At 41.9% G+C, this 48,613-nt stretch carries 48 protein-coding genes; 42 read left to right on the top strand and 6 right to left on the bottom strand.

All coding sequences use genetic code 11. The annotated features are described in order from the left end of the window. From JXR81_04405 to JXR81_04345, 13 genes are all read left to right on the top strand, one after another. A partial coding sequence (locus JXR81_04405; protein MBN2754090.1) for an EscU/YscU/HrcU family type III secretion system export apparatus switch protein occupies positions 1–756 on the top strand: 756 nt, incomplete at its 5' end. Between the two features lie 2 nt (positions 757–758). After that, entirely contained in the window at positions 759–2,855 is a 2,097-nt protein-coding gene (flhA, locus tag JXR81_04400; GenBank protein MBN2754089.1) for a flagellar biosynthesis protein FlhA, read from the top strand. Continuing rightward, positions 2,852–4,141 (top strand): flagellar biosynthesis protein FlhF, encoded by a 1,290-nt coding sequence (gene flhF, locus JXR81_04395; GenBank protein ID MBN2754088.1) that lies wholly within the window; start codon positions 2,852–2,854, stop codon positions 4,139–4,141. Before flhA ends, flhF begins: the two co-directional genes overlap by 4 nt. Next, on the top strand, positions 4,111–5,055 hold the full coding sequence (locus tag JXR81_04390) for a MinD/ParA family protein (GenBank protein ID MBN2754087.1): 945 nt from the start codon (positions 4,111–4,113) through the stop codon (positions 5,053–5,055). Before flhF ends, JXR81_04390 begins: the two co-directional genes overlap by 31 nt. A 28-nt stretch (positions 5,056–5,083) precedes the next feature. Then, positions 5,084–5,476, top strand: a complete 393-nt coding sequence (locus tag JXR81_04385) for a PilZ domain-containing protein (GenBank protein ID MBN2754086.1) — start codon at positions 5,084–5,086, stop codon at positions 5,474–5,476. Next, the gene (locus JXR81_04380; protein MBN2754085.1) at positions 5,473–5,793 is read left to right on the top strand and encodes a hypothetical protein; all 321 of its coding nucleotides are present in this window, start codon (positions 5,473–5,475) and stop codon (positions 5,791–5,793) included. Before JXR81_04385 ends, JXR81_04380 begins: the two co-directional genes overlap by 4 nt. A gap of 10 nt (positions 5,794–5,803) precedes the next feature. Next, positions 5,804–6,559 carry a FliA/WhiG family RNA polymerase sigma factor gene (locus JXR81_04375; GenBank protein MBN2754084.1) on the top strand — a complete coding sequence of 252 codons (756 nt, stop codon included), beginning with the start codon at positions 5,804–5,806 and terminating at the stop codon, positions 6,557–6,559. Next, the gene (locus JXR81_04370; protein ID MBN2754083.1) at positions 6,559–8,226 is read left to right on the top strand and encodes a DUF342 domain-containing protein; all 1,668 of its coding nucleotides are present in this window, start codon (positions 6,559–6,561) and stop codon (positions 8,224–8,226) included. Before JXR81_04375 ends, JXR81_04370 begins: the two co-directional genes overlap by 1 nt. Positions 8,227–8,257: 31 nt before the next feature. Further along, complete coding sequence (locus JXR81_04365; protein MBN2754082.1) at positions 8,258–8,584, top strand: hypothetical protein; 327 nt, start codon at positions 8,258–8,260, stop codon at positions 8,582–8,584. 3 nt (positions 8,585–8,587) lie between these two features. Then, positions 8,588–9,169 (top strand): hypothetical protein, encoded by a 582-nt coding sequence (locus JXR81_04360; GenBank protein MBN2754081.1) that lies wholly within the window; start codon positions 8,588–8,590, stop codon positions 9,167–9,169. 71 nt (positions 9,170–9,240) lie between these two features. Continuing rightward, positions 9,241–11,781: a hypothetical protein gene (locus tag JXR81_04355; protein ID MBN2754080.1), complete on the top strand. Its 2,541-nt coding sequence runs from the start codon at positions 9,241–9,243 to the stop codon at positions 11,779–11,781. 13 nt (positions 11,782–11,794) lie between these two features. Next, positions 11,795–12,073, top strand: coding sequence for an EscU/YscU/HrcU family type III secretion system export apparatus switch protein (locus JXR81_04350; protein ID MBN2754079.1), 279 nt, complete (start codon positions 11,795–11,797; stop codon positions 12,071–12,073). A gap of 21 nt (positions 12,074–12,094) precedes the next feature. Then, positions 12,095–13,267, top strand: coding sequence for a hypothetical protein (locus JXR81_04345; GenBank protein MBN2754078.1), 1,173 nt, complete (start codon positions 12,095–12,097; stop codon positions 13,265–13,267). Between the two features lie 37 nt (positions 13,268–13,304). Here JXR81_04345 and JXR81_04340 read toward each other — a convergent pair whose 3' ends face one another. From JXR81_04340 to JXR81_04330, 3 genes are read right to left on the bottom strand one after another with little or no spacing between them, the layout of a single operon-like run. Further along, positions 13,305–13,703 carry a cell division protein ZapA gene (locus JXR81_04340; protein ID MBN2754077.1) on the bottom strand — a complete coding sequence of 133 codons (399 nt, stop codon included), beginning with the start codon at positions 13,701–13,703 and terminating at the stop codon, positions 13,305–13,307. Further along, a complete protein-coding gene (locus JXR81_04335) occupies positions 13,696–13,980 on the bottom strand; it encodes a hypothetical protein (GenBank protein ID MBN2754076.1) in 285 nt (94 codons plus the stop codon). Before JXR81_04335 ends, JXR81_04340 begins: the two co-directional genes overlap by 8 nt. Then, a complete protein-coding gene (locus tag JXR81_04330; GenBank protein MBN2754075.1) occupies positions 13,981–16,392 on the bottom strand; it encodes a phenylalanine--tRNA ligase subunit beta in 2,412 nt (803 codons plus the stop codon). 356 nt (positions 16,393–16,748) lie between these two features. On the opposite strand from JXR81_04330, the gene prfB reads away from it, so the two are divergent. The 3 genes from prfB to JXR81_04315 all read left to right on the top strand — a co-directional run bounded on the left by prfB (position 16,749) and on the right by JXR81_04315 (position 19,280). Next, positions 16,749–17,877, top strand: a protein-coding gene (gene prfB, locus JXR81_04325; protein ID MBN2754074.1) for a peptide chain release factor 2 whose coding sequence is annotated in 2 segments (ribosomal slippage) — positions 16,749–16,820 and positions 16,822–17,877 — 1,128 coding nt in all. Because the reading frame shifts where the segments join, the coding sequence is not laid out codon by codon here. Continuing rightward, the gene (locus tag JXR81_04320; GenBank protein ID MBN2754073.1) at positions 17,858–18,580 is read left to right on the top strand and encodes a hypothetical protein; all 723 of its coding nucleotides are present in this window, start codon (positions 17,858–17,860) and stop codon (positions 18,578–18,580) included. The genes prfB and JXR81_04320 overlap by 20 nt, the downstream gene beginning before the upstream one ends. A 253-nt stretch (positions 18,581–18,833) precedes the next feature. Further along, positions 18,834–19,280 carry a DUF3795 domain-containing protein gene (locus JXR81_04315; GenBank protein MBN2754072.1) on the top strand — a complete coding sequence of 149 codons (447 nt, stop codon included), beginning with the start codon at positions 18,834–18,836 and terminating at the stop codon, positions 19,278–19,280. Here the strand turns inward: JXR81_04315 and lepB are convergent. The 3 genes from lepB to JXR81_04300 are packed head-to-tail and all read right to left on the bottom strand — an operon-like array spanning position 19,270 to position 20,529. After that, entirely contained in the window at positions 19,270–19,938 is a 669-nt protein-coding gene (gene lepB / locus JXR81_04310; GenBank protein MBN2754071.1) for a signal peptidase I, read from the bottom strand. The two genes, JXR81_04315 and lepB, sit on opposite strands and share 11 nt — an antisense overlap. Further along, a complete protein-coding gene (locus JXR81_04305) occupies positions 19,935–20,138 on the bottom strand; it encodes a helix-turn-helix transcriptional regulator (protein MBN2754070.1) in 204 nt (67 codons plus the stop codon). Before JXR81_04305 ends, lepB begins: the two co-directional genes overlap by 4 nt. Before the next feature lies 1 nt (position 20,139). Next, positions 20,140–20,529: a DUF2178 domain-containing protein gene (locus tag JXR81_04300; GenBank protein MBN2754069.1), complete on the bottom strand. Its 390-nt coding sequence runs from the start codon at positions 20,527–20,529 to the stop codon at positions 20,140–20,142. A gap of 167 nt (positions 20,530–20,696) precedes the next feature. On the opposite strand from JXR81_04300, the gene JXR81_04295 reads away from it, so the two are divergent. The 26 genes from JXR81_04295 (at position 20,697) to JXR81_04170 (ending at position 48,560) form a co-directional block, all read left to right on the top strand. After that, positions 20,697–21,011, top strand: a complete 315-nt coding sequence (locus tag JXR81_04295; protein MBN2754068.1) for a YbjQ family protein — start codon at positions 20,697–20,699, stop codon at positions 21,009–21,011. 1 nt (position 21,012) lies between these two features. After that, complete coding sequence (locus tag JXR81_04290; protein MBN2754067.1) at positions 21,013–21,468, top strand: heavy metal-binding domain-containing protein; 456 nt, start codon at positions 21,013–21,015, stop codon at positions 21,466–21,468. Further along, positions 21,465–22,244 carry a M48 family metallopeptidase gene (locus JXR81_04285; GenBank protein MBN2754066.1) on the top strand — a complete coding sequence of 260 codons (780 nt, stop codon included), beginning with the start codon at positions 21,465–21,467 and terminating at the stop codon, positions 22,242–22,244. Before JXR81_04290 ends, JXR81_04285 begins: the two co-directional genes overlap by 4 nt. Before the next feature lie 436 nt (positions 22,245–22,680). After that, positions 22,681–23,934: a diaminopimelate decarboxylase gene (gene lysA, locus JXR81_04280; GenBank protein ID MBN2754065.1), complete on the top strand. Its 1,254-nt coding sequence runs from the start codon at positions 22,681–22,683 to the stop codon at positions 23,932–23,934. A gap of 6 nt (positions 23,935–23,940) precedes the next feature. Continuing rightward, entirely contained in the window at positions 23,941–24,774 is an 834-nt protein-coding gene (locus JXR81_04275; protein ID MBN2754064.1) for a diaminopimelate epimerase, read from the top strand. A gap of 24 nt (positions 24,775–24,798) precedes the next feature. Next, complete coding sequence (locus tag JXR81_04270) at positions 24,799–25,674, top strand: 4-hydroxy-tetrahydrodipicolinate synthase (GenBank protein ID MBN2754063.1); 876 nt, start codon at positions 24,799–24,801, stop codon at positions 25,672–25,674. Between the two features lie 16 nt (positions 25,675–25,690). Then, positions 25,691–26,467 (top strand): 4-hydroxy-tetrahydrodipicolinate reductase, encoded by a 777-nt coding sequence (locus tag JXR81_04265; GenBank protein MBN2754062.1) that lies wholly within the window; start codon positions 25,691–25,693, stop codon positions 26,465–26,467. A 38-nt stretch (positions 26,468–26,505) separates the two neighbouring features. After that, complete coding sequence (locus JXR81_04260) at positions 26,506–27,267, top strand: fumarylacetoacetate hydrolase family protein (GenBank protein MBN2754061.1); 762 nt, start codon at positions 26,506–26,508, stop codon at positions 27,265–27,267. 264 nt (positions 27,268–27,531) lie between these two features. Beyond that, the gene (locus JXR81_04255; GenBank protein ID MBN2754060.1) at positions 27,532–28,692 is read left to right on the top strand and encodes an LL-diaminopimelate aminotransferase; all 1,161 of its coding nucleotides are present in this window, start codon (positions 27,532–27,534) and stop codon (positions 28,690–28,692) included. A gap of 13 nt (positions 28,693–28,705) precedes the next feature. Continuing rightward, positions 28,706–29,203: a 2-amino-4-hydroxy-6-hydroxymethyldihydropteridine diphosphokinase gene (gene folK, locus JXR81_04250; GenBank protein MBN2754059.1), complete on the top strand. Its 498-nt coding sequence runs from the start codon at positions 28,706–28,708 to the stop codon at positions 29,201–29,203. Next, on the top strand, positions 29,196–29,843 hold the full coding sequence (locus tag JXR81_04245; protein ID MBN2754058.1) for a deoxynucleoside kinase: 648 nt from the start codon (positions 29,196–29,198) through the stop codon (positions 29,841–29,843). The genes folK and JXR81_04245 overlap by 8 nt, the downstream gene beginning before the upstream one ends. 1 nt (position 29,844) lies before the next feature. Continuing rightward, positions 29,845–30,633 carry a 3-methyl-2-oxobutanoate hydroxymethyltransferase gene (panB, locus tag JXR81_04240; GenBank protein ID MBN2754057.1) on the top strand — a complete coding sequence of 263 codons (789 nt, stop codon included), beginning with the start codon at positions 29,845–29,847 and terminating at the stop codon, positions 30,631–30,633. Positions 30,634–30,643: 10 nt separating this feature from the next. Continuing rightward, complete coding sequence (locus JXR81_04235) at positions 30,644–31,510, top strand: pantoate--beta-alanine ligase (protein ID MBN2754056.1); 867 nt, start codon at positions 30,644–30,646, stop codon at positions 31,508–31,510. Between the two features lie 30 nt (positions 31,511–31,540). Further along, the gene (locus JXR81_04230) at positions 31,541–31,906 is read left to right on the top strand and encodes an aspartate 1-decarboxylase (protein ID MBN2754055.1); all 366 of its coding nucleotides are present in this window, start codon (positions 31,541–31,543) and stop codon (positions 31,904–31,906) included. After that, positions 31,906–32,727: an aspartate dehydrogenase gene (locus JXR81_04225; protein ID MBN2754054.1), complete on the top strand. Its 822-nt coding sequence runs from the start codon at positions 31,906–31,908 to the stop codon at positions 32,725–32,727. The genes JXR81_04230 and JXR81_04225 overlap by 1 nt, the downstream gene beginning before the upstream one ends. A 22-nt stretch (positions 32,728–32,749) precedes the next feature. Further along, on the top strand, positions 32,750–35,578 hold the full coding sequence (locus JXR81_04220; GenBank protein ID MBN2754053.1) for a PAS domain S-box protein: 2,829 nt from the start codon (positions 32,750–32,752) through the stop codon (positions 35,576–35,578). 17 nt (positions 35,579–35,595) lie between these two features. Then, entirely contained in the window at positions 35,596–36,339 is a 744-nt protein-coding gene (locus JXR81_04215; protein ID MBN2754052.1) for an ABC transporter ATP-binding protein, read from the top strand. Then, positions 36,336–37,109: an ABC transporter permease subunit gene (locus tag JXR81_04210; protein ID MBN2754051.1), complete on the top strand. Its 774-nt coding sequence runs from the start codon at positions 36,336–36,338 to the stop codon at positions 37,107–37,109. The genes JXR81_04215 and JXR81_04210 overlap by 4 nt, the downstream gene beginning before the upstream one ends. Before the next feature lie 4 nt (positions 37,110–37,113). After that, positions 37,114–37,818, top strand: coding sequence for a hypothetical protein (locus JXR81_04205; GenBank protein MBN2754050.1), 705 nt, complete (start codon positions 37,114–37,116; stop codon positions 37,816–37,818). A 101-nt stretch (positions 37,819–37,919) separates the two neighbouring features. Then, positions 37,920–40,796: an excinuclease ABC subunit UvrA gene (gene uvrA, locus JXR81_04200; GenBank protein MBN2754049.1), complete on the top strand. Its 2,877-nt coding sequence runs from the start codon at positions 37,920–37,922 to the stop codon at positions 40,794–40,796. Positions 40,797–40,940: 144 nt separating this feature from the next. Continuing rightward, entirely contained in the window at positions 40,941–41,318 is a 378-nt protein-coding gene (locus JXR81_04195) for a PilZ domain-containing protein (protein ID MBN2754048.1), read from the top strand. 278 nt (positions 41,319–41,596) lie between these two features. After that, complete coding sequence (locus JXR81_04190; GenBank protein ID MBN2754047.1) at positions 41,597–42,775, top strand: HEAT repeat domain-containing protein; 1,179 nt, start codon at positions 41,597–41,599, stop codon at positions 42,773–42,775. An 11-nt stretch (positions 42,776–42,786) separates the two neighbouring features. Continuing rightward, positions 42,787–44,715 carry a hypothetical protein gene (locus tag JXR81_04185; protein ID MBN2754046.1) on the top strand — a complete coding sequence of 643 codons (1,929 nt, stop codon included), beginning with the start codon at positions 42,787–42,789 and terminating at the stop codon, positions 44,713–44,715. 11 nt (positions 44,716–44,726) lie between these two features. Then, on the top strand, positions 44,727–46,178 hold the full coding sequence (locus JXR81_04180; GenBank protein ID MBN2754045.1) for a hypothetical protein: 1,452 nt from the start codon (positions 44,727–44,729) through the stop codon (positions 46,176–46,178). 708 nt (positions 46,179–46,886) lie between these two features. After that, the gene (locus JXR81_04175; GenBank protein ID MBN2754044.1) at positions 46,887–47,981 is read left to right on the top strand and encodes a KamA family radical SAM protein; all 1,095 of its coding nucleotides are present in this window, start codon (positions 46,887–46,889) and stop codon (positions 47,979–47,981) included. Between the two features lie 405 nt (positions 47,982–48,386). Beyond that, positions 48,387–48,560 carry a hypothetical protein gene (locus JXR81_04170; protein MBN2754043.1) on the top strand — a complete coding sequence of 58 codons (174 nt, stop codon included), beginning with the start codon at positions 48,387–48,389 and terminating at the stop codon, positions 48,558–48,560. The last annotated feature ends 53 nt before the right edge of the window (positions 48,561–48,613 follow it).

The following is a 48,613-nucleotide window of genomic DNA, read 5'->3' as shown; positions in this document are numbered from 1 at the left end:
ATTAATCCGGTTCAGGGAATGAAAAGGATGTTTTCGCTTCGCTCGCTTGTGGAACTTATAAAATCCATTATAAAAATAGCCATAATCGGCTATATTTTCTGGTCCACTGTAAGAAAAGTAATGAATGATATTTTTATGACTCCGCTTATGGATATGGAAACATATTTTTCTTTTGCTGCAGGGACGGCTTTAAAGCTTGCCGCCAAGATTGTGGGCGCTTTTATTGTTTTTTCCCTTGTGGATTTTCTTTATCAGAAATGGCAGTATAATGACAATTTAAAGATGTCAAAACAGGAAGTTAAAGATGAATACAAACAGCTGGAAGGCGATCCGATGATAAAGTCCAGGATAAGAAGTATTCAAAGGGAAATGGCAAGAAAAAGGATGATAAGCGAAATACCGCAGGCAGACGTTGTAATTACCAATCCCACTCATGTTGCGGTAGCCCTTAAATATGATGAAACCGGCGAAAAAGCGCCGTTTATAGTGGCAAAAGGAATGAATTTTATGGCTGAAAAAATAAAGGAAATTGCCAGGAAAAACAGGGTGGTAATTGTGGAAAATCCCCCTTTGGCAAGGACACTTGTAAAGCTTGAACTTGGATGGGAAATACCGCCGGATATGTTTCAGGCAGTGGCTGAAATCCTGGCTTTTGTCTATCAAACAAAGGGCAAAATAAGACTTGATGAAAATGAAAAAAAAGTGGATAATAAGCCTTTAAGAGATGATATTATACCGTATATTGGAGGTAGTTAATAATGCCGGCTGCCAGCCCTGATACCGGATTTTCTGCTTCATTAAGAAGATCCACAGATTTTATAGTAGTATTCGCGATTGTCGCGGTTGTTTTAATGATCGTTGTTCCTTTACCGCCGTTTCTGTTGGATTTACTTCTTGTATTAAACCTGGCGCTGGCGCTTGTTGTGCTGATTGTTACCATGTATGCTAAAGAACCGCTGCAGTTTTCCACTTTTCCTACTTTGCTTTTAATTGTAACGGTTTTCAGGCTTGCGCTGAATATTTCCGCCACCAGGCTTATCTTAAGCCAGCCGCTGGATGTGGGTGAAGTAATCCCGACATTCGGAAATTTTGTTGTGGGCGCGCAGGACATGAGCGGACTTATAATCGGGCTTGTTATTTTCACCATAATCATACTTGTACAGTTTGTGGTAATCACTTCCGGCGCCCAGCGTGTGGCTGAAGTTGCGGCAAGGTTTACCCTTGACGCTATGCCGGGAAAACAGATGGCAATTGACGCTGATTTAAACGCCGGGCTTATCACTGATGAAGAAGCAAGGGGAAGAAGAAGGTCAATAGAAAGGGAAGCGGATTTCTATGGTTCAATGGACGGTGCCAGCAAGTTTGTAAGGGGTGATGCCATTGCCGCAATAGTAATTGTCCTTATAAATATCATTGCCGGATTTTTCATAGGCATAATTTTCCACGGTATGACTCTTGCGGACGCCGCGATGAGATACACGGTATTAACGATAGGCGAAGGCCTTGTCACACAGATTCCCGCGCTTTTATTATCTGTAGGCACGGGTATTATAGTCACAAGGGCGGCGTCAGACGCCAACCTTGGGCAGGATTTCGCGGGAGAGTTATTCGCGCAGCCAAGGGCAATTGCCCTGGTGGGTGTGGTGCTGTTCTTTATGGGTTTTGTTTTCCCTTCGTGGCTTGTAAAAATACCTTTCTTCATGATGGCGGTAATTGCGTGGACCGTTTCTTACATCATAGGCGTGGCTGATAAAAAGATTGCTCAGCAGACCGCGGTCACCAAAGAAAAAGAAGAACAGACAAAACGCGAACCGGAAAATGTAATGCCGTTAATTCAGGTTGATACAATGGAACTTGAAATTGGTTTCGCGCTTATACCGCTGGTGGATCCGTCACAGGGCGGCGATCTGCTTGACAGGGTAACGATACTTAGAAAACAGACTGCGTTAGAACTGGGGCTTGTGGTTCCCCCAATCAGAATACGCGATAATATGCAGCTTTCTTCCAATGAATATGTGGCGAAAATAAAGGGTGTTGAAGTTTCCAGGGGTAAAGTGGAAATAGGCTATTATCTTGCCATGAAACCGGGATCGCAGGCTATGGATATTGAAGGTATTCCCGCTAAAGATCCGGCGTTTAACCTGCCCGCGAAATGGATAAAAGAAAGCGAAAAGAGAAACGCGGAATTAAAAGGGTACACGGTTGTGGATGTGCCTTCGGTTATATCCACCCATTTATCTGAAATTATCAAAGCCCACGCTGACGAACTGCTTACAAGGCAGGAAGTACAGCAGCTTATTGACATGGTAAGAAAAACAAATGCCGCGGTTGTGGATGAACTTATACCCGGCGCGCTGTCAGTAGGGGAACTTCAGAAGGTATTGCAGAACCTTATAAGGGAAAAAGTTTCAATCAGGGATCTGGTTACAGTTTTTGAAACGCTTGCCGACCACGCCAAGTCTACAAAAGACACAGAAGTGCTGACGGAATTTGTAAGGCAGGCAATGGCAAGGTATTTTACGCACAAGTATTCCAAAGACGGCATAATTTTCGCGATAACAATTGATTCGGAACTTGAACAGCACATACTTGAATCTTTAAGGCAGGCGGATAAATATTCAAGTGCCGGCCTTGACCCCCATGTGATACAGGGTATATATAACAGCGTTATTAATGAATTCAAGAGAAATGCAGGAAAAGAATATGATCCTGTAGTGCTTTGTTCGCCGCTTATAAGGGGTTATTTCAGGAAAATAGTGGAAAAAATACTTCCCAATCTGGCCGTCCTTTCATACAATGAAGTTGTGCCAAAGGTTGAAGTGCGGTCTGTGGGTATGGTAAAAGTTCCCCTATGAGAATAAAGAAGTTTGACGCTGAAACATTACAGGGGGCGCTTGCCAAGGTAAAAAAAGATTTTGGCCCCGAAGCTGTCATTCTTCACACAAAGAAATACAAAAAAGGCGGAATATTCGGTCTGTTTGGAAGCGAACGCACGGAAGTCACAGCCGGAATAGACATCAATATAGAAAAACCAAGGGCCCCTCAATTTATGCCTGCTGCCCAGCAGCCTGTATCTTCTTATGGCAGAACACAGCAGGTAAATCAGCAGTATATTCCTCAGCCTGTGCAAAGGCAGGCAGCGCCTATACAGCAGCAGACTTCCCAGGTAAATATGGATATGATAGCCAATTACAGGCGAGTGGAAGATATATCGCTTAAGAATGAATCTTTTGCCAGAGAATTAAATGAAGGTAAAATATCCCTTGGCGGAAATATCAGGGGGATGAAAGAACCTTCAGCTGCCGGAGTGAACTTAAAGGACGGCATAGGCAGGATACAGAAACTGCTGCTTGATAACGGGGTGGAAGAGAATCTTGTTTTCAGGACGCTTCAGACAATTAATTCCCAGCTGTCAGACGCGCAGATAAATAATAAGCAGTACATAGACAACTATCTTCTGGACTATCTTTCCGGGATGATAAAAGTTTCCGGCCCTTTTAAGACGGCTGCGGGCACTCCTAAAATTATTTCATTTATCGGGCCTACCGGCGTGGGCAAGACCACTACGCTTGCCAAGTTAGCCGCAAAATACGCGCTGGTGGAAAATAAAAAAGTTGTGCTTGTAAGCGCGGATACTTACAGAATAGCCGCGGAAGCCCAGTTGAAAAAGTACGGGGAAATAATGGGGATTCCGGTGGAAATAGTGCTTACGCCCGCGGATTTCAAAAAGGTAATTAACAAACATATGGATAAGGATATTATATTTTTTGACACAGCCGGAAGAAGCCCGCGGAATAAAAAACAGCTTATGGAACTGAAGGAATTTATGGAAGTTTATTCGCCCATGGAAACGCACCTGGTGGTAAGCGCTGTTACAAAGTATTATGACGCTTTAAGTATAATCAATAATTTTGGCATGGTGCCAATTCACAGGATTCTGTTTACCAAACTTGACGAAACAAAGAATTACGGGATGCTTCTTAACTTAAGCGTGGGTTCGGGAGGAATTCCTGTTTCATATCTTACCGTTGGCCAGACCGTGCCAGATGACATTGAAGTGGCGGATTCCGGCGTTATGGCAAGACTAATATTAAAAGGAGACTTTGAAGCTTGGATCAAGCAGAGAAACTTAGAGAGTTAGTAACCGCTAAAAGGCAGAGCGAACCGGATGCCGCCAATAACGGCGATGAAAATCAGGACCCAAAGGGTAATGAGAATAAAATTCATCATTCCAAAAGCTCCACGAAGGTAATAGCCGTTTCAAGCGGTAAAGGCGGGGTGGGTAAAAGCAATTTTACCGTTAACCTTGCGATTGAACTTTCAAAGCTTGGCAACAGGGTTATGATATTTGACGCGGACCTTGGGCTGGCAAACGTTGATATAATTTTCGGAATAAATCCGCGTTATAATCTTACCCATGTTATAAGGGAAGAAAGAAGTATAAAAGATATTATTACAGAGACTGAATACGGTGTGAAACTTATTGCCAGCGGGTCGGGGGTAAAAGAGCTTGCTAATTTAAGCAATGTGCAGAGGGAAAAGTTTATAACCCAGCTTGCGGAAGTTGAAGACATGGTGGACATACTTCTTATTGATACGGGAGCCGGAATAAGCAAGAACACGCTTAGTTTCATCTATGCTTCCGACTATGGAATAGTAATAACAACGCCGGAGCCGACAGCCCTTATGGATGCCTACGGGCTTATTAAAGTGGTGTCTTTAAGCAAAGAAGCGGTGCCGTTGAAGCTTATTGTCAACATGGCAAATTCAAAAGAAGAGGCAAAAGAAATAGCTTCAAGGGTAATCCTTTTATCAAGGCGTTTTTTAAATACGTTTGTGGAATCTTACGGTTTTATTTACAGGGATAAAGCGGTATTAAACAGCGTTATGTCCCAGAAGCCGTTTTCGGTTCTGCATCCGGATTCCAGGGCGGCAAACTGCGTAAAAGAAATAGCGGAAAGAATATCTGACAGGTTTGTAAAAGAACGCGGCGGTGAAAAAAAGCCTAACAATATTACAGAAGCGTTTAAAAAAGTATTTGATATTTTCAGGTAATATAAACTGAATTTTACGGAGGGTAAAAATGGCACAAAGAAGGAATTTTGTTAGGCTCTCTAAAAAAATCAAGGTTGAATTCAGGCAGATTGTTGAAAGGTACGCGAATGCATCCGTTCCGCCGAACATATCATACACCACATCCATAAGCGGAAACGGCCTTACCATACTTTCGGGCAAAGACATAAAAAAGGGGACGAAATACGAAATTGATATTTTTGTCAAGGATGGTACGGATTCCCCCATAACGGCAGCGGGAGAAGTTTTGGGTTCGGAAGAAATTGAAAAAGGGCAGTTTGAACTTAAGTTAAAAATAACGGAGATTGATGAAGCGGACAGGGACAGGCTTGCAAGTTATATTATCAGGGAAGATTTAAAAGTAAAGAATGCCGCAAAGAAAACATCAAAGAAAACAAAATGAACAGGCGGCTTGCTGCGGAAATTTCGCTGCTTATAGGCAGCGCGGGGTTCTTTATAGGAGGCCTGGTAAGTATAAATAAAGAAATAAACGAGATACTGCTTTCCGCTGTGCTTATCGGGGTAACATCTTTTTTTATGGCATTTTTTGGAATTCACCTTATATTTCATGAAGAGATGGAAGCGCTTTCGAAAAAAATAAAAAAAACCGGATATAATACGGAAATTAAACACCCTGCTGCGCCGGTAAAAGAACCTGTAAAGGGCAAAAAGATAGATTTAACTGCTGGAAATAATAACATAGAAGACCTGTTCAGGTAAGGGGAGTTAATTGGAAACAAACGGGGATTTGTGGAAAAGCTACGCTAAAAACAGGGACGATAAAACAAGGGAACAGATTATTAAAGCGTATCTTCCGCTTGTAAAATATTTTACCGACAGGATATCATATCAGCTGCCGGCAGAAGTAAGAAAAAATGACAGGGAAGACCTGTACATAGAGGGTGTTATAGGCCTGATAGAAGCTGTGGAAAAATTTGATATCGCCAGAAATATCAAATTTGAAACCTTTGCATCCAAAAGGGTAAGAGGGGCAATAATAGATTCGTTAAGAAAAGAAGATTTACTGCCTAAAAATGTCAGGGAAACGGCAAAAAAGGTGGAAAATGCTTATATAGCAACGGAAAGCAGGCTTGGCAGGCCGGCTACGGATGAAGAAATGGCAGAAGAATTAGGGATGACAACGGAAGCTTTTTATGATATATTGGATAAAATTAAAGGAATTACCCTGCTTTCGCTTGACGGGGATATATTAAGCAGGAACGGGGAAAAATTCAGTTTTGAAGATATTTTGGGTGATGAACCGGCAGTCCTTATTGAATTTGAAAAAGATGAAGTTAGAGCCATGCTGGCGGGCTTCATAGACGCTCTTGATAAAGATGAAAGAACAGTCCTTGAATGTTATTACTGGCATGAAATGAATTTCAAGGAAATAGGCAAAGTGCTTGATGTTTCTGAATCAAGAGTGTGCCAGATACACACAAAAACGGTATTAAGATTAAGAAGCGGTTTTAAGAAAACCGCATAATGAGAGGTGAATTTATGGTGGATATGGACGGTTATTCAACAGTTACTACGGAAGATGACGGGGTTTATCTTACGGTATTTGCACCCAAAGGCAAAGGGCTTAAAGTTGAACTTGCCTCTATTCAGCAGGAACTTGCAAAACATCAGATAAAGGATCTGGATTTTAAAGCTGTTGAGCGTGCCGTAAGGGAAGCCACCGGCCAGCCTGTTTTAATTGTGCAGGAACGCATTGATGTTAAAGACGGACAGATATTTGTGAAAGTTGACCCGGAAGAAATGAGCGCCATGATTACAATTGTCCCCCCGCAGGGCGGCGGCAAAGAGATAGAAGAAGAAGATGTTATTAACGCGTTAAAAACAGAAGCGGTATCATTTGGAATTAAACATGATGTCATAAAGGCGCTTGTATCCAAGGCTAAAGAAGCAAAAAATGACCCTACTGTCCTGCTTGAAGCCATTGAAGATGTGGTTGCGGAAGGCCAGGGCGTTATTAACGGTGAAGACGCAAAGCTGGAACTTTTATTTGATAACGCTCTTAAGACAGAAGCATCCGCATCGGAAGGCGCTGAAGGCGCGGTTGATTATAAAAATGTGCAGAGCCTGCAGAACGTGAAAAAAGGACAGGCTCTTGCAAAAAAAGTCCCGCCGACAAACGGTGTTAACGGTATGACGGTTACGGGAAAAGAATTAACAGCCGCTAAAGGAAACGAAGTAAAGTTTCTTATGGGTAAAGGCGTGGAACAGGCAATGGGCAACGCCGAACTTTATGTGGCTTCCAATGACGGACAGGTGGTTTATAAAAACAATAAACTTGAAGTACTTGAAATATTTGAAGTTCAGGGAGACCTTGGCCTTGCCATAGGCAATATTGATTTTGTGGGAACGGTAATAATACACGGAAGTGTGGGGGAATATGTTATTAAGGCCGGGCAGGATGTCGTAATTGACGATGTCGCTGACGGAACTGAAATTTATGCCGGCGGAAAAGTTACTGTGAAAGGCGGTATTGTAGGAAAAAAAGCAAAAGTTGTGGCGCAGGATGAAGTAAACACAAAATACATCCGTAACGCTTACGTGGAAACAGAAAAAAGTATCATAGTAAATGAAGCTGCCATGCATTCCACGCTTGTGGCAGGGGATAAGATAGGCATAATGGGAGCCAAAGGGCTGCTGGTAGGCGGAACAATAGCGGCAGGCCATGAAGTAACAGCAAAGGAAATAGGGGCAAAGATGGCGACGCCGACGGAAATAACAATAGGTGAAACCCCCAAGATGAGGGAAGAAATGGCAAAAGCCACATCAGAATTAAGCGGAATCAACGAACAGCTTGATAAGACTAAAAAAGGTATTTTATTCTTAAAAGACCTTCAGCAGAAATCCGGAGGACAGCTTCCGCCCGATAAAAGGGACTTAATGGCAAAACTTACAAGGACTCAGTTTAAACTTATGACTGACCAGAAAAAGTGGGAAGAAACAAAGTCTAAACTGGATGCAAAAGCAAAAGAAATGCAGACCACAAAAAGAGGCAAAGTAAACTGTATGGGTATGGTTTACACCGGAGTAAAAGTCATAATAAACAAAGCCCAGCGAACAGTAAATGACGAGCTTAAGTATTGTACATTTGTAGAGAAGAACGGCGAAATTCAGGTTCTTCCGTTCTCCGGATAAACGGATTCACACAAAAAGGCGGTGACGCGCAGTGAGATTATACGATATGCAGGTTATGATCACCGCGTCCGTTTTAGCGTCAAAATATAATGACGCGCTGCTTTCAGGGGTTCAGACCGCGCAATCAAAAGAAATGCTTAAACTTCAACAGGACGCGGAACACCGTAAAGACCAGGTGGTTGATCCGGAAAATAAATCGGAAGCATCCGCTATAGCCGAAAAAAAAGAAAATACAAGACAATGGAAAAAAAGTTCGTTTGATCAGAAAAGCGGCAGGGATGAAGCCGGATTAACACCGCAGGCGGATGATAACGTCAAGCCCGATTTAAAAAATCATATAATTGATATTAAGGCGTAAACCATGACAACGGCACTTATAATTCTAAATATACTTCTTTTGGCGGCGGTTATATTTTTGTTTTTAAAAAAACCAAAAGAAAAAAGCGGTGTTTTATCAGAGCTTGAAGACATTGAACTTATAGAGTTTCAGCATAATATGCGCCAGCTTGTGGAAGAAATGGAAAAATCAGCCTCTTTAGGCGTGTCGTCAATAAACAGCGCCAAAACAGAGCTGGATAAAAAATTGAAAGAGACTGAAACAGTTATAAAAGAACTTAAATACCTGCTTGAAAGAAACAGGCTGCAGAGAACTGCTGAATATAAAACGGAGATATCTTCGGTTCAGGAACCTGCAGCAGCTGTGCCTGTTGTGCAGGAAGCAAAACCCCAGGCAGAACCGGCAATAATTACAAGGCAGCCTGCCGTATTTGAAATTAAAGAAGAACCCAAAAATCCAAAGCAGGCTGTAAAGCCATCCGTTAAAGATAAATATGACAGGGTGGGTAAACTGCTGGATAACGGCATGGCTGTTCAGGAAATTGCTTCGGTGACCGGGATGTCATTTGGGGAAATTGAACTTATTAAAAACCTAAAAAAACAGTAAAGAAAACCTTTTATTTTCCGATATATTATTTATAAAGGCACAGTTGCTTTATTTAATTTAAGGCGGTGAATATGGCTGTTTCGGGTTTATCAGGTAATTTATTTGAACTTTTAAGTTCACAGGATAAAAAAGTTTCAGACCTGTTTGCCCTTTTAAAGGCCGGTGATACTTTAAAAGGCAGGGTAATTGAAGTCATTCCTTCCGACAATAAGGCGATAATCAACTTTAAAGGTTATAATGTTATATCCCAACTGCCAAATAACGCGCCGTTGTCCAAAGGCGATGCGATAACGGTTCAGGTTTCGCAGATGGGTGAAAAAATATTTATGAAACTGATACCTGACGGCCTTGCCGCGGCAGGCAAACTTATGCCTTCGGCGGTGTCTGTTCAGCCGGCGGCAGAACAGGTGGCAGCTCTTCTATCCGCCATAAAAGTACCGGTTAATGAACAAAATATCTATACCGCCATGAAACTTGCGGATTATCAGATAGCGGTAACAAAAGAAAATATGAATCAGATACACACCGCGCTTAATAATTACATGTCACAGAAAGGCGTAGACGCGTCATCTTTAAATTCTGTTTTTGACAAAGCGGCCGCCCAGACCGCTTCTTTCAGGCAGGATTCCATAATCGCAATGATGTCGCTTAATTTAAAGCTTAATCAGGCTGTTAAAACCATGGCGGGTATAAAAGACCCTCAGGTAATTAACGCGTTAAAGCAGGAAGTTTCCGCTGCCATGATTAATAGTATCAACACGGTTAATTCAGCGGCAAAGTCGGCTGATGATGTGTCGGTTAATGTAAAAGACGGCAGTGTTACGCTGAATGTTAATAATACCGGCAAAGAACTTTTATCGCTTTTTATGAATAAAGCCGCGGGAGAAAATCTCGCAAAGCCTGCCGAGGTGAATAATTTTCTGAACGCGGCGATGTCATCTGATAAACAGCCGGTTACCGCAAAGTTTGCGTCAGGCGCGGAAATTTCATATAATCCGGTTAAACTTGAACTGAACATCAGTTTTCCGGGTATGAATGCCGCGTTAAACACTGTTGTGCCTTCTGGAAACCCGGAGCTTGCCGCTGCTGCCGCAAAAAGCCTTGCGGGAAGATTTTTTGAACCTTCAATTAAACCGGAAACTTTTAAGCCTGCAGAAATGCCTTTGGGACAGAAAGTTTTGGCCGGAGCCGGATTAAATTTAAATAAAGATATATTCGCAAGGATAATGGCAATAGGAAATAATACGGAACAGCGGGGATTACAGGCAAACGCAGGAAGGGAAGATATGGCGCCGCAGGTAAAAAGCGCAAGAGATATGGCGTCAGCGATAACTGATTTTACAAAGAATCTGGCGCAGGCGGCATCCGCGGTTAAAAACGGCAATTCTCAACTGTCAGGTGAAATATTACGTGTTTCGGAAAAACTTAATGAATTCATAAAAGCAAATTCAAAAGTTATATTTGGAAATGCGACGGCGGCAGAAGCCGCTAAATTTACTAAAAATGCGGCTGAATTTGTGGAAAATAACATTAACAGCAGCATATTAAAAGACTTTTTTGTTAAACCTGAAATTAACAGTACCGCAGTAAATCTGCCGGTTACTAAATTTGACGTGGAATCGGCAATTGAATCCCTGATATTTTTAAAATCAAGGGAAATGCCCCTTGATAATACAAAGTTTACGGATATCATGAATAAGTATTTCTCCGGGGATATCAAATTAAATCAGAATCTGGAAGCTTTAAACGCATCACTTTCGCGTTTTTTAGCCGCGGGAGAATCTATGCGTGCCGCGGGATATAATGAATCAAAAAGCATGCAGCTTGCAGCCGGCATAAAAGAAGCAATAGCACAGATATCAATTAAGCCGTCTGACCGGGCGGTAATGGACGGGCAGATTAAAAATTTTATAGAAAAAAGCGGAATAACACTTGAAGCGCAGGTTAAGGATATTTTTTCGGGGAAAGCGCACGGTTTTTCTGATGGTCAGTCAAAAGAAGCGTTGATTAGCGGCGCAAGGCAGAATATGAAGTCGCTGCTTGTCGGCCTTGAAGCGGAATTATCGGTTTTTGAACGTAATACATCCGCGGCGATGAAAAATGCGGACAATGACACGTTGTCTGTGATAAAAGATACTGTTAACGGCGCAAGAGAAAGCGTCAAAGACACGCTTAATAACCTTAATGCCATGCAGTTTATAAATCAGAAACCGGCAGCGTATGAAATCATTTACACGCAGATACCGCTTCTTATGGATAACAAACTGTTTAACGGAGAGCTTCAGGTGTGGTACAGAAAGGGCTCGTTAAAAGAAAACCTTGAAGCGAAAGAGCCGGTAAATATTATGTTTGTCCTTAACACTTCCAAACTTGGAAACGTTAAGGTCAGGATGACGGTTTATAAAAATGACGTTGAATGCACTGTTATTGCGGATAACGAAAAGGCCAAACAACAGCTTACAAAGATGAAAAATGATTTTTTAAAGGGTATAGAAACAATAAATTACAGCATGAGAAACTTTATGATAAAGACAGAAGAAGCCGGAGAACAGGTATCTTCCCCTGAATCTGACGGTTATATCAATCTTGGAAATATTAACTTAAAGGCCTAAAAGGGGAAACGTTATGCCGGAAAAAAAGTTAAACGCAATTGCGGTTAAATATGACAAAGATAAAGACGGAGCCCCCAGAATTGCGGCAAAAGGCAAAGGTAATATTGCCGAAAAGATAATAGAACTTGCCAAAAAAAATGATATTCCGCTGTACGAAGATCCTGATTTAATTGAAGTTCTGTCAAAACTTGACCTTGGTCAGGAAATACCGTCTGAACTTTATAAACTTATAGCGGAAGTCCTTGTTTATGTTTATAAGGCAAACGGCAAATCGGGCAATATTCTTTTATAACTTCAGGAAACCGGAGGAAAAATGAGAAAGACATTAATTTGTGCCGGCTTATGCTTATTTATATCCGGATGTGATTTCAACGGCATCAAAAGTTTTAAAGGGTATAAGAACTATGGCGGTAAAACTTATGACAGTGTCAGGTCAATATGTAATAACCCAAAAGGCGGTTATTTTCTTGCCGGTATGACCAATTCCTTTCCGGGCGGTACGATTGACGGTTATCTTGTTAAAATTGATGAAAAAGGCAGGGAAAAATTCAGCCGCAATTTTGGAGAAAAAGGGGATGACCGGTTATTTAAAGTTATAACCACAAAAGACGGCTTGTTAATGTGCGGTTATAGCGATTCCAAGGGCGCGGGTTTACGGGATGCGTATCTGGTAAAAACCGGTTTTGACGGTAAAGAAATATTTCAGTCATATTTTGGCGGGCCGGGAAATGATGAAGCGGCAGGAATGTGCGAAAGTCTAAACGGGAATATCGCCATGGCCGGCAACTCATCTTCTTTCAGCGGGTCAAATGCCATAGAAATATATTTTGTATTAGCTGACAAAAACGGGAATAAGTTATTAACCAGGACTTATGGCGGCGGTAAATTTGATTTTGGCACCGCGATAATATCAGCTGATGACGGTTTTGTAATGGCAGGCAGGTCCTCTTCGTGGTCAAAAGGCGGATATGACGGTTTTGTTATGAAACTGGACGCAAAAGGAAACAGCCTTGCTTTTAAAACGTTCGGTGATAAAGGATACGACGGCTTTGAAGATATCATAAAAACTTCGGACGGAGGATATGCTGTTGTCGGTGAAACCTCAGATACGGCAAAAGACGGCAATTCCGCGCAGGTTTATCTTTTAAAACTTGACGGGCGGTTAAACGCTGTATGGGAAAAGACTTACGGCGGCAAGCTGATTGATACGGGAAAAACGATAATTGAAGACGGTAAAAATTATGTAATAACTGGTACAACTGATTCGTACGGCAATGGTTCTTCTGATATTTTTGTAATGAAAGTTGACGCTTCCGGAAATTCGCTGTGGACTTCAACTTTTGGCGGAAGAAAAGATGAATACGCCGCAGGTACGGTAAAAGCGCCGGACGGAGGTTATGTTACGGCCGGCTGGACAGGCACTTATGGAAAAGGCGAATATGATGCTTTTGCCGCGAAAATTGATAACAAAGGAATTCTTAAATAAGGATTTTGGTATAGGTCATAAAAAGGTTTAAAAGTTACTATTCTTCAGGTTCTTCGTTATCATTTTCAGGTTTTTTATTATATTCAGTATTGTCTGTTAAGCCTGATTCGGATTCTTTTTCCGGTATTATACCTGAAGGAAGTTCTTTATCTATCATGGATATAAGGTTTTCAACTCTGTTGCGGACAGCCTGAAATTGTTCTTTTGGAATGTATTTTTCTTTTAAGTTCTTTTTTGCTTCAAACAGTTCGTCCGCAAGGTTAATGGCTGCAAGTATTGCTATTTTTTTGGTATCTTTAAGCCCTGTGGCGTACTGAACTTCCGTCATTTTATTGTTGATATACGCTGCAAGGGAAGTGATATATTCCGGTTCGGCTACGCCTTTTATTGTATATTCGTTGCCGAAAATATTCACTGTAATTACGGATTTATCCATTGCTGTCATCCTCTTGGCCTGTGCCGGATACTTTTTTCAACTGGTCAAGCATCCTTGTGATTTTAACCGTTAAAACGTTTCTTTCCTGCCTGTATTTATCAACAGTCTTTTTAAGCGTTTCAAGTTCGTATAGAATTTCGGGCGATATGGCATCAGCCCCCGAAGAAAGGTTTTTAATTTCGTCCTTCAGCCTTGTGTTTTCGGCGTGAAGGTGATTAACGGCAAGCAGCAGCTCTTTTACCTTTTCTTCAAGAATCTCAATGGCGATAAGAGGCATTTATGACCTCAGCTCCGCGTTTATTTCTTTCTTAAGCCTGTTAATTATGGTATCCATGATTTTGTTAATTTCGGTTTCGGATAAAGTCCTTTTGTTTGACTGAAAAACTATATTGTAAGCAAGGCTTTTAAAACCGTCGGGCACCTGTTTGCCTTTATATATGTCAAAAAGGCTTATGGATTTTATAAGCGACTGCCGGCCGTCTTTAATAATATCTTCCACGGCAGAGTGCGGCACTTCGTTTTTTAATAAAAGGGCAAGATCCCTTTTAACCGAAGGATAAACCGAAAGCTTTGTCAGTCGCTTTACGGGTTTATAAAGTGAATACAATTCTTCAAGATTTATTTCCAGCAGATAGGCTTTCTCTTTAAGTTTGTTGTCATAAGCTATTTCTTCTTTTAATCCGCCGATTGTACCCACGCGCCTGCCGGAAATGAAGATGCCGGAAGAGTATTCCAGAAACTCCGGATAGTATGAATCCGGCGTGTATATTGGCATTTCGTCCGTATTAAGAAGGGCATGCAGCCCTGAAACAGCCGCTTTAAGATAATAAAGGTCGGTTTTCAGCAGCTTGCCGCTGAATGACGGCTCCATTATATTGCCGTATGAAACGGCGCTTAAATGAGGGGTCTGGGTGTAATTGCCTTCAAGGGGGCGCGAAAAAGTGTTTGCAATTTCAAAAAGGTGAACATTTTCGTTTTCTTTATTGTAATTAAAAATAAGGTTTTTTATCATGTCCGGTATCATGGTGGTTTTCATATGCGATTCTTCTTCGTTAAAAGGGTTGGCAATTGCCGCAGGGGAAGGGTGCGCATAGGCCTCTGCTTTAAGTTCCTTTAAAAGTTTTTTATTCATGAAACTGTAATTAACCGCCTGAGAAAAACCAAATGAAGCCATTGTATTGCGGGCTTTGCTTATAAACTGCTGCAATTCGGGGCTTGTGCCCAGCGTCACGCGCGTTAAAGGCATGGTCATGGGAATGTTATCATAGCCGTATATCTGGGCGATATCTTCTATTAAGTCAATTTCTTTTTCTATATCAACCCTGTAACCCGGGACGCAAACTGTCATTGTAACGCTGTCTTTGGCGGTGACGGTAAAATTAAGGTCTTTAATTACAGCCTCCGCGGTGTCCGGAGTGAAGGGGATGCCTGTTATTTTGCCAAGTGTTTCAAAACGCACCTTTATTTCTTTGGGCGCGGTTTTAACGGGGTAGATATCTATTATTTCAAAAGACGCTTTTCCGCCTGCTGTTTCTATAATAAGGTTAACCGCGCGGTTCATGGCGTTTATGGTGTTGTCAATATCAATGCCGCGTTCAAAACGGTAAGAAGAATCTGACTTAATGGCAAGGCTTCGCGAGGTCTTTCTGACAGAACCTGGTTTAAAGAAAGCCGATTCAAGTACAATTGTTGTTGTTGAATCTGTAACGGAAAAATGCTCGCCGCCCATTACGCCGGCTATGGCCGCCGGTTCCGCGGAATCGGCAATCATTAAATCTGTTTCTTTGGGTTCGTATGTTTTGCCGTCAAGCGCCGTTATTTTTTCGCCCTTTTTTGCCGTACGTATTATTATCTTATTGCCCTTAAGTTTTGCGTGGTCAAAAGCGTGAAGCGGCTGGTTTAATTCCAGCAGGACAAAATTGGTGACGTCCACAATGTTGTTAATGGGGCGTATGCCGGATGAAATAAGTTTTTCTTTAAGCCAGTCAGGGGAATCTTTCACGGTTACGTCCTTTATTATTCTGGCGGCGTAACGCGGGCATCGTTCAGGCGACTGATTTTCAACCTGAAGCATTGAATTGATATCAAGCTTTGGGTCAATGTATGTATCCTGCAGGGACCAGGACGGCATCTTAACGGGTTTTTTATATACGGCAGACGCAAGCCTTGCAATTCCTGTTATGCACAGCAGGTCAGGCCTGTTGGGGGTTATTTCAAAGTTAAAAACAGTATCGGGTTTAACCGGTGAAAATTCGGAGCCAAGCGGGTATTTAGCTTCATCAAGAAGCATTATGCCTGAATGGTCATCGCCAAAACCAAGTTCGCGGCCGGAACACATCATGCCTTCGGATTCAATCCCGCGGATTTTGCTTCGTTTAATAGCAACGCCGCCCGGCAGGGTAGCGCCAAGCCTTGCAAGGGGCACTATCTGGCCTTCTTTAATATTAGGAGCGCCGCATACCACTTTATACGTCTGCGTGCCGTCTGTCACGTCACAATAGGCCAGTTTATCAGCGTTAGGGTGTTTATCTATTTTAAGTATCTTTGCGGAGACTACATTGGAAATTTCAGATTTTTTCTCTATAATTTCTTCGCAGGCAAGCCCGGACATATATAATTTTGAAGCGAATTCTTCTGAAGGGGTGTTAACATCTATATATTCTTTAATCCAATTGTAACTTGCAAGCATTATAAATTAATCCTCCTGTATAATATGAAACAAAATAGTATTCTTAATCCTTCATAGAACTGTTTAGATTATACAATAATGGCAAAATATGTCAATTTTAATGTATTCGTTTAAGAAAAACGGAATAGCACTAAAATCATGAAAAGCCATTTAAAATATAGAGGTTTTAGGTTTTTTGCTCTAAAGGTATAAGAATGCGCATAATCACTTAATTTTAATAAAATGCGGATTTTTATAGGCGCATATCGCAAATTTAAAACATATTTCTTGCCATAAACTTTAAATCATAGTAATATTCGTAAAATGGTTTTATGATTAACGTATTAAGTGATTTTTTTTAATTTATGGAGGATGTAATGGAAATAAAAGAGATAAAAGACCGGATATCGGAAATCCGCGAAAGAGTCTCCAAGGTAGAGGTGTATCTTTGACCTGCCAAGGAGAATTTTAAGAAGGGGAGAACTTGAAAGAAAGTCACAGGAGCCTAATTTCTGGAAGGACACAAGGGAAGCTAAAAAAGTTCAGACGGAAATAAAAGGAATTACCGATGATATACAGCGCCACGCGGAATTAAAAGCGGCGTTTGAAGAGATAGAAACGGTACTGGAACTTCTTGATTCAGAAAAAGACGCGCAGCTGGAAGCGGAACTGCAGTTTAAATTTGATTCTTTTAAGAAACTTCTGGAACGCACCGAAGTCACGCTTTTATTTTCCGGCCCTTACGACAGAAATAATGCCATTGTTAAAATACACGCGGGCGCCGGCGGAACAGAGTCGTGCGACTGGGTTTCCATGCTTTACCGCATGTACAGGATGTGGTGCGAGAATAAAGGGTTTAAGATTGAAGTCACTGATATTATGCACGGCGATGAAACCGGATTTAAGGACATTACTTTTGAAGTTGCGGGAGAATACGCTTATGGCAATTTCCGGCCGGAAAAGGGAATTCACAGGCTTGTAAGAATCTCTCCGTTTGATTCCAATAAAAGAAGGCACACCACTTTTGCGTCGCTGGAAGTGATACCCGAGCTGGACGATGAAGTGGTTGTGGATATAAAGGAAGAAGATTTAAGGATAGACACTTTCAGGGCGTCCGGCGCGGGCGGACAGCACGTTAACAGGACAGAATCCGCAATAAGGATAACCCATATTCCCACTAATATCGTGGTGCAATGCCAGAATGACAGGTCGCAGGGCAAGAATAAAGAGATGGCTATGAAAGAGTTAAAGGCAAGGCTTTTTATCTTTGAAGAGGAAAAGAAGAAACTTGAAATGGAAGAAATAGCGGGGGAAAAACGCAGCATAAGCTGGGGCAGCCAGATACGCTCTTACGTGCTGCACCCGTATAAGATGATAAAAGATTTACGCACAGGGTATGAAAGGGGCGACGTGGATAATGTTTTAGACGGCGACCTTGATGAATTTATAGAAGCGTTTTTAAAATTTGAAGCGGAGAGGAATATAAATGGACAAAATAAAAGTTGAACTGCCTTTTGCCACGCTGCTGCCGGATTTTATATACCAGTTTTTATCGGCGGAACAAGTGGATAAAGCCATATTTACCTGCCTTGAACTTGAAGATGTAAGGGACGCCCTTATAGACGCGTCAGAGCCGGAATTAAAGGAAATAAAAGACTTTTTAAGCATCGTTGAAGACAGCATGCAGGAAGAATCAGAGGATGAGGAGAAGGAAGAGGCTGAGGGCGGGGAAGGTATTATAATATCAAAAGAGAGCGGCCTTGAAAATATGATGGAAGAAGTTGATGCCGAATTTGAGGAAATTGATGATGAAAACTATCATAAGTATACTCCCGGAGAGCTTAAGTATATATTTGAAAAGATAATATATAATATAGACCTTGTTTATAATTATTGCCTTAAGCTTACCGGAGTCCCGTTGACTCTTTCGATAGGTTTCAGGCTTGTGGATGATGACGAATTCCGTGAAGCCAGCCTTGTGGTTGATTTTCTGCATATGGAAGAAAAGCCGGATTCCGCGGAAGAGGCGTTCTTTGTACCCATGAAAAACCACCTTGTAAGCGATGATATTATGGCAAGGGCGTATTTGTTTTACGAGCCGGAGTATAAAAGATTCTATAAAAAACAGTTTGATGAGATTGCTGATTTAATAACCCTTAAAGGTTTTGCCGGCGAAAACGGGGAAGGCCCAAGGCCCGATTTTCATTAGTTTTTTTGCAGTTGAATAACATTTAAAATGTCAGGAGAAAAGATGTGCTAAAGTGTGTTGTCGGATCCGCGACAATATTTCCGATGCATGCGGAATTCATATGGCAGGAAGCCGGTGATATAGCGCGGATAACGGGTGTCTGTGATAATAAACAAGAGCACGTTTGCCATGGGCAATAAGTGCAAGTGTGCCGTGCGCGCTAAGCTCAATGAACAGAAACTTATTGTGGGCTTATGTTTCAAGGGGGGTGTAAGTGAAAAAAATAAAAAACGAAAATTCGGTTAAGAAGAAGGTAGTTAAAAAAATTATCATGGCGGCGCCTTGCGGGATGAACTGCGCTGTCTGCATGGGGTATCTTAGGGAAAAGAACCATTGCGTCGGATGCAGGGGGATTGATGATGGTAAAATAGGGCATTGTGCCAAATGCCTGATTTATAACTGCAAAAAATTAAAAAGTAAAAGCACAGGTTTCTGTTACAGCTGTCCGGATTTCCCCTGCGCGCGGATAAAGCATCTTGAAAAAAGATATACCAAACGATATCAGATAAGTTTCATAGAGAACCTTATGCAGATAAAAGAGAAAGGCATAGCGGCTTTTGAAAGGGCGCAGAAGAAAAAGTGGAAGTGCCCACAATGCGGCGGCGTAATCGGCTGCCATACCAAAAAATGCATCGCCTGCGGCGCGGTGTTTATTTTATAACTTTTATCCTGTTTGGCGGCCAGTAAACAAAAACCGCCTTGCCGCGTACTTTTTTTAACGGCAGCGGCCCCCAGAACCTGCTGTCATAAGAGTTATCCCTGTTATCTCCCATTACAAATATATGGCCTTCGGGGATTGTTGTTAAAGGGAAGTTGTCCCTTGGCGAGAAGAATCCTGAAATAGAAAGCGGGCTTGCGTGCACGGCGTAAGGTTCTTCCTGACGGATACTATTCACATAAAGCGTTTTATCTTTTATTTCAACGGTATCACCCGCTACGGCCACGCACCGCTTTATCCACATTTCGTTTGTTCTGTCCGTGGGGTCGCGCATTATTACAACTTCGCCGCGCTTAGGTTTGTTGATATCAAATATCAGTTTGTCTGTAAACGGGTTGTAATATCCATAATAGAATTTCATTGCAACGGGATGGTCGCCGACCAGCATGGTGTTTTCCATTGACGGGGTGGGGATGGCGAATGTCTGAACAACCGTTATTCTAAGGAAAGTGGCTATAAGTATAGCTTCAAAACCCGCCTGCGCCCAGTCGCGCACAGGGTGTTCTTTTTTCAGTTTAAAGACCATTACCACAAGCGCGTAGAATGCCATAACAGCGGCAAAGATTATCCAGTATGTTGATTCAGAGAATCCTTTTGTCATTTTTTTGCTCCTGTATATGTGAAGATATCATGAATAGGGCGTTTAAAAAAACCTGACATTTTAAAGGCCAGTTCAAGAGAAGGGTCATATCTTCCGTTTTCAATGGCGATTATTGTCTGCCGTGTCACTTTAAGCTGTACCGCAAGCTCTTCCTGAGTGATATTTTTTTCCGCGCGCATAAGCCGTACTTTGTTTTCCATTTTAACTCACCTGTTTTTTATCAAGATAAAAATACACCGCAAGGTCAACCAGAAGGATAAAGCAGGTGGAGAAACAAAGGGTATACCCAACGGCGCTTATTATATTATTACCTTTGCCAAAAAAGGCAAGAAGGACTATTCCTGTTAATGCGGCCAGATTGCTGAACACGGTAACTGCCGCACGCGCTGAAAAAGCGCTTATCTGCTTAATCCTTTCGTCTTCCATTACCAGTTCTTTGATATGCCTTTTAAGCACAATTACAAGAAGTACGCCTATAGCCAGAGTAAAAAGGGGAATAAGGTAGTTGTGAAGAATAACTCCTGCACCCACTCCTGCCGCTGTAAGTGTGGTAACTATTGCCATTGCGAATCTGTATTTTTTACTGTTCATATTTATTACCTCCTATTTGTCTTTGTGTTAAGTGTAAAGCATACTTTACATAATGTCAAGTAAACTTTACATTGAAATTTTATGCCGTTGTTTTGTTTTTTTGAAAAAAGTTTATATTTTTTAAATAATATGGGATAATCTTTTTATCAAATTTAAAGGAGGGTTTTATGTTAATTACAAATTTAGAAACTGTACCGGGGATGAAAATTAAGGAGCATTACGGGCTTGTGTCAGGAAGTACTGTAAGGGCAAAGCACATTGGAAGGGACATAATGGCGGGTTTAAAAAATATCGTGGGCGGGGAATTAAAAGGATACACGGAACTTCTTAAAGAATCGCGCAATGAAGCGATGAAACGCATGATGACACAGGCGGAAAAAATGGGAGCAAACGCCGTAATTAACGTAAGGTTTTCCACATCTTCAATTACACAGGGCGCCGCGGAATTGTATGTTTATGGGACAGCGGTAATGGTGGAATAGTATGGGCGACCTTATTTTCTTTGTTATCCTGCTTGCAGTGGGTTTTTCCGCGGGAACAATTGCGGAGAAAAACCATTACAGAAGCCTGAATAAAAGAGAATCAAACCTGGTTATGATTCCGATAGTAAATACAAAATCAGGAATTGACCCGGATAAAGAAATTGATAAAGTGTATTTTGTATCGGGTTCGTGCGTTATTTCGCATGACTATTTTAAATTTATCCTTGCGTCACTTAAAACTATTTTTGGCGGCAGGATAACTTCCTATGAAACCCTTGTTGACAGGGGCAGAAGGGAAGCCGTTTTAAGGCTGAAAGAAGCCGCGGTTAAAAACAATTGCGATGAAATCTTTAATCTAAGAATAGAAACCTCTTCCATCGGAAATATGACGGGCAATAATGCCATAGGCTGTGTGGAAGTGTACTCTTACGGGACGGCTGTAAGGTATAAAAAATGAAATTTGTTCCAAAACACGCTGATGGCAGCGTTAACGCGCCTAAAAGTTCGCCTGTATTGGAATTCCTGTATCTGTCAATAGGGCTGCTTGCGGTGATTGGCGCTGTTTATTTTATTCTTGGCGCCGCCGTAGATTTAATTGTCCCTCATATAAGCGCGGAAACGGAAAGAAAGATATCTTCTGCCTTTGCGGTTAAATACGCGCCGTCTGCCAAAAGGCCCGCCGAAGAATTAAGGCTTCAGAAGCTGACTGATGATTTGGGTAAGTTGACGGGTTTTCCGGCCGGCGCTTTTACCGTAAGGTTTATTAATGATAAAACGGAAAACGCGGCGGCGCTGCCGGGCGGTATTATTTTTTTTTATAAAGGCCTTTATGACAAACTGAACGATGAAAATGAAATTGTCTTTGTGCTCGCGCATGAAATGGGACATTTTAATAACCGCGACCATTTAAGAAGGCTTGGGAGGTCTTTAATATTTATCCTGCTTATGGCCGGTTTTAACAGTTCGTCAAATGATATTTCGGGGCTGGTTAATATGGGGCTTGGAAGCGCGGAAACCGGGTTTTCAAGGCATCAGGAAATTAAGGCGGACCTGTTTGCCGCGGATTTGCTTATGAAAAAGTACGGCAGCGCTGCAGGCGCTAAAAAAGTTTTATCACTCTTTAAAACACGGGAAAATGGCAGTGAGTTTATGTATTTTCTCTCCACTCATCCGCATTCCGGTAAGAGAATAGAGGCAATTGAGAAGCATTTAAAACAGGCAGGGGAACGCTGATTTTAAAATTTACCCGACACCGTGCCTTGACTCAAGACTTTAATAAAGAAATCGCTAATAAAATATGTATATTTGTTGATAAATGGTATTGTTTTATGGTTAAGTTTTAAAAAGTTAACCGGAAGTAATATCATCCTAAACTGACGATTCAAATACAAAATTATAAGTGAAGCTAAAAAACCTGTCCGGTTTATCTGTTTTACCTGTTTGAAATATCACTTTAAATATGCTTTAAATTGAACGTACATGCAATCATCAGATATAGTTTTACTTCTTGATAGCTGTTTTGATTTTAGCGGAAGTTAAATTTTCTGACGCGTTTTTTTGGTTCCGAAAACCTTAAATTCTCACAATTCTTTAAATTTCCTTAATCCTGCTTGAATACAATTAATGTTTATGTTATGATTGTGCAATTATTTACCAATTGGAGGATGAAATGGACTATTTTGGCTATAAAAATAACGTACTTTTTGCAGAAAATACGGATATAAACGCGCTTGCAAAGAAGTACGGCACTCCGCTTTATGTTTACAGCCACAGGACAATTACAGAGCATTTCAGAAAGATAAAGTCGGCATTTTCTGATATTCCGACGCTTATATGCTATTCGGTCAAGGCGAATTCAAACCTGACCTTTTTAAACATTCTTGCAAAGGAAGGCTCCGGTTTTGATATTGTTTCAGGGGGCGAACTTTACAGGGTAATTAAAGCCGGCGGCGACCCCAAAAAGGTTGTTTACGCGGGAGTGGGCAAGACAGAAGAAGAGATAGTATATGGTATTAAAAGCGGAATTCTGCTTTTTAACGTGGAAAGCATAAACGAATTAAAACAGATAAATGCCGTGGCAAAGAAGATGAAAAAAGTTGTGAATGTAGGGCTGCGTATAAATCCCGACGTGGAAGCCGCCACGCACCATTACATTACAACCGGAAAAAAGGAAAACAAGTTTGGCATTGATATTGAACTTGCAACGACGCTGTTTACAGAGGCACGAAAATACAAACACGTGAATATTAAGGCTGTGGACATGCATATAGGTTCGCAGATTACCACGATAGAGCCGTATGTAAAAGCAATCAGCAAGGTGAAGAGAATAATAGAAGGTTTAAATGAAACCGGCGCTAAGATAGAATATTTTGACATTGGCGGCGGGCTTGGCGTAATATATAACGAAGAAAAGCCTTCAACCGCGGATATTTTCGCAAGCGAGATAAAGCCCATGTTTAAGGGGATGAATGTTAAACTTATACTTGAACCGGGAAGGTTTATTTCGGGCAATTCGGGAATTCTTGTAGCAAAGGTTATTTATAATAAGAAAGGCGGAACAAAGAACTTTCTTATTACTGATACAGGCATGAACGACCTTATAAGGCCAAGTCTTTATCAGGCATACCATAAGGTGCTTCCTGTAAACGTGAACAAGGCAAAACTTAAGCTTTATGATATAGTTGGGCCCATTTGCGAAAGCGGCGATTTTCTGGCAAAGGACAGGCATCTGCCTGAAGTAAAGGAAGGCGACCTGCTGGCTGTCCGCACGGCCGGCGCTTATGGAATGGTTATGTCAAGCAACTATAACTCCCGGCGCAGGGCCGCGGAAGTTATGGTTAAAGGCAATAAGGACTACCTTGTCAGGGAAAGAGAAACTCTGGAAGATATTATAGCCAGGGACAAAATTGCTGATATCAGGTGAAATAAAATGAAAAAAATTAAGGTTAAAGGGATACCATTTACAAAGATGTCAGGCGCCGGAAATGATTTCATTTTTATTGATAATTTTTCCGGAAAAATAAAGCTGACCACAGAACAGGTGGTAAAGATATGCCGCAGGAAATTCGGTATTGACGCGGACGGCCTGCTGCTGCTTGAACGTATCAAAGGCGCTGATTTTTACATGAGGTTTTACAATAATGACGGCTCTGAAGCCGATATGTGCGGCAACGCCGCCAGATGCATCGCGCGTTTTGCCTACGAGAAAGGGTATGTTAAGGATAAAACCAATTTCATAGCTAAAGACGGCGCGCATTACGCGGAGATAAAGAAAAACGGCGATGTAAAACTGCAGATGATAAATCCCCATACGCTTTTGCTTAATATCAAAATTAAGGTAACAGGCGGGGAATTTAAGGGCGGTTTTGTAAATACAGGCGTCCCGCATTTTGTCGCGGAAGTAAAGGAACTTGATAAATTTGATGTGGTAAAGTTTGGAAAGCAGATCCGTTTTCACAAACAGTTCGCGCCCAAAGGCACTAACGCTATGTTCATAGAAAAGGCAGGTATCAATAAATTCAAAATTCGTTCCTATGAACGCGGAGTGGAAGATGAAACGCTTGCGTGCGGTACGGGAGCCACGGCCGCGGGCATTATTATGAATGCTTACGGCAAAGCGGCAAGCCCGGTTACCTTTGAAGCGCCGGGCGGCACGCTGAAAATATCTTTTAAGTATAAAGACGGAAAATACACGGATGTTTTTCTTGAAGGGCCGGCATCCGTTGTAGCCGAAGGAATAATTTCAGAGAGTGTATATAAATAATAAATCATTATCAGGAGGCATAACATGTTCAGGGGATCATACGTTGCAATAGTAACGCCGTTTAAAAACGGGAAAATAGACGAAAAGGCATTTGCCAAACTTATAGAGATGCACGCTAAAGCGGGAACAGACGGTATAGTACCATGCGGTACCACAGGGGAATCACCCACGCTTACAGTTGAAGAGCACGAAGGGCTGATTGCGCTTACCGTGAAACTTGTGAATAAAAGGATGAAAGTTATGGCAGGCACGGGTTCCAATTCAACCGCAGAAGCCATAGAGTATTCACAGGCCGCCCAAAAAGCAGGCGCGGACGGATGTCTTATTGTTAACCCTTATTACAACAAACCCACACAGGCCGGGCTTCTGGAACACTTTAAGGCTGTAGCTGCCTCGGTTAAAATTCCGATAGTGGTATATAACATAATCGGCAGGACAGGGGTAAATGTATCAACCCCGGTAATGGCAGAGCTTGCAAAAAGTAAGAACATTACAGGCGTTAAAGAAGCCAGCGGCGACCTTTCGCAGATGAGCGAGGTAATAAAGGCGTGCGGCCCGGATTTTGATGTGTTGTCCGGCGATGACGCGCTTACGCTTCCGCTTTTATCAGTGGGCGGGCACGGCGTTATTTCTGTTGTGGCAAATATTATTCCTAAAGATGTAAAAGCCATGATTACCGCTTTTAACAGCGGCGATATTAAAAAAGCGCGGGCAATGCACCACAAAATGTTCCCGCTTGTTAAGGCCATGTTTATTGAAACAAACCCGATACCTGTAAAAGCGGCTATGGCAATCATGGGGCTTATTGATGATGAAATAAGGCTGCCTATGACAAAACTGCCGGCGGAAGCCGCAGTCAAATTAAAGAAAGCAATGAAAGATTACGGAATAAAGTTTTAAAAAGCGGAGGTAAATTATGATACGTATAGGAATTTCAGGAGCCGCGGGCAGAATGGGAAAGTCAGTTGCAGCGGTAATATCCAGGGGTAAAGATTTTAAGATAGCCGCACTTGTTGAAAGAAAAGGGCATGAACTTGTCGGCAAAGAAGTTGAGGGTGTTAAAGTAACAGATGATTTAGAATCTGTTGTTAATGATATTGATGTTTACATAGATTTTTCCGTGCCGCAGGCATCGCTTGAAGCGCTGGAAATATTGTCATCCGCGGGAAAGGCGCATGTACTTGCCACAACCGGATTCACAAAAGAAGAACTTTTAAAAATTGATGAAGCGGCAAAAAAGATTCCCGTGGTTTTTGCAAGCAATTACAGCGTGGGCGTAAATGTTATGTGGAAAGTTCTGGATCAGGTTACCAGAATAATGAAAGATGATTATGACATTGATATAGTGGAATCGCATCACCGCCATAAAAAAGACGCGCCCTCGGGAACTGCGGTTACCTGCGCGCAGGTAATAATGGACGCTAAAGGCCTTGATTACGATGAAAACGTCATATACGGCAGGGATGGCCGCGACAATGAGAGGCCAAGAAATCAGCTTGGTGTATTTGCGGTGCGCGGCGGCGGAGTAATAGGCGAGCATACTGTAATGTACATGAGCGATGAAGATAAGCTTGAAATAAAGCACACTATTTTTTCAAGAGATGCCCTGGCGGCAGGCGCTGTAAAAGCGGCAAAGTTTATTAATGGAAAAAAAGCAGGATTGTATTCGATGAAAGATGTGCTTGGTTTATAAGGAATACGCGGTTTAATTAAATTAAATAAGAGGTATTAATGTCAAAATATGTAAGGTATAAAAACGCGGAAAATGAAATCAAGTGGGGGCTTGTCGGCAATGACGGGAATTTTCTGGAAATTGAAGGCGACATGTTCACGCAGTATAATATAACAGATAAAATAGTTGAAGCGGATAACGTACAGATACTTCCGCCTTCGGAACCCACTAAGATAGTGTGTATGGGGTTAAATTACAGCGATCATGCGGCAGAGATGGGCTTTGCAATACCGGAAGAACCGGTTATTTTTATAAAACCGGCTACCACAATTATAGGGCACGGCGGGAAAATAGTGATTCCGCAGCAGAGCAGTCAGGTGGAATTTGAAGCCGAACTTGCGATAGTTATAAAGAATGAGATAAATGACATAGACGAAGATGAGGTAATGGATAATATTCTTGGCTTTACCTGTTTTAATGATGTTACCGCGCGCGATTTGCAGAAAAAAGACGGGCAGTGGACAAGGGCCAAGTCCTTTAATACTTTCGGGCCTGTCGGGCCTTTTGTAAGAAAAAACATAGACCCGGATAATCTGGACATACGGCTGCTTTTAAACGGCGAGGTTAAACAGAACTCTAATACTTCAAAGTTTATTTTTAAGACGAAAAAAATTGTAAGCTTTATATCTTCTGTTATGACGCTGTACCGCGGGGATATAATTTCTACAGGAACTCCTGCGGGAATTAGCGCGCTTAAAAAAGGCGATGTGGTGGAAGTGGAAATAGAAGGGATAGGAAAGCTTACGAACTTTGTGGAGTAGCGGAAGAAAGCAGCTCGGCGGCTCGGCAGCTCTGAAGTTTGGCAGGATAAACTGTTTTGTTTGATACGGGTCTTTTGCCTGCGGATTTTGATGTTTGTTTTCTAATGTAGAGACGCAATACATTGCGTCTTGTTTTTAAAGGCAGACGCGCCATGGTGCGTCTCTACAATAAAGGATTTATTGGTTTTTTATTAGAAGGTAAGAATCTTAATATCAATTGCTTAATTCGTTAAGCTGCTAATTATTTAAATTCAGGAGGAAAAAATGGAACTTGCAGACAGGTTAAAAAAACTTCCGCCTTACATATTCGCGGAAATTGACAGAAAGAAAAAGGCCGCTATTGAAGCGGGGAAAAGTATTATAAACATCGGGATAGGCGACCCTGACAGGCCGACTCCGAAAAAGATTCTTGAATTTATAAAAGAAGCTGCCGACAAAAAAGAGAACCATCCGTATCCCATCGGAAGCGGAAGCGGGCTGTTTAAGGAAGCGGTTGTAAAGTGGATGTTAAAAAGGTTTGGAGTCGCTGTAAATAAAAGCGAAGTAATGGCGCTAATCGGCGCGAAGGACGGGATAACGCACCTTCCTTTGGCTTTTGTCAACCCGGGCGATATCGTTTTAATTCCTGATCCGGGATATCCCGGTTATACTTCAGGTACAATTTTATCCGGAGGAACCCCGTATTTTATGCCTTTGAAGGAAGAAACAGGTTTTCTGCCTGATTTGGAAGCAATACCCGAAGATGTTTATAAGAAAACAAAGATAATGCACCTGAATTATCCGAATAATCCCACTTCCGCAATGGCCGGCCTTGATTTTTATGAAAAGGCAGTCGCAAAGGCGAAAAAGTACGGGTTTATAATTTCGCAGGATGCGCCATATTCGGAAGTGTATTTTGACCCAAAAGATAAACCTGTTTCAATGCTTCAGATACCGGGAGCGAAAGAGCATGTTATAGAATTTTATTCCATGTCCAAAACTTATAATATGACGGGATGGAGAGTCGGGTTCGCGGCAGGAGGCGAAAAAATTATCGCCGGTTTGGCGCTTGTAAAAGAAAACATGGATTCCGGAACCGTTTCCGCGCTGCAGGAAGCTTCCGCAAGGGCTCTTTTGGAATGCGAAAAAGAAGAAGAGGAAATAAGGCAGCTTTATAAAAAGCGCGCTGAAGTATTTACAAACGGGCTGCGCGCTCTTGGATATGAAGTTATTGAATCAAAAGGGACGTTATATTTATGGATAAAAATACCGGGAAAATACACATCCATGGAGTTTGCGTCAAAACTGCTTGAAGAAGCGGGGCTTGTGCTGACTCCCGGAATAGGTTTTGGGCCGTCCGCCGATAAATATGTAAGAATAGCGCTGACTGTTGAAGAACCGGTAATTCATCAGGCGCTGGAAAGGCTTAAGAACCTGAAGTTTTAAAAAGAGGCGTTAAATGAAGGTATTTCTTTCGCTGGGAGCCAACAAAGGCGGTAAAAAAAGCAGCATTAAAAAGGCGTTAAAAAAACTTGGCGAAAATAATATTAAAGTTAAAAAAATATCATCTCTTTATTTAACAGAGCCATTTGGTTATAAAAAGCAGCCCGATTTTTTAAATGTCGCAGTTCAGGCAAAGACACGGCTGCCGCCCTTTGAACTTCTTGACATAATCAAACGCATAGAAAGGGAAATGGGCAGGAATGCCGATTCCGGGCGCAGATGGGGCCCCCGCATAATTGATATTGACATCATTTTTTATGGTAATATAATGGTTAATAGCGCCAGGCTTACTATACCTCACATCGGGCTTGCTGAAAGGCTGTTTGTGCTTGTTCCGCTGAATGAAATAGCCGGCGGATTCAGGCATAGGGCTTTTAAAACAAGCGTAAAAGAACTGCTTGAAAACTGCAAAAAAGAAGAAAAAATATTAAGAATCGGAGCGGTTAATGAATAATTTTCATTACATAGCTGTGGAAGGCGTGCTTGGGGCCGGCAAAACCACTTTTGCCCGTATGCTTGCCGAAGATTTAAAGGCGAAACCTGTTTTAGAACAGGTGGATAACAACCCTTTTCTTGAAAAATTCTATAAAGACATGGGCAGTTATGCTTTTCAGACGCAGCTTTTTTTCCTTATTAACAGGATAAAACAGCAGGAACCTTTAAAACAGATGGATCTTTTTGATTCTGGAGTTGTGGCGGATTACATCCTTGATAAAGACCGTCTTTTTGCCTATGTGACGCTTGAAGAAAATGAACTATCCTTATATGAAAAAATACACAAAGCGGTGGTTGATGAAGGATCGCTTTTAAAACCGGACCTCGTTATTTATCTGCAGGCCAGCGTTGATACACTTATGGAGCGCATAAAAAAACGCGGCAGAAAATATGAAAAGTCAATAAGCAAGGATTATATAAGCGAATTGTCAGAGGCGTATAATTATTTCTTTTCGCATTTTTCAAAAAGTATACCGCTTGTTATTGTAAACACGGATGAAGTTGATTTTGTTAACGACAGGAAAGCTTACGAAATTATCAGGGATTACGTTCTTAATATTAAGGGCGGGATAAACTACTATACGCCAAGAATGAAATAATATGCTTAACGTAAACTCCATAACCGCATTAAAAAACAGTAAAAAAATAGTCATGCTGACGGCGTATGAATATATCACCGCTTTTCTGCTTGAAAAAGCGGGGGTTGATATAATACTTGTAGGCGATTCGCTGGGAATGGTTTTTCAGGGCAAAAAAGAGACAATTCCCGTTACCGTGGATGACATGATTTACCATACAAAAGCGGTTAAGCGAGGGGCTCCGGATACTTTTATTGTCACCGATATGCCGTTTATGTCATATCAGGCGTCCGTAAGCGAGGCTAAGAAAAACGCCGGCAGAATAATAAAAGAATCCGGCGCGCATGCTTTAAAGATAGAAGGCGGGATTGAAATAATTCCGCAGGTAAAAGCCATTATAGAAATTGGAATACCTGTCATGGGGCACATTGGGCTTCAGCCGCAGTCGGTAAAAAAATACGGCGGATATCCGGTTCTTGGAAAAACAGATAAGGAAGAAAAAGAACTTATTCAAAGCGCGGCTGCGCTTGAAAAAACGGGTGTTTTTGCAATTACAGTGGAAAAAGTTAAAGCATCCGCCGCCGCCGCGATAACAAAAGCTGTCGGTGTGCCGGTTATAGGGATAGGAAGCGGGGTAAAGTGTGACGGGCAGGTGCTGGTTACCCATGATATGCTTGGATTTTTTCCGGATTTTACCCCGAAATTTGTTAAACGATATGATAATATTGGTAAAAGAGTTTTAGCTGATATAACAAAATTTTCCGGTGAAGTAAGGACGGGAAAGTTTCCCGGAAAAAAACACAGTTTTTAGCGGAGGTTTTTTGAAGATAATAAGGAACATCAGCGAAATGCAGAAATATTCAGATGCCATAAAAAGGGCGGCAAGAAAAACGCCTCATGTCATAGGCTTTGTACCTACAATGGGCTATCTGCATGAAGGCCACCTGTCGCTTGTGAAGGCCGCGGTAAAGGAATGCACAAAGGTTGTGGTAAGTATCTTTGTAAACCCGGCGCAGTTTGGGCCCAATGAAGATTTTGCGAAATATCCGCGTGATGAAGAGCGCGACCTTTCGCTGCTTGAAGAAATTAAGGGCGTGGACTGTGTGTTTATACCTTTGGCGGATGAAATGTATCCGGAAGGGTATGCCACATATTTAAGCGTGGAAAACGAAATGGCAAAAGTGCTGTGCGGGCTTTCAAGGCCGGGGCATTTTAAAGGCGTAACCACTGTTGTCGCGAAACTGATAAACGCTGTTAAACCGGATAAAATGTATCTGGGGCACAAGGATATGCAGCAGGCGGTCATAATAACCAAAATGTTAAGGGACATGAATTACGACACAGGTGTTGTAATATGCCCCACGGCAAGGGAAAAAGACGGCCTTGCTTTAAGTTCCAGAAATTCATACCTTTCGCCTGAAGAACGCAACACGGCTCCGGTTCTTTATAAATCTCTTCAGATGGCGGAAAGCATGGCAGAACTTGGCGAGCGCGACGCTGCTGTAATTGTAAGGGAAATAAAAAGAAAATTAAAGGAAGAAAAAGTTGAAATAGACTACGTTGAAGTGGTAAACCCGTACACGCTTGAAAAAACGGATAAAATATCGGGGGAAGCGCTGATTGCTGCCGCGATATTTGTGGGTAAAACAAGGCTGATAGACAATACAATTATCAGGACAAATGATTAATCTGTCCCGGATGAACGGAGGAGAAAAAGGATGATGATAGAACTGCTTAAATCAAAGATTCACCGCGCCACAGTAACTGATAAACACCTGGAATATGAAGGAAGTATTACTATAGATACTGTGCTTGCGGAAGCTGCAGGCATATATGTGAATGAAAAAGTGCATGTGCTTGACCTTAATAACGGAAAGCGCTTTGAAACTTATGTGATTGCCGGTAAAAAAAATTCAGGAGAAATCTGTGTTAACGGCGCCGCGGCCAGGCTGGTGGAAAAAGGCGATAAAGTGATTATTGTTGCTTATGGATTTGTGAATGAAGAAGAGGTATTAACTAAAGAGGCAAAAATTGTCAAAGTTGATGAAAATAATAAAATACAGAAGAAAAGGGTGAAAAAATAATGCTGTTTAGAAAACAAAAAAAACTTGGGATAATAGGGTGCGGCGCAATAGGCACAGAGATAGCCTGCGCGGTTGATAACGGCGATATTAATGTAATTCTTGAAGCGTGCTGTGATACGGATAAGTCCAAGTATCATCTGCTTGTTTCAAAACTTAAAAAGGTAAAACCGGCTTCACTTGACATGGAAAAACTGATTAAAAAGTGCGATCTTGTCGTGGAATGCGCGCAGAAAGCGGCGGTAACTGATATTTTTAAACTGGCAATTAAATATAACAGGGATATAGTATTTTTAAGCGCCGGAGGCGTGCTGGAAAATATGGATCTGGTGGAGCAGGCAAGAAGCAAGCTGATTAATGTATATGTACCCTCGGGCGCTGTGGTCGGCATAGACGGGCTGGATGCCGCCAAATACCGGGGTTTAAAACAGGTCACGCTTATAACAAGAAAACCGCCAAAAGCGTTTAAAGGGGTTAAATATCTTGAAGATAAAGGGATTAATCCTGATGATATTGTAACTGAAACTGTAATTTTTGACGGAACGGCAAGGGAAGCTGTAATAGGTTTTCCCGCCAACATAAATGTGGCGGCCACTTTAAGCATAGCCGGAATAGGCCCGGATGCAACAAGGGTAAAAATAATAGCGGATCCTTTTGTAAGCACCAATAAGCATGAACTTATTGTGGAAGGCGATTTTGGAAGGTTCAGGGCGATAACGGAAAATTTCCCTTCGCCTAATAATCCAAAGACAAGTTATCTGACATCTTTATCGGCAATAGTGCTGATAAAGAAAATAGTGGAACCGCTGCATATAGGGACATAGACCCAAAAAACAGGGGGGTTTTATGGCCGGTAAAATTAAGTTGAATTTGTTTAAAAACAGGGAGTTTTTTGGAATTCCCGCCATATTTTTTATTTTATCTGTTTTTATTGGAATTGTCTTTATTTCGGTTATTTATTTTAAGATGGAGACAGAGAGCCAAAAACGAGTTATCAGAAGAGAAGCGGAAAGGCTTTCTGGCCTTATTGAAGGCAAAATATTTGTAAAACTGAATGCTATTGTTGATTCGCTCAGATTGAGCGAAGATTTTATTAATCTGCTTGAAATCAACGGCAATGTTTCAAACCGTGAAATGCAGTCAATGCTTAATGTGCTGGCGGCTTCAACAAATGTGGATCTTATTTATATTATGGACGGCAGAGGGACAGTATTCGCGTCGGCTGTTTCTGAAGGCATATCGCTTGTGGGGGAAAACTTTTCATTCAGGCCGTATTTTAAAAACGCGGGAACAGACAGTAATTATATTTATTCCGCTCTTGGGGTGATAACCGGAAAAAGGGGAATATACTGTTCCAGAGCCATGAATGTTAATAACAAGCGGATAGTTATTGCCGTTAAAATGGGTATGGAAGAGATAGAAAAGATAATGAATGCGTTGAGCGGTATGGCCATGCTTATAACTCCCGAAGGTATTGTCTTTGCTTCAAATAAGAAAGAACTGCTTTTTAAAACCGTGGATATTAACGGATTGGAAAAAAGTCAATGGCCGGAAGACGTAAGGCGTTTTGAAGGTTTAAGTTTATCCGGTGTAAAATGGATATTTAAAAATGAAGTGTTTGTAGATGATAAAGAAGAATATCTGTATTATGCGATTCCCGCCGGATATAACGGATGGACGGTCCTGACCGCGGAAAAAAAATTAATTAACACGAAACTTTGGCCGGTTTTTATGACTATTATCGTCATAAGCTGCGCCGGATTAATGCTTATTTTTATTTTTATGTTTTTGTCGTTAAAAAGCGTCACTAAAAGAAAGATTGCGGAAAGGCACGTGGTGGAAAGCGAAAGGCATCTTAGAAGGATACTTAACAGTACGCAGGAAGGTTTCTGGCAGATTGACAGGAACGGGAATACAATTGATATAAATCCGGCAATGTGCCGGATTCTGGGATATACAAAAGAGGAACTGATAGGCGAGCCGGTTTCAATTTTTGTTAAAGGGGTTAGTGTCGAGATTATTAAAGAGTATCTGTTAAAAGCGCAGTTGTCCCAAAAAACGGAGCTTTTTAAAATGGAGTTTGTTAAAAAAGACGGGTCAAAGGCGCCTGTTATTATAAAAGGTACCCCGCTTTTTTCGGATGCCGGTGAATTCAACGGCGCGTTTGCGATGATTTCAAATATGGAAGATATATTCAGAATAGAGCGGGCACTTCGTCAGTCCGAACATAATTACAGGGAGATATTTGATTCTGTAAATGACGCCATATTCATCCACGACCTTAAAGATTTTCACCTGGTAGATGTAAATAAAAAAATGCTGGAGATGTACCGTTGTACAAAAGAACAGGCGTTATCACCGGGGTTATACGGTAAACATTTTGATTCCGAAGAAAGAAAAATAGAATTTTCAATGAAAGCCGCGGCAGGGATGCCGCAGGTATTTGAATGGCATGCCAGTACATGGGATAATGAGCCTTTTTGGGCTGAAGTAAGCCTGAAAAAAGCAGTTATAGCGGGAGAGGACAGGATGATTGCTGTTGTGCGTAATATTGAAGAACGTAAAAAAACTGAAGATGCCCTAAAAGCAAGCGAAAAAAAATTCAGGGATATGGCGGAGAATACGGCGGATTGGATCTGGGAAATGGACGAGTCCGGGATAATACGGTACAGTAATCCGCAGGTTTTTAAACTTACAGGATATTCACCGGAGGAGATTGTTGGAATTGATATCAGGGGCAAACTTGTACCTGAAGATAAATGGAATGAATTCATAGAATTATTCAAAAAATCAGAAAATAAAGAAGTTATCAGCATGGAAACCGAAATAATACATAAGAACGGGACGCGGGTAGCTGCGGATACAAAAGTTATACCTTTTGAAACAGCCGGCGAAAAAACACTTATGTTCAGGGGTGTTTCAAGGGATATCACCGAAAAAAAGAAAGCGGAACAGAAGATTATAATGGCTATGGAAGAGTTAAAAAGGTCCAATAAAGACCTGGAAGAATTTGCCTATGTGGCTTCTCATGATTTGAAAGAACCGTTAAGGATGGTTTCAAGCTACGTGAAGCTGCTGGAAAAGAAATACGCGGATAAACTTGATGATGACGCCAGGGATTATATAGGTTATGCGGCTGATGGAGCCAAGCGTATGCAGCGCCTTATAAGCGACCTGCTTATGTATTCGCGCCTTGGCAGGTCTAATGTTGAATACATGAATGTCAACACGGATGAACTTGTAAAAGAGGTAATTAAAAGCCTTGAACTGATAATTGAAGATATTCATGCTGATGTAATAGTGGAAACAAAACTGCCTGTTATTTACGCGGACAGGACTCAGATGGTGCAGCTTTTTCAGAACCTTATAGCAAATTCGCTTAAGTTTATATCTGAAAGAAAACCCGAAGTAAAAATAGGCTGTGAAAAAAAGGACGGTTTTTATGAATTTTACATTAAGGACAACGGAATAGGAATTGATAAGGCCTATTTTGAAAAGGTTTTTGTAATCTTTCAGCAGCTGCATACAAAAGACAAATATCCCGGAACGGGTATCGGGCTTTCTGTATGCAAGAAAGTGGTTGAACATCACGGCGGTACAATACGCGTTGAATCGGAAGAGGGAAAGGGCACGGTATTTTATTTCACTATCTCATCTGAATTAAGAGAAAAATGAAGCGGCGGAGGCCTTAAATGAATGCAATTGAAGTAAGCGGGCTTACAAAAATCTATAAGGCTCAGGATTTCTGGAAAAATGACCGTGTAACCGCGGTTCAGGATATTTCTTTTAAAGTGGCAAAAGGCGAAGTTTTCGGGCTTCTGGGTTTAAACGGCGCCGGCAAGACCACCCTTATGAAAGTGCTTCTGGGGCTTTTGAAACCCACAAACGGGACAGTGTCAATACTTGGAGGGTCAATTGAGCAACGCTCTGTCCGTGCAAGGGTGGGGTATCTTTCTGAACTGCCTTATTTCCCGAAGTATTTAAAAGCGCGTGAGGTGTTATCGTATTTCTCGGATATATTCGGTATTGATGAAAAAAATAAAAAAAAGAAAATAGAAGAAGTGCTTGAAATTACAGGGCTTAAAACAAAAAATGACGTAAGGATTAAAGGGTTTTCAAAAGGCATGCAGGGCAGGCTTGGGCTTGCCCAGGCGCTTTTAAATGACCCGGAGCTGTTATTGCTTGACGAACCAATGTCAGGGCTTGACCCGCTTGGATATAAAGAGACAAGGGATATTATTCTTAACCTTAAGAAACAGGGCAAGACCATCTTTTTTAATTCACATATCTTAAGTGAAGTGGAAAAAATATGCGATAAAGTGGCAATTCTTCACGGCGGAAAAATAAATGAAATAAAAACAGTTAAGGAAATTAAGAGAAAATACGGCGAAGTGGAAAAGTATTTTGTGAAAACGGTCGGAGGTAAACTGAAATGAGGCGCATAGCGGCGGTGGCTGAATATATATTTAAGCAGAGTTTCAGGAATAAAATATTAAACGTCCTTATTATGTTCGCGGTATTTGGCATAGGTTTTGCACTTGTTATCAGCGAACTTGCGCAGGAAGTGGAAGTGAAGATGGTCACGGATTTTGGCCTTTTTGCCATCGGGCTTTTTGGTTTTCTTACGCTTGCGCTGTCAATTACCGTGCAGATGTTTGAAGAGACGGAATTAAAAACACTGTCAATGATTCTTGTAAAGCCGGTGTCAAGGCTTGAATATTTAACCGGCAAATACGCGGGCATTGTATTGACCATACTTATGAATGTGCTGCTTATGCTTGCGGCGCTTATGGCAATAATACAGATAAAAGGCGGCGACCCGTGGAGCCTTAAATTGTTAACGGCGGCGGGGCTTATTTTTATAAGCCTTGCGGTGCTTGCTTCAACAGCGCTGCTGTTAAGTATAATATCCACTTCTGTGCCGGGCGCGGTTATTTTTTTATTTTTTGTTTATATATTAGGGCACCTTACGATACACCTTAAATACCTTTCGGAGAATATAAATAATACCGCGGTAAATATTGTGATAAACATTTTTTATTATCTGATTCCAAACCTGGAACTTTTTAACCTTAAAGATAAAATTTTCAGCCCGTCCGGCCTTTTTTCCGCGCAATATCTTGGGCTGACGCTGCTTTACGCGGCTTTGTATTCGGCCGCCACTCTTATGGCTGCCGCTTACTTCTTTGAAAAAAAGGAGTACTGACAGTATGAAAAAGTTTATTTTGCCCGCGCTTTTTTTATGCCTGCTGGCGGGCGCCTCTGTTTTAAATGAAAAAGCCGCGGATAAAGTTTTTGGCAATCAGCCTTCATGGTATTTTATAAACCCTGATTCTTACAAGAAATTTCTTCATCTTGGCGCCGCGGGCTTCGGGCTGCGGTCGCTTGCGGGGGATATTGAATATATAAATTTTCTTCAGTATTACGGCGACAGAAGCCAGAATGTTAACAGGCATGAAAAACTGGCGGTTTATATTGATGATATCACTGATGTGGATCCGTATTTTTCTTTTGCCTATACTTATGGTTCTTCCATACTTGCTTTTAACCTGGACAGGGTGGATGAGGCTTTAAGGATAATAAGAAAAGGGCTGGATTTTAACCCTAAGATGTGGCAGCTTAGGCTTTATCTTGGCGCGATTTTGTTTAAGCAGGACAATAAAGAGGGGGAATACATAAAACTTCTTGAAGACGCGTTAAGGTTTGAAGACCATCCTGCTGTGGTGGAACGCATTCTTGGCAATATTTACGAGCAGATAAAAACCCCGCAGTTTGCAGCGGAATACTGGGCGGGTATTTACGTAAAATCAAAAGACAAAAAGACAAGGCAGTTTGCGTATGATAGGGTTGAAGCCATTATTAAAGAGGGGCGCCTTACAGATCCGTCCGCGGTAATTAAAATACTCGAGAATTAAACCTGCCATTTCCCCGCGTCAAGTTTAAGTTTGTTATCAATCCTGTTTTTTTCTGATATAATAAATGTTCGTAACTATTTTGATTTTACAGGAGCTTAAATATGGCAAAAGATATAGTAATTAAAGGCGCGCGTGAACACAATTTAAAGAATATTGACATAACACTCCCAAGGGATAAGTTCATTGTTCTAACCGGCGTATCAGGTTCGGGCAAGTCATCGCTGGCGTTTGATACCATATATGCCGAAGGCCAAAGGCGTTACATGGAATCGCTGTCCGCGTATTCAAGGATGTTTTTGGGGCAGATGCAGAAGCCTGATGTTGATGTAATTGAAGGGCTTTCTCCGGCTATTGCCATTGAACAGAAAAGCGCGGGGAATAATCCGCGTTCTACGGTCGGTACAATAACCGAAATTTATGATTATTTAAGATTATTATACGCCCGCATAGGCGTTCCGCACTGCCCGAATGACGGTACTCCTATTAAGTCGCAGACTGTTCAGATGATAGTGGATAAGATACTGACAGATATGCGTGACGCTAAAATAATGATACTTGCCCCCGTAGTCAGCGGAAGAAAGGGCGAATACCATCAGCTGTTTGATAAAATAAAAAAAGAGGGTTTTTTAAGGGTAAGGGTCAACGGCGAACTTAAAGAACTTGATACGGACATAAAACTTGAAAAAAATAAAAAACACAGCATAGAGATAGTGGTGGACAGGCTTGAAGTTAAACCTGATATCAAAGGCAGGCTAACACAGTCTGTGGAACTTGCAATAAAGCTTGCTGAAGGCGCTGTGATTATAACGGATTTTAATACAAAAAAAGACACGCTTTTTTCGGAAAAACTGTCCTGTCCAAAGTGCGGTTTTTCAATGGCCAAACTGCAGCCAAGAATGTTCTCTTTTAACAATCCTTTTGGAGCCTGTTCCGAATGCACGGGGCTTGGGACAAAGATTCAGGTGGATGAAAAATTAATTCTGGAGCCAAAACTGTCGCTTAAGGAAGGCGCGTTAAAGCCGTGGCGCAATCAGGACGGATACTACTGGCAGATGCTGGCGTCTCTGGGCAGGCATTTGAAATTCAGTTTTGACGTGCCCTTTGAAAAACTGCCGGAAAAAGCAAAAAAAGCCATTCTGTACGGGCTTGAAGAGGATATTAAATTTGATTATAAATATAAGTCGCACGACGGAGAATATAAATACACCGGCGGATTTGAAGGCCTTGTCCCTTTTCTGGAAAGAAGGTATCGTGAAACTTCCACGGAAAAAATAAGAGAAGATATTTTGGGCAGATATATGAGCGAAAAACCATGCCATGTCTGCGGAGGCAAAAGATTAAAACCTGAAAGTTTATCGGTTTTAATAAACGGAAAATCCATTATTAAAGCGACGGAATTTTCCATTGAAAAGGCGTATGAATTTTTCACCACGCTTAAACTTAATGAAAGGGATGCGGCTGTCGCCAAACTTATACTTAAAGAAATTAAGGGCAGGCTGGAATTTTTATTAAACGTGGGCCTTTCTTACCTTACGCTTGAACGTAAGGCGGGCACGCTGTCCGGCGGGGAATTCCAGAGGATACACCTTGCCAATCAGATAGGCGTGGGGCTTATGGGTGTGCTGTATATTCTGGACGAGCCCAGCATAGGGCTTCATCAGCGCGATAATATGAAACTTATACAGGCGCTTCAGAACCTGCGCGACCTTGGAAATACGGTTATTGTCGTGGAACATGATGAAGAAACGATGCTTCACTGCGATTACATAGTGGATATGGGTCCGGGGCCGGGTGTTCACGGCGGCGAAGTGGTATGCCAGGGAACGCTTAAAGAAATAATGAAATGCAAAAATTCGCTTACCGCGGGCTACCTGATGAACAGGGATAAAATACAGGTTAATAAACAGAGAAGGCCGGCCGAAAAATTTGTGGAAATTTCAGGGGTTACCACCAATAATCTGAAAAACGTTTCAGTTAAATTTCCGCTTGGTTCGTTTGTCGCCGTGACCGGGGTTTCCGGTTCGGGTAAGTCATCGCTTATAGGGGAAACTTTTTATCCCGCGCTTCTGCATAAGGTTTACCATACAAATTACAAACCCGATGGGTATAAGGAACTGAATAACTGGCATCATATTGATAAAGTCATAGAGATAGATCAAAGCCCGATAGGCAGGACGCCAAGGTCTAATGCGGCCACATATACCGGTGTATTCAGCGAAATCAGGGACCTTTTCTCCGAAACAAAAGAGTCAAAGATGCGCGGGTATGAATCCGGCAGGTTCAGTTTTAACGTAAAAGGCGGCCGCTGCGAAGCATGCGCCGGCGACGGTATAATCAAAATAGAAATGCACTTTTTGCCGGATGTGTATGTGCCTTGTGAAGAGTGCGGCGGAAAAAGGTACAACAGGGAAACGCTTGAGATATTGTATAAAAACAAAAATATCCACGAAATACTTGATATGCGGGTGGAAGACGCAATGGTGTTTTTTCAGAATATTCCCAATGCCTACAGGGTGTTAAAGACCATGGATGAAGTGGGGCTTGGCTATATTAAACTTGGCCAGTCAGCCACCACGCTGTCCGGAGGCGAAGCGCAGAGGATAAAACTGGCAACAGAATTGTGCAAAAGGTCCACAGGGCAGACACTTTATATTCTTGATGAACCGACGACGGGATTACACTTTGCTGATATTGAAAAACTGCTTCATGTTTTAAATGAACTTGTAGAGCGCGGCAATACCGTTATTGTAATTGAACACAACCTTGATGTAATAAAAAATGCCGACTATGTAATTGACCTTGGCCCTGAAGGCGGGGATAAAGGCGGCAATATAGTGGTTGAAGGCACGCCGGAAGAAGTAATGCAGTGCGCCAAATCATACACAGGGCAGTATTTAAAAAAGCATGTAAATGTAACGCACAAGGCATCTGATGATGCGGCTAAACCTATAAAAAAGAAAAAAACCTCCAAAAATTAATTTTCGCTGTATGTACCGTATGGGACACTTTGAATTCAGGGTGTGCCGTATGGCACGTACAGCGTTTTCGTAAGGCAAATTCAATCGTTTCAACTGAAGAAATTCGGGCATGCTATATGCATACTGTCAGTTGAGGTGATGGCAATGACTATACATAAGATAGATGAAAGAAGGTCACACAGCAGGGTTAAAATGGAAAATAAGATTCTATATAATCTGATAAATGATTATGTAAGTGAGAATTCAACGGAAAAGAAAGATGCTAAAATTCATGACATATCATTAAAGGGGATAAGTGTTATTCTTCCCGAAAAACCCGAACCCGGAGATGTTATTGAAGTGGAAATAATGATGGAAAATCAGGAAAATACAAAAACAGTATTATTCTGTGAAGTTGCAAATGTAAGATGGGTTGAACCCCTAAAAGGATACATAACCGGACTTGATTTTATGATATTAAAAGAGAATGACAGGGAAATGATTGAAACTTTTATAATAGAGCACAGGAAGACATTTATTTAGAGGCTTGGATGCTTGGTTTAATTTGGTAGACGCGGGTCTTAAGCCCGCGGTAGTTTATTTGTTTTTGTTTTTACTTTCGTCCCTCAGTGCATCTGTCCCTCCGTCCCTCGTAGTTGTTTTCTTCTCTCCCGAATTTTGATAATGGCGAATCGTATGGTATATTTGGTATGCAATTATACACGGAACATCCTTCTAAAAAACCGACATGAATCCTGCTGGTGTAAGAAATTAAAAACGGCTGCGGTTTAAATACAGGCTTTGATATAAGGGGGGGCAGGATGAAGCACAGGTATATTCTTATTCTGGTGTTATTTGGCGGCGTGTGTCTTGGTTTATCTTCTTATACCTTTGGGGATGACAGAAACCTTGGGCAGATATTCTATGATAAAGCGGTAAGCGAATATCTTGGGGGAAGCAGGGATGAAGCAATCATTTCAATGGAAAAATCCCTGAAATATCTGCCGGATAATGATAATGCAAAAAAAATCCTGGCAAGGCTGCTTGTTCAGCGTTCGTCTGATTATTTTTATACCGGGGAAATAGAAAAGAGTTTTATTGATATAAAGAACGCGAAAAAACTTCTGCCTGATGACAAACAGGTGGACAGGCTGTATCTGTTTGTAAAGGCCGCGTTTGAAGAGAGATACAGGCCGGACTCAAAATTACAGGGAGCGGCAGAGCAGAAAGAACTTGTTCAATTTATGGCTGGCGCTTATCTTGAAAACAAATCCCCCGTGGATACAGGCGCAAAAGCCGGCCTTTCAAGGGCGGAAATAACGGGGTTAATAACTGCTTTTGGAGTTGGAATACTGCTGTTGTTTTTTGCTGTTTTGCGGGGGTTTGATAAACTTGCGGAAGCAAGAGAACGTGATATATATTCCCAGCGCGTTGAATTAGAGCGCGTTAAATGGGCATTATCGGAGGGAAAAAATAAAATGCCGGAGACTGCCAAAGATCCCGCTTATGCGGCATCTCTTATATCTGCAGGGCTTTCCAAAGCCCCGGAAGAGATGGAAAGGCTGTTAAAAAATCCTTATTCCGCGGTACGCGCAAAAGGGCTGATAATTCTGGAAGCGGAAATGTTCGGTAATGACGGGCAGAAAAAAGCGGCAATAAGGCTTCTGGACCCGTTAATATCGGATAAAGACGCGCTTGTATCAGCGAATGCCGCAAGGGCATTATGCAGGTTTAATTTCAATAAGGGAATAGCAGTGCTGGAAAAAATGGCTTCAGGCGACAGGCAGCACAGGGTTGCCGCAATGTATGTGCTTGGCTGGCTGCCTTCGGAAAAAGCCGTGAACATTCTTTTAAAAGCGGTTTCTGATTCCGACGGAAAAATAGCCGCTGCTGCGTTAAAAAGTTTAACACGGATTAAAAACGCAAGGTATTCCGGGGTATCCTCTAAAACTGCCGCAAAGGCGGAAAATATTTTATCTCTTGTTGTAATAAAAAAATAAAGGGGGAATATATGAGACAAATATTATTTATTTTAATTCTGGCTGTAATTCTGCCCGTAATATCCACGGCAGATACCATAAGGCAGACCACTGATTCTGATTTTTACGGCGGCTCCTTAAACGCCGTAAGCGTCATTAATACAGGGGCGGATGGTTCTTTAAGCCTTACGTCCGGCCTTTACGCACTGCCGGGCAACGGTTTTATTATAAATGGATCAAATGAATATTATTTAAACACCGCGGATAACAGGGCGGCAATGGCTTTTTCCGTGCCTGAATATCTGACAGTCACTGCGGCTGTAATACTTGGGTACTGGATGGGGACACAAAGTTCATATTTCTGCGGTATAGTAAGTGATTCAGCCGGCGGCACTTCACCTGCTTTTTCACAGTGGCTTGCACCCGGTAATTATAATGAAATTCACAATACGCTTGCATCCGGCAATGCGTATTATACAAGGGTGACATTCGCCGCGGACGCGTACCTTAACAGTTCCACTCCTTATCATATTTACGTTGAAGGGGCAGCCGGCCAGGACGGGTCCAACTATTTAAGGACAAGGGCTACAACGCCAAATAACCTGTTTTATGCAACATCAGGGGAAGCTGATACTTATCAGATGGTTTTAAATACCGTTGATTCGGGTACAAACTGGACACCTAACATAGATTCTCAGCCTGTATTTGTCCTTGAATACCTTGATCAGGCAGGGCTTTATCTTGATTCTTTGGGACGCCCTGTCAGCTATATAGGAAACCCGTACAATCTGCATAAAGATAACAGCGTTTACGGTACCAATCTTGCAGGGCAGATATTTGATATAAAGACAGATACTATAATTTCCAAAGTGCGTATTTACGCCAAATATACGGGCGGGTCAGCGCCTGCAGCGCATCTGTATATAATAATTCAGGATGTAACAGACCCGCTTAACGAATTAATGCTTGTGGATAACGAGGTGTTTATTTTAAAGTCAGAAATCCTGGATGTATTTTCATGGGTTAGCCATACTTTAATTAATCCGCTCAGCCTTCAGGCGGGGCATAAATACAGAATATCTTTCAGTTCCGCCGGCTCCGGTTCATCTCAGTATTATGTGCTTAAAGGCAATGAGATATACCAGAATCCTTCGCAGAATTCCGTTTTCAGCGAAGATGCTTTGGCATCCGCTTCTTTTGGGGGAAGGGATTCTTATCTTGTGTATACAACCGGCGGAGCCTGGTCTGATTACAACAGGACAAAAGACCTTATGCTTTACATGGCGGATTCCTATTCCACATTATACGCCGCGGCCGGGGAATATTTATCTCCGTCATTTGACACGAAAGCCGCATCAACATTCACAAAGTTATCGTGGCTGCCTTTAACCCAGCCTGTGCTTGCAGGTATTGATGCCGTAAGAATACAGATTGCCGCGAATAATGACAATCAGACATGGAATTTTATAGGCCCTGACGGAACCGCAGGTACTTGGTTTACCGACCCGGCCGGCACAATTCTGCCCGGTGAATTTGGCAATAAAAGATATATAAGATATAAAATGCTTTTAAATACAGAGGACGTTACCGTATCTCCGTCCGTTGATCAGGTGGAAATTGAATACAACGCGCGCCCGGATTCAACAAACGAGATAAGCCTTACAAATTATCCGAACCCTTTCAGGCCGGGCGCTGAAAATACGGGTATCAGATATACGCTTTATAAAGATACAGAAGTCACAATTACAATCATGACGCCGTTTTCTGAAATTGTAAAAAAATACACCTTTCAGCCGGGTAAAGAAGGCGGCAAAGGCGTATCTGACGGATATGAAAATAAAGTGGAATGGGACGGAAAGAATAACGAAGGGATGACGGTTGAATCCGGAATTTATATCTGCATTGTCAAGGTTAAAGCCGGCGATAAAGTTTTTAAAAGAAAAATCGCGGTGCTAAGATGAAGGGGGGCGTTATGAAAAACTTAATGATAAAATTACTGCTGTTTGTTTTTATGTTTATTTCACCTGTTTTGTTACAGGCGTCGGATGACGGCGGAGCTGCAGGCGGCTTTTTATACGCGGGCGGTTCAGGCGCGCGGTCAGCCGGGCTTGCTAATTCAAGCTCTGCTGACAGCAGCGACGCGTCAGGGGCGTATTTTAATCCCGCTCTTGTCACTTCTGTCAAATACACAGAACTGTCATTTTATTACATGACACCGTCAGAAGGTATTGCGTATAACGTTATAAGTTTCGCGCTTCCGGTCAGGGAATATGGGATACTTGCGTTTTCCAGAGTGGAACTGGAAGCTGACGGCGTGGAAAGGATAACGGATGAAGGGATAAAAACAGGGGATTTTTCCGACAGAAGCGACTGCTATATGCTGACATACGCGTATCCGTTTACGGAATCGTTTTCAGCCGGCCTTACACTTAAACTTGTAACAAGGTCTTTTGATACATACAATTCCAACGGTTTTGGAATTGACGCAGGCACAACGTATAATTTTGGAGATGTTTTTACGGTATCTGTTTCACTGTTAAACATTACAAGGCCGGTTTTGAAAATCGGCAGTATAATTGAAGATTATCCCATGAATATGAGGGCGGGCGGAGCGCTTTACCTGTTTGATACCAAACTTGTTTTATTAGGTGACGCGCTGTTTATTAATATACTGTCTGACGGCAGGGATTTTATGGGTAATGACGGCAAGGTTTTCATCCGTTATTCCGGCGGGCTTGAATACAGGCCGTTTGATTTTGCGGCAATAAGGGGCGGAATAAACCAGGCAGGCCCTGCCGTGGGCGGCGGGGTTACAACAGAAAACTTTACGCTGGATTATGCCGCAACTTTTGCGGTAATCGGCGTGGTGCATAATTTTGGAGTGACGGCACGGTTTGGCGAAGTGCCGACAGAGCGGGAAAAGAAACTTATTCAGGAAAAAAGCGGGCTTATAAAAGATAAAGAAAAGATGTCGGAAAATTTTATGAATGTGACATACGGGCAGCTGTATCTGTCAGCGCTTAACCACTATAATACAGGCAATTATGAGAAAGCGCAGGCAGAAGTAAAGGCGCTTCTTTCAATGAAGACAGGGGATGAAAGCGCTGAAAAACTTTCGTCGGACATTACGCTAATGCTGAACAGAAAAGCTGCAGGAGTAAAATTTGACGAAGCTGCCGCTCTTTTGGCGAAGGGTGAGACAAAGAAAGGAATTGAAATGATTAAAAACGCGGAAAAAGTTTATCCCGGAATTAAGGATGCCAAAATAAAGGAATATATGGCTAATGGTTCCAAAGAAATTGAGGAAAGGCGGTACATGGACGCGCGCCAGTGGTACGAAAAAGTACTGGCAATTGACCCTTCAAACGCCAAAGCCGCGGAGATGCTTGGGAAGATAAGGGATTTGATTGATATGTCTAAGTAAGGCAGATGCATGGAAGTTTGGATGCTTAGAGGCTTGGTTTAGATCCGGTAGGCGCGTCCTTTCAGGGCGCGGTTGGAGCGAGCCTGCGAAGCGGAAATCCCGGCAATGAAGCGAGCTTGTGAGCTGAAGCAGGCGGGACAGTTGATTTGTTTTTGCCTTTACTTCAGTCCCTCGGTATTATCGCCCTTCCGCTTCTGCTTAGGTGTTCTTCAAATTTTCAAATCTCGAATTTCGAATCTCGATATCCCTCCGTCCCTCGTGTTCTTTACAGGGATTGGGTATATTTTTTCAGCACGCGCCGCAAATTGGTATGTTTGTATTCAAACATATCTGAAATCAACAGTAAGGTTAACGTCGTTTGCAGCCGGGAATTTGCGGCACATACAAATCTGCCGGCGCTGCATTAAACAGCCTTTGCCGTATATGCAGTATGCTTACGCGGCACGCACTGAAAAAATACACCCAACCCCTGTTTTGTTTTAGATTTAAGAAGTGGTAGACGCGGGTCTTCAGCCCGCGGAAGTGCGTTTTGAAAGAAAGCGTTTTAAGCTATAAGCAGATAAGCATAAGCGGAGATCGCGCCGACCTTCCGACCTTCCGAGCCGCCGAGCCGCCGAGCCGCCGTCCCTCAGATTTTATAGATTTTAATCCTTTACATCATCCCTCGTATCTTTTATAGTGGTTATGCAATAATAAAGGAGGTGCTTTATGAAATACATCACAGATATCGGTAAAATCAAAGGGCTTTCGGAAAAAGAAAAAACAAATCTGAAAAAAGTAACGGATAGGTACGAGTTCAAAGTTAATGACTATTACTTATCGCTGATAGACTGGAAAAATAAGAAAGACCCTATTCGCAGAATAGTTATTCCTGAGACTCTTGAAATGGACAAGTGGGGAAGTTATGACCCTTCAAAAGAAAAGTCAAACCTTGTAATGCCCGGGATGCAGCATAAATACAGGTCAACAGCCCTGCTTTTGGTAAGCGGGACATGCGGCAGTATATGCAGGTTCTGTTTCAGAAAACGCATATTCATAAAAAAAGGCGAAGCCGGCTGTGTGGATATTGATAAAGCAGCGGCCTATATAAAAAAGCATAAAGAAATAACCAATGTGCTGCTGACCGGCGGCGATCCGTTAATGTTGCCGACAAAAAAATTAAGCGAAATAATAGGCAAGTTAAGAAAAGTTAAAACCGCGCATATTATCAGGATAGGCACAAAGATGCCGGCGTATAATCCTGACAGAATTTTAAAAGACCCTTCTTTTGCGGCAATGGTCAGAAAATACTCCGAAGATGAAAGAAAGATATATTTTATGGTGCATTTTAACCATCCGCGCGAACTTACGCCCAAAGCGATAAAGGCGGTAAATGTACTTATCAGAGCCGGCGCTATAATGGCAAATCAGACTCCGCTTTTAAGGGGGATTAATGATAATGTTCAGATAATGGCGCAGCTTTTACGCAAACTTTCTTTTATGGGGGTTCCGCCATATTATGTTTTTCAGTGCAGGCCAACGCTTGCAAATAAGGATTTTGCAGTACCGGTGGAAGAAGGGTACAGGATATTTGAAAAGGCAAAGTCATATTGTTCGGGGCTTGCAAAAAGGGCAAAGTTTGTAATGTCGCACGCCACAGGTAAGATAGAAATAGTGGGGTTGACGGATAACAGGATATTTTTTAAATATCACAGGGCAAAGAAAGAAATAGACAGTTCCAAATTTATAATAGCAAAACGCAATCCCAAAGCTTACTGGTTTGATGATTATAAGGAACTGAAAAGGGAATCAAGGCTGGAGTAAGCGGAAAACACGAGGGACAGATGCACGGAGGGACAGAGGGACGGAAGTTTTAGGTCAGGTATCCGCACCCTTTTAAAAGAAAGCGTTTTTAGCTATAAGCAGATAAGCATAAGCGATAAATGATAACTTTAAGATTTAGTTGTTTTTACCAAGCCTCTAATCATCCAAGCATCTGACATTCTGTTTTTGCATCCGTTTCTTCGTGCATCTGTCCCTCTGTCCCTTAGGTCTTCTGTTTTTGCATCCGTTTCTTCGTGCATCTGTCCCTCTGTCCCTTAGGTCTTCTGTTTTTGCATCTGTCCCTCCGTGCATCCGTCCCTCGGTCCCTCGGGTTTTATTCTCTTGCTTAATATTTTCTATGGGCTATAATAATTATAAGAACTACATAAATGAAGGAGGGAATAAATGTCAAAAGACGAAAAGAAACCGCGCCAGAAACCTTCAGAAGAAGCTATTCAGAAAGAGATCCATGCAATGGCGGATGAAATATACAGAAAAAGGACAGCCGCAGGAAAAGCAGGCGACGAACTTGGCGACTGGCTTAAAGCGGAAATTGAAATTAGAAGAAAATATAACTGATAAGCCTAAAAATATTCAACCAGCCCGGTCCGGAACATCCGGTCCGGGCTTTT

The sequence above is a fragment of the Candidatus Goldiibacteriota bacterium genome (assembly GCA_016937715.1).
In the GTDB taxonomy this organism is placed as follows: Bacteria; Oederibacteriota; PGYV01; order PGYV01; family PGYV01; genus PGYV01.
The sequence above is the reverse complement of the archived record's forward strand: the minus strand, read 5'-3'. Positions and strand labels throughout refer to the sequence as shown.

Bases quoted from the DNA above. Each gene is read 5' to 3' on its own strand.
- flhA (MBN2754089.1), top strand. From the start codon at position 759: ATGCCGGCTGCCAGCCCTGATACCGGATTTTCTGCTTCATTAAGAAGA.
- flhF (MBN2754088.1), top strand. From the start codon at position 2,852: ATGAGAATAAAGAAGTTTGACGCTGAAACATTACAGGGGGCGCTTGCC.
- JXR81_04385 (MBN2754086.1), top strand. From the start codon at position 5,084: ATGGCACAAAGAAGGAATTTTGTTAGGCTCTCTAAAAAAATCAAGGTT.
- JXR81_04380 (MBN2754085.1), top strand. From the start codon at position 5,473: ATGAACAGGCGGCTTGCTGCGGAAATTTCGCTGCTTATAGGCAGCGCG.
- JXR81_04370 (MBN2754083.1), top strand. From the start codon at position 6,559: ATGAGAGGTGAATTTATGGTGGATATGGACGGTTATTCAACAGTTACT.
- JXR81_04360 (MBN2754081.1), top strand. From the start codon at position 8,588: ATGACAACGGCACTTATAATTCTAAATATACTTCTTTTGGCGGCGGTT.
- JXR81_04355 (MBN2754080.1), top strand. From the start codon at position 9,241: ATGGCTGTTTCGGGTTTATCAGGTAATTTATTTGAACTTTTAAGTTCA.
- JXR81_04350 (MBN2754079.1), top strand. From the start codon at position 11,795: ATGCCGGAAAAAAAGTTAAACGCAATTGCGGTTAAATATGACAAAGAT.
- JXR81_04345 (MBN2754078.1), top strand. From the start codon at position 12,095: ATGAGAAAGACATTAATTTGTGCCGGCTTATGCTTATTTATATCCGGA.
- JXR81_04340 (MBN2754077.1), bottom strand. From the start codon at position 13,703: ATGGATAAATCCGTAATTACAGTGAATATTTTCGGCAACGAATATACA.
- JXR81_04335 (MBN2754076.1), bottom strand. From the start codon at position 13,980: ATGCCTCTTATCGCCATTGAGATTCTTGAAGAAAAGGTAAAAGAGCTG.
- JXR81_04330 (MBN2754075.1), bottom strand. From the start codon at position 16,392: ATGCTTGCAAGTTACAATTGGATTAAAGAATATATAGATGTTAACACC.
- JXR81_04320 (MBN2754073.1), top strand. From the start codon at position 17,858: ATGGACAAAATAAAAGTTGAACTGCCTTTTGCCACGCTGCTGCCGGAT.
- lepB (MBN2754071.1), bottom strand. From the start codon at position 19,938: ATGACAAAAGGATTCTCTGAATCAACATACTGGATAATCTTTGCCGCT.
- JXR81_04305 (MBN2754070.1), bottom strand. From the start codon at position 20,138: ATGGAAAACAAAGTACGGCTTATGCGCGCGGAAAAAAATATCACTCAG.
- JXR81_04300 (MBN2754069.1), bottom strand. From the start codon at position 20,529: ATGAACAGTAAAAAATACAGATTCGCAATGGCAATAGTTACCACACTT.
- JXR81_04295 (MBN2754068.1), top strand. From the start codon at position 20,697: ATGTTAATTACAAATTTAGAAACTGTACCGGGGATGAAAATTAAGGAG.
- JXR81_04290 (MBN2754067.1), top strand. From the start codon at position 21,013: ATGGGCGACCTTATTTTCTTTGTTATCCTGCTTGCAGTGGGTTTTTCC.
- JXR81_04285 (MBN2754066.1), top strand. From the start codon at position 21,465: ATGAAATTTGTTCCAAAACACGCTGATGGCAGCGTTAACGCGCCTAAA.
- lysA (MBN2754065.1), top strand. From the start codon at position 22,681: ATGGACTATTTTGGCTATAAAAATAACGTACTTTTTGCAGAAAATACG.
- JXR81_04275 (MBN2754064.1), top strand. From the start codon at position 23,941: ATGAAAAAAATTAAGGTTAAAGGGATACCATTTACAAAGATGTCAGGC.
- JXR81_04270 (MBN2754063.1), top strand. From the start codon at position 24,799: ATGTTCAGGGGATCATACGTTGCAATAGTAACGCCGTTTAAAAACGGG.
- JXR81_04265 (MBN2754062.1), top strand. From the start codon at position 25,691: ATGATACGTATAGGAATTTCAGGAGCCGCGGGCAGAATGGGAAAGTCA.
- JXR81_04260 (MBN2754061.1), top strand. From the start codon at position 26,506: ATGTCAAAATATGTAAGGTATAAAAACGCGGAAAATGAAATCAAGTGG.
- JXR81_04255 (MBN2754060.1), top strand. From the start codon at position 27,532: ATGGAACTTGCAGACAGGTTAAAAAAACTTCCGCCTTACATATTCGCG.
- folK (MBN2754059.1), top strand. From the start codon at position 28,706: ATGAAGGTATTTCTTTCGCTGGGAGCCAACAAAGGCGGTAAAAAAAGC.
- JXR81_04245 (MBN2754058.1), top strand. From the start codon at position 29,196: ATGAATAATTTTCATTACATAGCTGTGGAAGGCGTGCTTGGGGCCGGC.
- panB (MBN2754057.1), top strand. From the start codon at position 29,845: ATGCTTAACGTAAACTCCATAACCGCATTAAAAAACAGTAAAAAAATA.
- JXR81_04230 (MBN2754055.1), top strand. From the start codon at position 31,541: ATGATGATAGAACTGCTTAAATCAAAGATTCACCGCGCCACAGTAACT.
- JXR81_04225 (MBN2754054.1), top strand. From the start codon at position 31,906: ATGCTGTTTAGAAAACAAAAAAAACTTGGGATAATAGGGTGCGGCGCA.
- JXR81_04220 (MBN2754053.1), top strand. From the start codon at position 32,750: ATGGCCGGTAAAATTAAGTTGAATTTGTTTAAAAACAGGGAGTTTTTT.
- JXR81_04215 (MBN2754052.1), top strand. From the start codon at position 35,596: ATGAATGCAATTGAAGTAAGCGGGCTTACAAAAATCTATAAGGCTCAG.
- JXR81_04210 (MBN2754051.1), top strand. From the start codon at position 36,336: ATGAGGCGCATAGCGGCGGTGGCTGAATATATATTTAAGCAGAGTTTC.
- JXR81_04205 (MBN2754050.1), top strand. From the start codon at position 37,114: ATGAAAAAGTTTATTTTGCCCGCGCTTTTTTTATGCCTGCTGGCGGGC.
- uvrA (MBN2754049.1), top strand. From the start codon at position 37,920: ATGGCAAAAGATATAGTAATTAAAGGCGCGCGTGAACACAATTTAAAG.
- JXR81_04195 (MBN2754048.1), top strand. From the start codon at position 40,941: ATGACTATACATAAGATAGATGAAAGAAGGTCACACAGCAGGGTTAAA.
- JXR81_04190 (MBN2754047.1), top strand. From the start codon at position 41,597: ATGAAGCACAGGTATATTCTTATTCTGGTGTTATTTGGCGGCGTGTGT.
- JXR81_04185 (MBN2754046.1), top strand. From the start codon at position 42,787: ATGAGACAAATATTATTTATTTTAATTCTGGCTGTAATTCTGCCCGTA.
- JXR81_04180 (MBN2754045.1), top strand. From the start codon at position 44,727: ATGAAAAACTTAATGATAAAATTACTGCTGTTTGTTTTTATGTTTATT.
- JXR81_04175 (MBN2754044.1), top strand. From the start codon at position 46,887: ATGAAATACATCACAGATATCGGTAAAATCAAAGGGCTTTCGGAAAAA.
- JXR81_04170 (MBN2754043.1), top strand. From the start codon at position 48,387: ATGTCAAAAGACGAAAAGAAACCGCGCCAGAAACCTTCAGAAGAAGCT.